The organism is Mesorhizobium sp. M0954, assembly GCF_040319155.1.
Classification (GTDB): Bacteria; Pseudomonadota; Alphaproteobacteria; order Rhizobiales; family Rhizobiaceae; genus Mesorhizobium.
Window position 1 is genome coordinate 57166 of sequence record NZ_JAMYNR010000005.1, and the last position, 56176, is coordinate 113341.

The following is a 56176-nucleotide window of genomic DNA, read 5'->3' on the forward strand; positions in this document are numbered from 1 at the left end:
TCGGCAATGCTGGATGACGAGGTGATCGGGCGGCTCGACGGCGAAAAGCTCAACGAGATCGTTGCCGAGGTGCGCTCATGATCCCGCGTATCTATATTCCCGGCGATTCCGGCGCGCTGGCGCTCGGTGCGGAAAAGGTTGCCAAGGCGGTTCGTGCGGAATTGGCCGAGCGCGGCATCGAGGCCAAGATCGTGCGCAACGGCTCGCGCGGCGCCTATTTCCTCGAGCCTATGGTCGAGGTTGCGACAGCCACTGGCCGCGTCGCCTACGGGCCGGTGAAGCCATCCGACGTCAAAAGCCTGTTCGACTGCGGCTTCCTCACCGGGGGCCACCACAAGCGCTGGCTGGGCGCACCGGACAAGATCCCGTTCCTGGCAAGGCAGACACGGCTGACCTTTGCGCGCTGCGGCGTCACCGATCCGCTGTCGCTCGACCACTACAAGGCGCATGGCGGGCTGAAGGGCCTGCAGAATGCAGTGGCGATGACGCCGGCCGAGGTCGTCAAGCAGGTGACCGAGTCCGGGCTGCGCGGTCGCGGCGGCGCCGGCTTCCCGACCGGCATCAAATGGAAAACTGTGCTCGATACGTCGGCCGACCGCAAATACATCGTCTGCAACGCCGATGAAGGCGATTCCGGCACGTTCGCCGACCGCATGATCATGGAAGGCGACCCCTTCGTGCTGATCGAAGGCATGGCGATCGCCGGCATCGCCACCGGCGCGACCAAGGGCTTCATCTATATCCGCTCGGAATATCCGCATGCGGTGGCGGTGATGCAGAAGGCCGTCGAGATCGCCCGCAAGGCCGGCGTGCTCGGCGTCAATGTGCTCGGCTCGGCCAATTCATTCGACATGGAAGTGCGGGTCGGCGCCGGCGCCTATGTCTGCGGCGAGGAGACCGCGCTGCTCGACAGCCTCGAAGGCAAGCGCGGGCAGGTGCGGGCCAAGCCGCCGCTGCCGGCGCACAAGGGCCTGTTCGGCAAGCCGACAGTGATCAACAACGTCATCTCGCTGGCCTCGGTGCCGGTGATCATGGACAAGGGCGCTGCCTTCTACAAGGATTTCGGCATGGGCCGTTCACGCGGCACCATCCCGATCCAGATTGCCGGCAACGTCAAGTATCCCGGTCTCTACGAGGCGGCGTTCGGCATGACGCTGGGCGAGATCGTCGACGATATCGGCGGCGGCACGGCGACGGGACGCCCGGTCAAAGCGGTGCAGGTGGGTGGCCCGCTCGGCGCCTATTTCCCGCGCGCGCTGTTCGACACGCCGTTCGACTACGAAGCGTTTGCCGCCAAGGACGGGCTGATCGGCCATGCCGGCATCGTCGTTTTCGACGACAGCGCCGACATGCTGAAACAGGCACGCTTTGCCATGGAATTCTGCGCCATCGAGAGCTGCGGCAAGTGCACGCCGTGCCGCATCGGCTCGACGCGCGGTGTCGAGGTGCTGGACAGGCTCGCCCAGAACGTCGAACCGGAAAAGCAGATCGCGCTGGTCACCGACCTTTGCAACACAATGAAGTTCGGCTCGCTTTGCGCTCTCGGCGGCTTCACCCCATATCCAGTGATGAGTGCACTCAACCATTTCCCGGACGACTTTCGGCCGACGCCGGTCGCCGAAGCAGCGGAATAGGAGCGGACAGCCATGAACGCGGCATTCGACATCAAATCGCTGGTCCAGGAAATCGACTACGGCACACCTGCCTCTGAAGCCGAGCAGCAAGTGACGCTGACGGTCGACGGCAAGTCGATAACGGTACCGGCGGGGACCTCGATCATGCGCGCTTCGATGGAAGCGGGCGTCGAAATCCCGAAACTGTGCGCCACCGACATGCTGGACTCGTTCGGCTCCTGCCGGGTCTGCCTCGTCGAGATCGACGGGCGCGGCGGCACGCCGGCTTCATGCACGACGCCGGTTGGCGAAGGCATGGTCGTGCATACGCAGACCGATCGGCTGAACGCGATTCGCCGCGGCGTGATGGAACTCTACGTCTCCGACCATCCTGCGGCGTGGGGCGAGAAGGCCGGCACTGGCGCCAGCGAGTTCGACAAGGTCGTCACGACGGTCGGCCTGACCGAGAACCGCTATGGCGTGGACGGCCGCAACCACGTGAAGCAGGAAAACGGCGTGGCGCCCGGCCATGGCTCGCTGACCATCGATTACATCGCCCGCGATGAATCGAACCCGTATTTCACCTACGATCCGACGCAGTGCATCGTCTGCTCGCGCTGCGTGCGCGCTTGTGAGGAGGTGCAGGGCACGTTCGCGCTGACCATCGAGGGCCGCGGCTTCGAATCCAGGGTCTCGGCCGGCATGCACGAGGCGTTCGTCGATTCCGAGTGCGTCTCTTGCGGGGCCTGCGTGCAGGCCTGCCCGACCGATGCGCTGAGGGAGAAGACCGTGCTGGCGAAAGGCCTGCCCGAGCGCTCGACCGTCACCACCTGCGCCTATTGCGGCGTCGGCTGCTCGTTCAAGGCCGAGGTCAAGGGCGACGAGGTCATTCGTATGATGCCCTACAAGGCAGGCAAGGCCAACCACGGCCACTCCTGCGTCAAGGGCCGCTTCGCCTATGGCTATGCGACGCACGAGGACCGGATCCTGAAACCGATGATCCGCGAAAAGGTCAGCGATCCGTGGCGCGAAGTGTCGTGGGAAGAGGCGCTCACCCATACGGCGAATGAGTTCCGCCGCATCCAGTACCAGTACGGCCGCACCTCGATCGGCGGCATCACCTCGTCGCGCTGCACCAACGAGGAGACCTACCTCGTCCAGAAGCTGGTCCGGCAGGGCTTCCGCAACAACAATGTCGATACCTGCGCCCGTGTCTGCCATTCGCCGACCGGCTATGGTCTCGGCCAGACCTTCGGCACCTCCGCCGGTACGCAGGATTTCGATTCGATCGAGCAGACGGACGTGATCCTGCTGATCGGCGCCAATCCGACCGACGCGCATCCGGTGTTCGCCTCGCGCATGAAGAAGCGCATGCGCGAGGGCGCCAAGCTGATCGTGCTCGATCCGCGCCGCACCGACATCGTGCGCTCGGCCCACGTCGAGGCGCAGTTCCATCTGCCGCTGAAGCCGGGCACCAACGTCGCCATGCTGACCGCACTTGCCCATGTCATCGTCACCGAGGGCCTGTTCGACGAGGCCTTCATCCGCGAGCGCTGCGACTGGGACGAGTTCCAGGACTGGGCATCGTTCGTGGCGCTGCCGGAAAATAGCCCGGAAGTGGTCGGCCAGCTTGCAAATGTCGATCCCGACGACATACGCGGCGCGGCGCGGCTCTATGCTCGCGGCGGCAACGGCGCGATCTATTACGGCCTCGGCGTGACCGAGCACAGCCAGGGCTCGACCACCGTCATCGCCATTGCCAACCTCGCCATGGCGACCGGCAATATCGGCCGGCCGGGCGTCGGCGTGAACCCGCTGCGCGGCCAGAACAATGTGCAGGGCTCCTGCGACATGGGCTCGTTCCCGCACGAGCTTCCCGGCTATCGCCACATTTCAGGCGACGCGGTGCGCGCCATCTATGAGAGCCTGTGGGGCGTCAAGCTCGACGACGAGCCCGGCCTGCGCATCCCCAATATGCTGGATGCGGCCGTCGACGGCTCGTTCAAGGGACTGTATGTGCAGGGCGAGGACATCCTGCAGTCGGACCCCGACACCAAGCATGTCGCCGCCGGTCTCGCCGCGATGGAATGCGTCGTCGTGCACGACCTCTTCCTCAACGAGACGGCCAACTACGCGCATGTGTTCCTGCCCGGCTCGACGTTCCTCGAGAAGGACGGCACCTTCACCAATGCCGAGCGCCGCATCAACATGGTGCGCAAGGTAATGGAGCCGAAATGCGGCTATGCCGACTGGGAAGCGACGCAGGAGCTCGCCAAGGCGCTCGGCCTCGGCTGGAACTACACGCATCCGTCCCAGATCATGGACGAGATCGCCAAGACAACACCAAGTTTCGCCGGCGTTTCCTTCGACCTTCTCGACCGGGTGGGCTCGGTGCAGTGGCCCTGCAACGAGAAGTCGCCGGAAGGCACGCCGATCATGCACATTGGCGGCTTCGTGCGCGGCAAGGGCAAGTTCATCCGCACCGAATATGTCGCGACCGACGAAAGGACCGGACCGCGCTTCCCGCTGCTGCTGACCACCGGCCGCATCCTGTCGCAATACAATGTCGGCGCGCAGACCCGGCGCACCGACAACGTGGTCTGGCATAGCGAGGACCGGCTGGAGATCCATCCGCACGATGCCGAAAATCGCGGCCTGCGCGATGGCGACTGGGTGCGGCTGACCAGCCGCTCGGGCGAGACGACGCTGCGCGCGCTGATCACCGAGCGGGTGTCGCCGGGCGTCGTCTATACGACCTTCCACCATCCCGACACCCAGGCTAACGTCATCACCACCGACTTCTCCGACTGGGCGACCAACTGCCCGGAATACAAGGTGACCGCGGTGCAGGTGGGTGCATCCAACGGCCCGTCGGAATGGCAGCGCGACTATGACGAGCAGGCAAAGCAAAGCCGCCGCATCGCGAAGTTGGAAGCGGCGGAGTAGTCCTTGACCGCGCGCCGCAAAGCCATTGCGCAGATCTCGCGTCTCGCGCGCCGCGCCGGCGGCACTGCGGCCGCCAACCGCATGGTGCCGGAAGAGACGCCGGTGGCGTTCTCCTTTGCCGGCACCACGCATGCGGTGATGATGGCAAGCCCGGCTGATTTCGAGGATTTCGCGCTCGGCTTCTCGCTGACCGAAGGCATCATTGCCTCGCCGGACGAAATCGAAGCGATCGAAGTCGAGGATCACGGCGCCGGCATCGATATCCAGATCCGGCTGAAGGACCAGGCCAACACCCGCTTCGAAGCGCGTCGCAGACGCCTGGCCGGCCCGGTCGGCTGCGGGTTGTGCGGCATCGAATCGATCGAGGAGGCGATGCGCTCGGTAAACCCGGTCGGTGCGTCGCAACTTACACTTCAGGCCAATGACATCGTCCGCTCGGTCAAGCTTTTGTCGAAGCTGCAGCCGCTGCACGCCGAGACCGGTGCCGTCCACGCCGCCGGTTTTTACCTTCCCGGCAAGGGCATCGTCATGGCGCGCGAGGATGTCGGCCGCCATAACGCACTGGACAAGCTGGCTGGCGCGCTGGCCAAAGCCGGTATCGACGGCAGGTCGGGGGCCGTCGTCGTCACGTCGCGCGTTTCGGTCGAGATGGTGCAGAAGACCGCGGCGATCGGCTCGGCCGTCATCATTGCCGTCTCGGCGCCGACGGCACTTGCCATCCGCACCGCGAACGATTCCGGCATGACGCTGGTGGCGCTGGTGCGCGGCGACGATTTCGATATTTTCACCCATCCTGACCGCGTGGTTTCCGGAGTTGCCAAGCATGTCGCATGACGAGGGCCACCTCATGAGCACCAGCGAAAAGCTGGTTCGCATGGCCAACCAGATTGCCGCCTTTTTCCACTCAAAGCCGCGCGAGCAAGGCATTGCCGGCGTCGCCGAGCACATCAACAAATTCTGGGAGCCGAGGATGCGCCGGCAATTGTTCGAGATGCTGGACAGCGGTGGCGAGGGGTTCAACGAGCTTGTCGTCGCGGCCGCGCCACACATCAAGCGGCCGGGCGCGCCGGAGGGCGCAGGTTTTAGCGTCGGCGGAGCGAACACCGAGACTGCCGCCGCGTCACAGAAGTAGGCGCCGCTGGCCCACATTCACACTCTCTGAAGTTTCATCTGCCGCAGGCCGCGCGCCTCTGCTATGATCCGGCGATAAGAAATCGTCGGGTCGGGCGGACAACTCGTGAGGCCGATCGAAACTCGATACGCGCTCAGTGGCGACGTGCGGATCGCCTATCAGGTGGTCGGCCAGGGATCGCTCGATCTCGTCTTCGTGCCGGGTTTCATTTCCAATCTCGACCTGCACTGGGAAGACGAGGGCTACACCCGGCTGTTGAAGCGGCTTTCCGCGTTCTCACGGCTGATCCTGTTCGACAAGCGCGGCACCGGTCTGTCCGACCGCGTCGATGTCCACCACCTGCCCAGCCTCGAAACCCGCATGGACGATGTACGCGCGGTGATGGATGCGACCGGCAGCGGCCGCGCCGCCTTGGTCGGCGCTTCGGAAGGCGCGCCGATGGCAATGCTGTTCGCCGCCACCTACCCGGAGCGGACGCGGGCGCTGGCGCTTTATGGCGGCTATGCGCATTTCCACAAATGGGTGATGCCGCCGGAACGCCTTGAGGCGTTCATCGCGACGGCGGAGACCGCATGGGGCACCGGCGCCACCCTGCCTCATTTCGCGCCCGGCCGCGTCGACGATCCGCGTTTCGCCACATGGTGGGCGCGCTTCGAGCGGCTGTCGGCGAGCCCGACCGCGGCAATCGCCCTGGCCCGCATGAATGCGGCTATCGACGTGCGCGGCGTGCTGGCGGCGATCAGCGCACCGACGCTGCTCATCCATCGCCGCAACGATGCGCGCGTCGACCCGGAGGCCAGCCGCTTCCTGGCAAGGAAGATCCCGAATGCGCGGCTGGTCGAGGTGGCCGGGCGCGACCACCCGATCTGGACCGGCGATGTCGACCGGGTGGCCGATCTGATCGAGGAATTCCTGACCGGAGCGCGCGCCGTTGCCGAGGCCGAGCGCGTGCTGGCTGCACTGCTGGTCACCCGGATCTACGACACGGCGCGGCTTGGCGACCGTATGTGGAGCGAGCGCAGCCGACGTTTTCAGGAAACATGGCGCCTGCTGGTCGGGCGCCATGGCGGCCGCCCGGCCGGCACGCATGGCGAGCTGATGATGGCGCGCTTCGACGGCCCGGCGCGGGCCGTACGCTGCGCGGCGGGGCTGCGCGATGCGGCGCAGGAGATCGGCGTCGCCAGCGCGCAGGGCGTGCATGTCGGCGAGGTCGAGTTGCGTGGGCCGCCGACGGGGTTGACGGCGCGCGTGACGATGCAGCTTGCCGCGCATGCCGGGCGCGGCGACATCCTCGCTTCACGGCTGGTCGCCGATCTCGCCGCCGGTTCAGGGCTTCATTTCAATGACGCCGGGCGCATCGCGCTTGACGAGCTGGATGAGCCGCTGGCGCTGGTGCAGGCGACCTCGGAACAGCATCTGGAGCCGGCCTGCCGGCCGAAGGCCAAGGCTGCCGAGCCGGCCGCACTGACGGCGCGCGAAAGCGAGGTGGTGAACCTCATCGCCGATGGCAAGAGCAATGCCGCGATCGCCGCCGAACTCGGGCTGAGCGAACACACCGTCAAGCGCCACGTCGCCAATATTCTGCTCAAGCTGGACCTGCCGTCGCGGGCGGCGGCGGCGGCGTTCTCGGCCCGGCACGCTGGCCCGCACGGGCCATAGGAGCCATGGCGCTTTCGGGCGAAGCGGCCGGGCATGCGTAAGCGCTATCACTTCGTCCCATGCAGGCCAGGCGGATATCGCCGGGAAAGGCGCTGCGAAGGGAGGAATAAAATGCTGAAGTCGACACTCAAATCACTGGTGCTTGCGGCAGGCGTTGGCGCGCTGTTGGCGATCGTTCCTGCCAAGGCCGAAGACACCTCGGCGACGGCTGCCTACAAGGACATCCAGGCAACGCTCGGCTCGGTACCGGACATGTTCAAGACGCTGCCGGATGTCGCTGTTGCCGGCGCCTGGGCCGAGATCAAGGGCGTGCAGCTCAACCCGAACACCGCGCTCGACGGCAAGACCAAGGAATTGATAGGCCTCGCCGTCGCCTCGCAGATCCCCTGCCAGTACTGCATCTATTTCCACACGCAGGCGGCCAAGCTCAATGGCGCCAGCGACGAGGAGATCAAGGAGGCGGTGGCGATGGCGGCGATCGTGCGCCACTGGTCGACGATGCTCAACGGCAGCCAGGTCGATCTCGCCACTTTCAAGAAGCAGTCCGACGAGGTGTTCGCGGCCGTCAAGGCGAAGTCGCAGTGAGCCACCTGCCCGTCTGTGAGCGCAGGGCGGTTCTGATCAATTGAATGCCCGGTTAAGACGGGCCTATGGAGGAAAAAATGCTGACCAAGACACAGACGATAGACGGCGCTGCGATCAAGAAGGCGATTGAGGGCCGTGATGGAAAATTGCTGGCGAGCTTCTATGCCGACGACGCATTGGTGCGGGTGATCGACCGCAACAACCCGCCGAGCAAGCCGCGCGAAATCCGCGGGCGCGCTGCGATCACCACGTTCTGGGACGACATTTGCAGCCGGGCGATGACCCACAAGGTCGACACCACCATCGCCGACGGCAACAATCTCGCCTTCACCCAGGCGTGCGCCTATCCGGACGGGACCAAGGTGTTCTGCGCGGCGATGCTGGAGCTGAAGAACGGCCTGATCGTGCGCCAGACCGTCGTGCAGGCGTGGGACGAGTGAGGAGGCGGCGATGTTCAGTGCCAGATGGCAGATCGACGCCAAGTTCGGCCACAAGCAGACCGTGCTCGAACTCTTAAAGAATGAGAACGCGAGATCGGCTCGCAGGTCGGTCTCGACGACCTCAAGTTCCAGATCATGACTGGATCGAACGGCGCGCGGGAAGCGACGGTCGGGTCACGTCACCAGGTCGAAAGCCTCGCCAGTTGGAGGCGTTCTTCGCCAGGATCGACAAGATCGACGCGCACCGCCAAATGGGGCAAGGAGATGGAGCCTTACGTGGTGTCGGGCACCAGCCTGTGGAATATCTACCGCATCGTGGAATAGCGGTTCTCATCCTCGCTTCCGCAGGGCTATCGCATTTGGGAAGATGCCCCCTCACCCGCGCAGCGGCCGGACGAGGGGCAGCACGACGTCTGAAATCACGACGAGCGCACCCCCCTACTCGCTCTCGCCGTCCAGCGCCGGCACCGACACGCCGGCGAGCTCGGCCGCGAGCAGCCGCGACGCACCGGCGCGTGCGATCCGCAGCATCAGCGCCTTGCGCGTCGCCGCCGCCATGCGATGCTCGGGCGCATCGCGCAAGATCTCGGCGCCATAGCCGTCGGAGAGAATGAAGCCGCATTCCTGCGGAAAGATTTCGGAAGGCACGCCGGGATGGGTGGCGAAGAAGAAGCGGTCGGAATGCAGCCGGTAGTCCGGCCATTTGCGGTCGACCCTGAAATCCTCGATCGAGGATTTGATCTCGATGATCCAGATGTCGCCGTGGCGGGTCAGCGCGACGAGGTCGGCGCGGCGGCCAGTGGCCAGCGACAGTTCGGGCAAGACATGCGCGCCCATCTGCCTGAGCAGCCGCTGCACGCCGCGCCGGACCAGCATGGCGCGCTCCGACTGGCGGCCGTCGATGAGCGGGTTGAGAGGTAGAGGTGAAATGATCGGCATGGCGACCACCATGCCAGATTTTGTTCACGGTTTGAACCGGTTTTTGCGGGGCGATTCTATGGTTGACAAACCCAAATGGAACTGCGATAACGATTCCAAGGAGTTATCGCCATGTCCATCCTGTCCCGCCCCGAATTCCACGACGAAGCCAAGGCTTTCGAACACGTCGAGGCGATCTTGTGGCCGAATGGTCCGGTTTGCCCTAAGTGCGGTTCCGTGGACAAGCACTACAAATTGAAGGGCGTCCGCACCAAGCCTTCCAAGAAAAACCCGAACGGCGTTGAGCGGCATGGTCTCTATAAGTGCGGCGCTTGCCGTTCGCAGTTCACCGTCCGCATGGGTTCGATCTTCGAGGAAACCCATTTGCCGCTCACCAAGTGGCTTCAGGCCATCCACCTCATGTGCGCCTCTAAGAAGGGCGTCAGCGCTCACCAGATGCACCGCATACTCGAATGCACCTATGAGGCCGCTTGGTTCCTGTGCCATCGCATTCGCCTTGCAATGGCGTCTGGCGAACTCTCCCCGCTTGGTGGCAATGGCAAGACTGTCGAGGTTGACGAAACCTACATCGGTCGCCTCAAGGACACCCCGGTCAAGCGTGGCGCTGGTCACAAAAACACCGTTGTCAGCCTGGTTGAACGCGGCGGTCGCGCTCGTTCCTTCCACGTCGATACCGCCCGCATTGGCAATGTCATGCCAATCGTTCGCGCCAACATTGCCAAGGAAAGCGCATTGATGACGGATGAGTCCGGTATCTATCGCCGCGCGGGCCAGGAATTTGCCTCGCATGATTTCGTCACGCATTCCAAGGACGAATACGTTCGCGGCACCATCCATACGAACACCGTCGAAGGTTACTATTCGATCTTCAAGCGCGGCATGAAGGGCGTCTATCAGCATTGCGCCGAACACCATCTGCACCGCTATTTGGCTGAATTCGACTTCCGCTATTCGAACCGGACTGCCATGGGCGTCGATGACGGCACGCGCGCTTTCATTGCCTTGAAGGGTGCCGCCGGTAAGCGCCTGACCTATCATAGACCTGCTTGACGAGAAGCGGACGCACTTCCGAAAGCCCGTTCAACTCGAATTGCCCTACTGGCGGTATGCAAAGCGCCGCCGGCCTTGACGCGAAATCCCAAATGATTCATGGTGTTTCGAGTAGGTGACGCCCGTCGCCTTCTTATCACCTTCTCAGGGTCGCCAAACCGTTAGCGAGAAGGAAAGGAACGGCAGTGTTCAGTGACGAACTCTACCCTTCCAAAGCGGACACGAACGTAAAAACGAACGTGAACGCCCTTAGGCAACTGACAATAAACCATCGTCTTTGACCTCTGGAGTTAGCTGGGAAAGAGCCCAGCGCTCCGGAGCGCTCTATGCGTTCCGCCCGTTTCAGAACGAACGAGCAGGGACGAAAGTGCGACGACGGGCGTCAACGTCGATATTGCAGATCACCAATCCGACGTCAAGCTTCAATCAACCGGATGGCTTTATCTGACCATTGGCATGTTCGTTTAATGTTCGCTTAACAATCAATCGGGCGGATTGCATCTTGGATTGATTTAGAGTAGATACGAATCATGAACACAAACCCGTCCCTTTCCGATGTCGCGGCGCGTCGTGAACAGCTTGAAGCAGAGATCGAAGAACGCAAGCTGGAGCTGTCCGAGCTAGCGGTTGCCGAGCGCGTTCTTAGGCGTCTAGGAGAGTACACGCCGTCTGTTCGTGCCTCCCAGACAGTTCCGGGCGTTACTCTGAACAGCCTTCCAAGGCACGTCCTGCCGCCGCCGCCTTTGTCGTCGAAGGTTGAAAACTACACTGTGGACCCCGCTAGGGAGTCTGTGGAAAGCCTGATTCTTATCGTTTTGGGTGCGAGCGACAAGGTGTGGTGGACGGCTAACCAGTTGCAGGTAGAGGTTTCTGCTTTGAAGGGGGTCGAAGTCCCAATGTCCACGATCAGCCCTACATTGAGCATGATGAAGGGGGCGGGAAAAATTGTTCGCGACGGTATGCGTGTAGCAGATCCAAAGCGAGGCGGGTTTGTAGATGATTTGATCAGCGCTGGCACAAAGGCGCAAAACGAGAATGGGGAGGCGAAAGCCTCCCCAGACACCGGAGAACCGCCAAGTTCTCCAAACTGAAATTCCGCTTCGTCCGGCGGCCAGACCCGGGACTGGTAGTTCCCGGGAGACTGGAGTTCCCATGCTCCACATACCGCGCGCGGCGGGCTATTCCCAACCGCGCCTCATAAGATAGAGTTTGGGCGGGGATCACTCCCCGCCCATTCGTTTAGCATACGCACGAATCGGAGTCTATATTCCTATGGCTAAATCAGCGGACAAGCCGCAGATCGATAAATTCCGCGAAGCGGCCCGCGAACTGAAAACCGATCAGTCCGACGCGGCATTCGAAGCCATTGTGCAGAAGATCGCCAAGGCCAAGAGGCTCACGCCCGAACAGATAAAAGAGTTTGTACGCCGGGAGCGCGAGGCGAAGGACTAGTCGTAGCGCGCGAGCAACTGAAGCGTGAAGGGCAGCCAGCGATCTCTGATTATCTCGTCAACGACCTCGGCTGAAAGCCAGTGCCGGCCATCATTATCCACTATAGGCTTGGGCAAGACGAAGATGTGACCGTCAGACGTGTACCAACCCTCGGAGGAGTCAGTCTCGTCGCCATCAAATTCGCAGCCGAAACCTGCCAATGCCACGTAGACATCAGTCGCTAGGTAGCGCAATCAGGCGTATCGCCGCTCGGCTTGCATTTCCTTGTGCGCATTGCGAGCAGCCTGCCGCTCTTTCATGCGTCCAATCATGTCAAGGGTAGCCTGAATCGAGTCGTATGCGGCCTGCTTATCCACGTTGGCGACGTGTAACTCAGGCACGGCAGGCGAAGTCAGCACGTACATACCGCCAACTTCCTTGCATAGGATTTGGATATCTTTAACCTGGATGCCCATTTCGGCCTCCCCGGCCTGCGTGGCTACTCATACAAACTAACGCTTCGCCAGTTAATGTGTTCCTAACTTGGCGAACACCCTCATGTATGATGGCATAACAGCAGGGAAAAGGGCCTGCGTCAACATTGGCACCCAAAGCGTGCACCTGGTAGGCGGCGCTCCGCTACCAACTGTAGCAAGCGATGGCCATTCCCCTACGGCTGGGTAGGCACAGCCGCGCCCCCAAGTTTAAAGACTTTCTCCTGAATGAAGAAACGGGTCATTCCGTTGGCGCGGCTGGCCGTCAATTTATGCCCGTTCGGCCCTGGGTTTGTCAACCATAGAATCGCCTTTTGCGGGCGATTACGCACTTTACAAACACGGCGATGTGCCTGATACCTTGAATCCACAGTAGGAATCCGGGTTATGGGTGTCCTTTTCGAGCCACACTTCCACAACGAAGAAGCTGCTTTCGAACGGCTGGAGACGGGCAAGAAGGCCCGTTAGGCAATGGCTAAGTCACAATGAGCGTCGTGAGCGGTGTGGTGCTTTATACGTCTTCTGCTGAAGATCGATCGAGCCCGAACGGCCTGCCCATTCTCTTCGAGAGCATACAGGAATGGCTGGCAGAGCGCGCCCCCTTCCAACAACTTAACAGCGTCGAGGATAGCTTTGGCGGCAGCAAGCACCCGCAAATGTTTGTAGCCGGTGGTGGCAATGCAATTCCTACGGGTGAGGGGAGCTATGTTTTCGCGAGGCGTCGCCGTTGATCTAATATTCACCGCTGCAGGCCCGATAGTGGTCGCAGCGTAATAAAAAAAGGTGGCGAAGCATGGTTACTGAGAATGCAAGTTTGACGGTCGAGCAGACTAGGCTCAATAGGATGCTCACGCGGGGCGTCGTATTTTCCGTCATTTGGCTCGCCGGTTTCGGGTCTTCTTATGCACTCTACCAGGGGCTTCTGGCGCGACGGATGATAAAAATGAATCCCGTGCTTCGGGGAAATGGCCGCGCCTGGTGGTGCATCATTGTGGGAGGGCTTGGGGCCGCAGCCTTATGTGCGATAGTTGGCGCCGGCATTTTCAACGCCATGACACAACCCTAGGTCACGCTGTAACACCGCCTGCCGATCTGGTGTTGGGTCATATTGATTTGTAGGTCCCGTTCAATGAGTGTTTCCGGCGTCATCCTCCCATCATTGGCCGTTTCCCGCCCGCAAGTTTAAAGCTTGCTGATTCATATCAGAATGCTCCTGTCCCGTCGCCGGGCCGCACCTGATATGGCAACTCAGACTTGCCATTGTCATCGACCCGACCTTCAGCTAACCGGCATCATGCCCTCCAGAGCAATAATTCTCGTCTTTGCGCAGCGTTCGCGGATGGCCTTGAGGCGGCCGTATTCCGGAGAGTCGTACCATGCCAGGAGGGACGCCATGTCCGGGAATTCGACAATGACGAGGCGATGAGGTTCCCAATCGCCTTCCAGAACTTTGGTGGCTCCGCCGCGAGCGATGTACCTTCCCCCGTAGCGGGCTTCGGTTGCCGGCACGTCCCGGCGGTATTCCTCGAAAACGGCGGCGTCGGTTACGTCTACATCAGCAATGAGATATGCGGCCATTGACCTTACTCCCCTTGGGAAAAGGCAATTGAAACAGGTCTATTAGCGGCCCCGCAACTAAGCCAGCGGTACTACGCCTCGGAAACGACTCGCGTTCTCCCGGATTGGGGCGCTTAACTGTCTTGGTGGGGGCAGCTCTGGGAGGAGACGAACCATGCCGATGTATCTCACGCGATTCAGCTACAGGCCCGAAACCTGGGCGCGCTTGATGGATAATCCCGAGGACAGACGCGAGGCTGCCCGTTCCTACATCGAGTCGGTCGGCGGAAAGCTGCACGGGTTCTGGTATGCCTTCGGGGAGTACGATGGCTGGAACCTATGGGAGGCGCCGGACAACGTGTCCATGGCCTCTGTCATGCTGGCCATCGGTGCGGGAGGCGCGCTCAGCTCGTACCAGACCACCGTCCTGTTAAGTGTCGAAGAGACGATGGACGCGCTTGGCAAAGCCAAGTCGATCCGGTACCGCCCACCGGGATCGTGACCGCCGCCCCTGCGGAGTGTCGAAGGCTGGGGAACGCTTGCTCTCGAACGGCGCACGTTGCAGCTTGCGTTTTCAATGTCTGCCACGGATTTTAGGAGGAGCATTAGATGACGGAAGATGACGACCGGAAATCGGCGACGCCGGAGGAAATCCGCTCGGCCATCAGAGGCTGGGCGGTGCTTGGGGCAATTATCGTTGCCGTGTTTGGTGCGGCCTACGTCATGATCGATAGTTGAATGGCCGACGATCCTGGTCGCCCCGATGGATTGCCTGAAAAGATCGGCACGGTCCTTGGTGCATTGGTGGTGATCGGCACGTTCGGGCTTCTGGCTTGGGCCGTGCTTCGCGGCGTCCTTTATTAAACCCGGGCCCGTCTGGACTTTCCCCTGCGGCGGCCGCGTCTCAGGCCGATCTCCTCGTAGCAACGGATGGTCTTGGCCGCAGGCCAGAGCGCCGGGCAGCGTCGCCGACTTCATGGGTGATTTCTTCGTCTCCTGGTCCTTGTTCCTGGCCCCATTGATTTTGCAACATAATCCTGCGGGGGCTGTTGCCGAAATGCCATAGTCGCGGGTTTACCAGCACGCAAGTCCAAGGATATAGGCATCGCCCGCTTGGCAAGCAAAGCAAATGCCAGCATGAATGAAGATGAAAAAAGCGGCCGACTCGAGCCGCTGTTGTTTGGGCAGGCATCGGACCTTTTCATGCGCATGAAGTCACTTGCAATCGTCGCGGCCCTGGCGCTGTCGACGGCTGTCGCCGGTTGCAGCACCATCGGCTCGCAGATCTTCACCAACAACTACGGCGCGGTGACCGACGCCGGCTATCACCTGCCGCGCGTTCCGATCGAAAAGGTGCCGTTCAAATACCGCCGGCAGATCGTCGACTACGACACCAGGGAAAAGCCGGGCACCATTATCGTCGATACGCAGAACAAGTTCCTCTATTTCGTCATGGGCGACGGCGAAGCGATGCGCTACGGCATCGGCGTCGGCCGTGAGGGTTTCGAATGGCACGGCACCGCCCATATCGCGCTGAAGCGCGAATGGCCGACCTGGACACCGCCTTCGCAGATGATCAAGCGCCAGCCGGAGTTGGCCAAGTTTGCCGGTGGCATGGAGCCGGGGTTGAAGAACCCGCTCGGCGCGCGCGCCATGTACCTGTTCAACAAGGGCGGCGACATGGGTTATCGCCTGCATGGCAGCCCGGAATGGAATTCGATCGGCAAGGCGATGTCGTCGGGCTGCATCCGGCTGATGAACCAGGACATTATCGACCTCTACGACCGCACCTCGGTCGGCGCCAAGGTCATTGTGATATAAAACCCTTATACGCGGACCGTCTAGGCAACAACACAGACGTCGCAAACAGAAAACCGGGCACTTTGGCCCGGTTTTTTGTTGTCTATCGACGTTGACGATGGAACGGTGCGTCAGGAGACCTGTTCGACGTGCTGCACTTCCGGCACAAAGTGCCGGAGCAGGTTCTGGATGCCGTGCTTCAGCGTCGCCGTCGACGACGGGCAGCCGGCGCAGGCGCCCTTCATGTGCAGGAACACGGTGCCGTTCTCGAAGCCGCGGAAGGTGATGTCGCCGCCGTCCTGGGCCACCGCCGGGCGCACCCGCGTGTCGAGCAGCTCCTTGATGGTGACGACCAGCTCCTCGTCGGCCTTGTCGTAGAATTCGCCGGTCTGGCTGGTCTCGGCGGCGGGGCCGGCCTTGGCCATCACCGGGGCGCCGGACATGAAATGCTCCATGATGGCGCCGAGGATAGCCGGCTTCAGATGCTGCCAGTCGGGGCCGTCCTTGGTCACGGTGATGAAGTCATAGCCGAAGAAGACGCCGGTGACGCCGGGGATTTCGAACAGCCGGCCGGCGAGCGGCGAAGCCGTCGCGGCGCTATCGGCATCGCGGAAATCGGCGGTGCCTTCTTGCAGCACTTCCTTGCCGGGCAGGAATTTCAGCGTCGCCGGGTTTGGCGTCGACTCGGTCTGGATGAACATGGCCGTCTCCGTGCCCGTTGGGGCAGCTAGTTTGGAATAATTCTAATTAGGCTTTATCCGCCCGACATTCAAGGGAAAGGCATCGGGGAGAACGGCTGGCTGGCGGAATGTTTTGCTAGTTCGCTGAAACGATTGGAGATGTGTTGAGATTCAGGTCAGGCCGAGCCGAAAATGGTGGTTTCCGAGAACCGGAGCGGAGCGTACTTTGGTACGTGAGCACCGGAAGCGCAGGAAGCCGCCATTTGCAGGCCGGCCTCACCTGAATATCAGCACATCTCAGGCGAGGCTGTCGATCTCCTCGTCCGACAGGTTCTGCGGCACCACCGTGACGGGAATCGGAAAGGCGGCGCCCTTGCCGGCGACCGCGCCGACCAGCGGCCCTGGGCCTTCCTTGCCGGCGCCTGCCGCCAGCACCAGGATGGCGATGTCCTGGTCTTCCTCGATCAGCTTGTGGATCTCTTCGGTCGGCTTACCTTCGCGCACCACCAGTTCCGGCTCGATGCCGAGCTTCTGGCGCACCTTGTTGGCGTAGCTGTCCAGTGCGGCACGCGCCGTGGCGGTCGCCTCCTCGCGCATGATCTTCTCGACGCCCAGCCAGTGCTGGAAATCATCCGGCTCGATGACATAGAGCAGCACCAGCACGCCGCCCGTGCTTTGCGCCCGCTTCGAGGCGTAGGCGACGGCGCGCTCGCATTCGGGCGTGTCGTCGATGATCGCCAGGAACTTGCGGCGATGACCGACTTCGCGGCTGAGGCGTTTGGAGACCATATTCACCCTGTTCGATGGTTTCGGCCGCAATCTGCCACCGCCACAGCCCGCCCGCAAGCGACCGGCGGCTGTGGCAATGCTGGTGCAGCTTAAAGCGCGTCGCGTTCGACCAGCGACGCGCTTCAGGTTCTTGTTTTATGCATGTCGTTATCGCAAAACCGCTGCACACTTTTGCGCGACACGCATTAGCCTTGCAGCAGGCCGATAATCTCGCGCACGGTCTTCATGGTCGCTTCGGCCAATGTGCCGGCACGCTCGCCGCCATCGCGCAGCACCGCGTCGACATAGGCGCGGTCGCTGGAGATGCGGCGCATCTCGCCGGCGATCGGCGCCAGTTTTTCCACCGCAAGGTCGGCCAGCGCCGGCTTGAACACCGAAAACTGCTGGCCGCCATATTCCTTCAGCACCGCCTCTTTCGAGATTTCGGCGAGGCCGGCATAGATACCGACGAGGTTTTCTGCTTCCGGCCGGCCGGCAAGCCCGTCCAGTTCGCCGGGCAAAGCCTCCGGGTCGGTCTTGGCCTTGCGGATCTTCTTCGAGATGGCGTCGGCATCGTCGGTCAGGTTGATGCGCGACAAGTCCGACGGGTCGGACTTCGACATCTTCTTCGAACCGTCGCGCAGCGACATGATGCGCGCCGCCGGGCCGCCGATGACCGGCTCGGTCAGCGGGAAATAGCCGTTCACCGTCTCTTCGCCCACCTGCATCTCGACGCCGACGCCAAGCGCTGCGATGCGGTCCGAAAAGTCGTTGTTGAATTTCTGCGCGATGTCGCGGGTCAGCTCCAGATGCTGCTTCTGGTCGTCGCCGACCGGCACATGGGTGGCGCGGTAGACGAGGATGTCGGCGGCCATCAGGGAGGGATAGGCGAGCAGGCCGAGCGAGGCGTTCTCGCGGTCCTTGCCCGCCTTGTCCTTGAATTGCGTCATGCGGTTCATCCAACCGATGCGCGCCACGCAGTTGAAGATCCAGGCAAGCTCGGCGTGCTGCATCACCCGCGACTGGTTGAAGACGATGTGCTTGGTCGGGTCGATGCCGGAGGCGAGAAACGCCGCGGTGATCGACCGCGTCTGGTCCTGCAGATCCTCATGGACGAGCTGTGCGGTCAGCGAATGCAGATCGACGACGCAATAGATACAGTCGGAGGTGTCCTGCAGGGCGACGAATTTCTTGATGGCGCCGAGATAATTGCCGAGATGCAGATTGCCGGTTGGCTGGACGCCGGAAAAAACGAGCGGTTTGAAGGGGGGCTGATCGGTCATGGTGTTTCCCTGGCTTGTGGAGGGCCGTTTCGCGCGCGGCGAAAGTCTTGCGACGGCGCGCTTATGGACGAGAGCGAGGAGACGATCAAGAGGGGCGTTGGCCAGGGCGCGCAGGCTTTGACGTCGGCCGAACAGAAGGCTGTTTGAGGGATGGCGCCGACCAGAAACAAAAACCCGCCTCGGTGGGCGGGTCGTTGGAGCCAATTAGCACCATACCGAAATTAATAGCATAGCTGCCGGCACAAAGCAAGAACAAAATTGGCGCTGATGAATTTTCCCCCTCACGGATCCGGAGATTGCTCCTTGACCGGCTGGGAGCCCTTGCGCCCGATATTGCGGCGGATCATGCCGAAATCGGCACCGCCGGTGGCGAAGGCGGTGACGAAGTAAAGCAGCGCCCCGCCGGCGACGAGCGCAAGCAGGGTTGCCGCCTTGATCACCAGCGGCGAGCCGGAGCCGAGCCTTGCGGCGAACCAGTGTTCGGCAAAATAGAGCGCCGCCGCCATCACCGCCGCCGACAGCACCAGCCGCGGGATGCGTTTCATGAGCGGCACGTCGCGGCCCCAATGGCCGCGCCGGATCAGCACGGCGAGCAGCATCGCCGCATTGACCCAGCCGGCGACAGCGGAGGCAACGGCAATGCCGGGCGCGCCCATCGTCGGAAACAGCGTCAGCGCCGTCGTAATGTTAACCGCCACCGAGATGGCGGCGAAAATCATCGGCGTGCGCGTGTCCTCGCGAGCGAAATAGCCTGGGGTGAACGCCTTGATCAGCACGAAGGCCGGCAGGCCGAGGCCGAAGATCGCCAGGATTGCCGCGACCGTCGGCGTCGAATTGTTGGCGGCAAAGGCGCCGCGCTCATAGACCAGCCGCACGATCGGCTCGGACATGACCAGCAGCGCGGCCGCCGCCGGCAAGGTCATGAAAAGGGTAAACTCGACCGAGCGGTTCTGCAGATTGGCGGCCTCGACCAGATTGCCTGATTTCAGCGCCCGCGACAGTTCCGGCAAAAGCACGATGGCGACGGCGACGCCGACGACGCCCAGCGGCAGCTGGTAAACGCGGTCGGCATAGGCCAGCGACGACACCGCGCTGTCCTGCGCCGACGCGATCGCCGTGCCGATCAGCTGGTTGATCTGGGTGATGCCCCCGGTGATCGCCGCCGGCAGCGCCAGGATCAGCAGCCGCTTGACGTTCGGCGTCATCTTCGGCCGCCGGAAGCCGATCGAAATGCCGGCATGGCGCACCGCAGCCCAGACGATCGCCAGCTGCACCAGGCCGGCCGCCAGCACGCCCCAAGCCAGGCCGAAACCAACGGTGCGGGCGTCCGAACCCTTGTACCAGGCATAGGCAAGCACGGCGATAAGGATGACGTTGAGGAACACCGGCGCCACCGCAGCGGCGAAATAGCGGCGCAGCGAATTCAGCATGCCGGCCATCATGGCGCCGAGCGACATGCAGATCAGGTAGGGGAACATGACGGTCGCCAGCGCCACCGTCGTCTCGAATTTTCCCGGCGTGTCGGCAAAGCCCGGCGCCACCAGATAGCGCACGATCAGCGGCATCGCCAGTTCCATGGCGATGGTCAGCGCCAGAAGCGCCGTGAACAAGACGCCGAACACCTCTTCGGAAAAGCGCTTGGCGCCGTCGGTGCCGTGTGTCTCGATCTCCTTGGCGAATAGCGGTACGAAGGCGGCATTGAAGGCGCCTTCGGCGAACAGCCGGCGAAAGGTGTTGGGAAACTGGAAGGCGGCGTTGAAGGCGTCGGCGATCGGCCCGGTGCCGAGTGCGGCAGCCATCAGCATCTCGCGGCCGAAACCGAGTGCGCGGCTCATCAGCGTGCCGGAAGCGACCGTGGCGAATTTCTTGACAAGGCTCATGCGCTTGAAGACTGCCTGTGCGATTGGGGCAAATGGAAGGTAACCGTCACTCGGCGGCCGTTTTGGTCTTGCCGCGCTCGGACGCCGTGCCCTCGAGCACCGCGATCAGCCTGTTGCGGATGGTCGCGGTGCGCGACGGGCTGTCGATCTTCTGGCCGGTGAGATCGGTGACGTAGAACGTGTCGATGACTTTTTCGCCGAAGGTGGTGATGTGGGCCGAGGCGATGTCGAGCGACAGGTCCGACAACATGCCGGTGATCTCCGACAGAAGGCCCGGCCTGTCCAGCCCCTCGACCTCGATCACCGAGAAACGGTTCGACAGCGTGTTGCGGATCTCGGCGCGTGGCGGAATACGGAAAACCTTGGCGCCGCGCCGCGGCTTGGTGCGCTTCTCGATCATTTCGGGCAGCCAGCTCTTGCCCGACAGCACGTCCTCGATCAGCCGGCCGACGCGCTCGGCACGGCGGCGCTCGTCCTCGTCGCGGTCGAACTCCCTCGAGATCAGGATGGTGTCGAGCGCGCGGCCGTCCGAGGTGGTGAAGATCTGCGCGTCGACGATGTTGCCGCCGGCCGCGGCACAGGCGCCGGCAATCACCGAAAGCAGGCGCGGATGGTCCTGCGCCAGCACGGTGATCTCGGTCACCGCCTCGAACTGGTGGGTTTTGACCATGGTGGCGAGCTTCTTGCCGGCGTGATCGGCCTCGCGGATGAATTCGGCATGGCGGAGCTGGTCGGGAAGATCGACCGCCAGCAGATAGTTCTCGTAGTGCTGGCCGACATAACGCTTGCGGGCCTTTTCCGGCCAGTCGGCAAGCGCCTCGGCCAGTTGTTCGCGCGCCGCCGCCGTCCGTTTGGCGCGCGACACCTCCGAAAACCCGCCGGTCAACAAAAGCTCGGTCTCGTAGTAGAGCGTACGCAGCAACTGGCCCTTCCAGCCGTTCCAGACCCCAGGCCCGACGCCGCGGATATCGCAGACGGTAAGCACAAGCAGCATCTTCAGCCGTTCGACCGACTGCACGATGGCGGCAAAATCCTCGATCGTCTTGCGGTCGTTGAGATCGCGGGTCTGCGCCGTCATCGACATGACGAGGTGGTTCTCGACCAGCCAGGCAACCGTTTCGGTGTCGGCCGGCGACAGCCCCATATGCGGGCAGATGCGCCGGGCGATCCTGGCGCCGGCTTGCGAATGGTCCTCCGGCCTGCCCTTGGCGATGTCGTGCAGCAGCACGGCGACATAGAGCGCCTCGCGGCTCTTCTTCAGCCCCGGCATCAGCGAGTGGGCGAGTGGATGGACCTTTTCGCCGTCGCCGCGCTCGATCTCGGCCAGCACGCCGATGCAGCGGATGAGGTGCTCGTCCACCGTGTAGTGGTGGTACATCGAGAACTGCATCATGGCGACGATCTTGCCGAAATCCGGGATCAGCTTTGCCAGCAGTCCGGCCTCGTTCATGCGCCGCAGATTGAGCTCGGCGTTGCGGTCCGAGGTCAACACATCGAGGAACAGCCGATTGGCCTCCTCGTCGCGCCTGAGCGCCTTGCCGACGAGGCCGAGAGAGCGGGTCAAAAGCTTCAGCGCATCGGGGTGGAATTCCAGGCCATGCTTGTCGGCAAACCAGAACAGCCTGAGCAGGTTAACCGGATCGCGCTCGAACACCTCGTCGTCGGCAATGTTGATGCGGTGGTTGTCGACGATGAAATCGGCCGTGCCGGCGAGCTTGCGCTTGCGCCGCGAAAAGGTGAGGAAGATGCGGTTGAAGCCCGGCACATGCTTGGCCTGCTCTTCTTCCAGCGCGGCGCAGAAAATGCGGGTCAGGTCGCCGACATCCTTGGCGACGAGGAAGTAGTGCTTCATGAATCGCTCGACCGCCGACAGGCCGGGATGGGTGGTGTAGCCCAGCCGCTCGGCAATATCGCGCTGGATATCGAAATGCAGCCGCTCCTCGGCCTTGCCGGTGAGGAAATGCATGTGGCAGCGCACCGCCCATAGAAAATCCTCGGCCTTCTGGAATTCCCTGTATTCGGCGTCGGTGAAGACACCCTTGTCGACCAGTTCCTCGCCGGTACGCACGCGGTAGAAATATTTGGCGATCCAGAACAGCGTCTGCAGGTCGCGCAGGCCGCCCTTGCCGTCCTTGACGTTAGGTTCGACCAGGTAACGGCTCTCGCCGGCCTTGGCGTGGCGCTCGTCGCGTTCGGCGAGCTTGGCCTGGACATATTCGGGGCCGGTGGTGCGCACCACCTCGTGGTCGAAGCGCTGCAAAAGCTCGTCATAGAGCTTTTGCTCGCCCCACAGGAAGCGCGCCTCCAGGATCGAGGTGCGGATGGTGATGTCGGTGCGCGACAGCCTAAGGCACTCGTCGATGTTGCGGGTGGCGTGGCCGACCTTCAGCCCGAGGTCCCACAGCATGTAAAGCATGTATTCGACGATCTGCTCGCCCCATGGCGTCTGCTTGTAGGGCAGCAGGAACAGCAGGTCGATGTCGGACCCGGGCGCCAGCGTGCCACGGCCATAGCCGCCGACGGCGACGACCGCCATGCGCTCGGCCGATGACGGGTTTTTGACGCGATAGACATGGGTGGCGGCGAAGTCGTAGAGCGCGCGGATGATCTCATCCATCAGATGCGACAGCCGGGCGGCGCAGGCGGTACCGCTGCCATCGTCCATCAGCATGCGTTCGGCGACCGTGCGGCCGTCGGCGAGTCGGCTTTTGAGAAGTTTGAGAACGCCGCTGCGCGCGGCCTTGCCGGAGCCGTCGCCTGCCGTGGCCGCGGTCAGTTCGGTCATCTCGCGGCGCAAGGCTTCGCCGTCGATCAGTTCCTCGAGCTTCAGGGATATTCTTGCCATAAATGCCGTCGGCCTCGCCGTTTCGGCGGCGTCTATAGCGCGTTTTCGCGGCGCTGGGTATGGGGCGGACGGACGCGTTCTCCGCAGCCGTGGAACGGGACGATCGTCTCATGCCCGCGGCCGGTGCAGTTTGGGTCTGGCCACGAAAAATCGAAATCAGCCCTTGACCTTCCAGTTACTGGAAGCACTACCTCCGCCGCAACATCGAAATACAGGGGCTTTCGGCATGACGCATTCGGATCACCATCATCACGCCCATGGCAGCTGCTGCTCGGCAAAAGGCGCCTCCTCTGCTGCGGACGCCGTCGTCCGCGATCCGGTCTGCGGCATGACCGTCGATCCGGCTGCCGGCAAGCCGACGGCCGAGCATGACGGCCATCGCTATCATTTCTGCAGCGAGAGCTGCCGCGCGAAATTCGTCGCCGAGCCGGAAAAATACCTGACCGCAACCGATCCCGTCTGCGGCATGAGCGTCGATCGCGCCACGGCCAAGCACTTTTTGCGGCACGAGGGCCGGGGCTTCTATTTCTGCTCGGCCGCTTGCCAGGCGACGTTCGAAGCCGAGCCGGCAAAATATCTCGGCGACAGGCCGGCGCCGCAGCCGATGCCCAAGGGCACGCAATACACCTGCCCGATGCATCCCGAAATCATCCGCGACAAGCCCGGCTCCTGCCCGATCTGCGGCATGGCGCTGGAGCCGATGGGCGTGCCGACCGGCGACGAGGGGCCTAACCCGGAACTGGTCGACTTCACCAGGCGCTTTTGGGTGAGCGCGGTGCTGTCCGTGCCGTTGCTGGTCATCGCCATGGCGCCGATGCTCGGCCTGACGTTCCAGGCCTTCATCGACGACCGCGCGAAGGTCTGGCTGGAGCTGGCGCTGGCCAGCCCGGTGGTGCTGTGGGCGGCATTCCCGTTCTTCCATCGCGGCTGGAACTCGGTCCTCAACCGCAGCCCCAATATGTGGACGCTGATTTCGCTCGGCGTCGGTGCCGCCTATCTCTACAGCGTCGTCGCCACGCTGTTTCCAGGCCTCTTTCCGCACCAGTTCCGCGGCCATGACGGCACCGTGCCGGTCTATTTCGAGGCGGCGGCGGTGATCGTCGCGCTGGTGTTCCTTGGCCAGGTGCTGGAATTGCGCGCCCGCGAGAAAACCGGCTCGGCGATCCGCGCGCTGCTCGACCTGGCGCCGAAGACGGCGCGGCTGATCGGCGCGGACGGTTCCGAAAACGACGTGCCGCTCGATACGGTCAAGGCCGGCGACCGCTTGCGCATCCGCCCAGGCGACGCCGTGCCGGTCGACGGCATTGTGCTCGAAGGACGCTCTTCCATCGATGAATCGATGATCACAGGCGAGCCGCTGCCGGTCGAGAAGACCGAAGGCGACAACCTCACCGGCGGCACGCTCAACAAGAACGGTTCGCTGATCATGCGCGCCGAAAAGATCGGCGCCGAGACGACGCTGGCGCGCATCGTCGAGCTGGTCGCCAAGGCGCAGCGTTCACGCGCGCCGATTCAGGGGTTGGCCGACCGCGTCTCGTTCTACTTCGTCCCGGCCGTCGTGCTGGTCGCCATCATAGCGTTTGTCGCCTGGGCGATCGTCGGACCGGAACCCAGCCTGGTGTTTGCCATCATCTCGGCGGTCTCGGTGCTGATCATCGCCTGCCCCTGTGCGCTCGGCCTTGCCACGCCAATGTCGATCATGACCGCCACCGGGCGCGGCGCGCATGCCGGCGTGCTGATCAAGGAAGCGGCGGCGCTCGAGCGCTTTGCCTCGGTCGACACGTTGATCGTCGACAAGACGGGAACGCTGACCGAAGGCCGGCCGCGGCTGACCGACGTCGTCGCTTTCGAAGGGATGGCGCAAGACGATCTGCTGGCGCTCGCCGCCGGGCTGGAAAAAGGCTCGGAGCATCCGCTGGCCGAGGCGATCGTCGACGGCGCCCGCGAACGCGGGGTGAATATCCCGGATGCCGGCGGTTTCGAGGCCGTCACCGGCAAGGGTGTTTCCGGCACGGTTTCGGGACAGAAGGTGGCGCTCGGAAATGCTGCGATGATGGCCGATCTCGGCATCGACAGCACATCGGTCCAGGCCAGCGCCGAGGCGCTGCAGGCCGACGGCAAGACCGCGATGTTCGTTGCTGTCGGCAACCGGCTCGCCGGCCTCGTCGCCGTCGCCGACCCGATCAAGGCGACCACCGCCGAGGCGATCAAGGCACTGCATGACAGCGGGCTGAAGATCGTCATGGCGACCGGCGACAACGAGCGTACTGCCAACGCCATCGCAGCCAAGCTCGGCATCGACGCGGTGCGTGCCGGACTTTTGCCCGAAGAGAAGAACGCGCTGGTCGAGGAATTGCGTGCAAACGGCGCCGGCGTCGCCATGGCCGGCGACGGGGTCAACGATGCGCCAGCACTGGCCGCCGCCGATGTCGGCATCGCCATGGGCACAGGCGCCGATGTTGCGGTCGAGAGTGCAGGGATCACGCTGGTCAAGGGCGATCTCAACGGCATCGTCCGAGCCCGCACGCTTGCCCAGGGCACGATCCGCAACATCCGCCAGAACCTGTTTTTCGCTTTCCTCTACAACGTGCTTGGCGTGCCGGTCGCCGCCGGCGTGCTCTATCCGCTCACCGGCACGCTGTTGTCGCCGATGATTGCGGCGGCGGCGATGAGCCTGTCTTCGGTTTCGGTGATCTCCAACGCGTTGCGGCTCAGGACGTTGAAACTTTGAGTCGACTGCCCAGATAGACCCTGTTCAAAAAAGGAGACGATGAATGACCTTGGCCAAGAAGATCGTGCTGCTGATGATGGCGGCGGGAATGCTGCTTGCCGTTTTCCTCGAAAGCGTTCCGGCGCAAGCCGAGGAGATGAAACACGACATGGGCGCAATGGGCGCGCAGGGCCCTTCGACCGACGGCTACAAGGCGGCGATGGACAAGATGCACGCCGACATGATGGCGATCGAATATTCCGGCAATGCCGACGTCGATTTCGCCCGCGGCATGATCCCGCATCACCAGGCGGCGATCGACATGGCCAAGGTCGAGCTCGCCAACGGCAAGGATCCGGAAATCCGCAAGCTGGCGGAAGCAGTGATCGCCGCGCAGCAAGCCGAGATCAAGCAGATGCAGGACTGGCTCGCTGCCCATCCGGTGAAGTAGGCGTCACGCTGTCGGGGAATCCGGGCGAGAGGCTTCACCTGGATTTCTGCTTCACCTGGATTTGCCTTGGCGGCTATGGTGCTATCCGGGCCTCGGACTGGAGCATGCCATGCCGTCGACGATAAGAACGACCACCCTGCCCTGCGGCGAAGCCGTGCCGGTGCTCGGCCAGGGCACCTGGAATATGGGCGAAGACGGCCGCCGCCGTGGCGACGAGGCCAATGCCCTGAAGCTCGGGCTGGATCTCGGCATGACGCTGATCGACACCGCCGAAATGTATGCCAGCGGCGGTGCCGAGGAGGTGGTGGCGGAGGCCCTCGCCGGTCGCCGCGACGAGGTTTTCCTGGTCTCCAAAGTGCTGCCGTCCAATGCCTCGCGCGCCGGCGTGAAACGGGCATGCGAGAACAGCCTGAGGCATCTCGCCACCGACCGCATCGATCTTTATCTGCTGCATTGGCCGGGCAGTGTGCCTTTGATGGAAACGGTAGAGGCGTTCGAAGCGTTGAAGGCGGCCGGCAAGATCCGCCATTGGGGCGTCAGCAATTTCGATACCGATGAGATGGAAGAGCTGGTTCGGTTGCCGGCCGGCGGCAACGTCCAGACCAACCAGGTGCTCTACAATCTGTCGCAGCGCGGCGTCGAGTTCGACCTCGCCCCGTGGAGCCGGCAACGCGGCATGCCGCTGATGGCCTATTCGCCGGTCGATCAGGGGGTATTGGCGCGCAATGCCAGGTTAGATGCCATCGCCGCCCGCCACAGTGCGACGCCGGCGCAGATCGCTCTTGCCTGGGTGATGGCGCAGGACGGGGTGATTGCCATTCCGAAGGCCAGTCGCCCGGAGCATATCCGGCAGAATGTCGCGGCGTTGGACATCGAGCTCACGAGCGAAGATTTCGCCGAAATTGACCACGCCTTCCCACCGCCGAGGCGGAAGTCCGGCTTGGCGATGATTTGAGGGGTGGGGCGGAAGGCAAGCCAAAGCAGCGTTCCGTCACACCCCCCTCTGTCCTGCCGGACAGTCCGGCAGGACAGAGGGGGGGTGCCGTAGAGCGCTATCGGACGAGCACTACTTCTCAGCCATCCCCTTCAGCCGGTACAGCGCCTCCAGCGCTTCCCTTGGCGTCATCTCGTCGGGATTGATCTCCGCTAGCGCCAAACCCAGCCCATCACTCTTCGCCGGCTTCGACGCTTCCCGCTTCGCCGCCACGGAAAACAGCGGCAGGTCGTCGACCAGACGGTTGGCCTTGCCCGAGACCTCGCCGGCTTCGAGCTGGTGCAGCACTTCCTTGGCCCGGCCGACGACGGCCTCTGGCAGGCCGGCCAGCCGCGCTACCTGGACGCCGTAGGAACGGTCGGCCGCACCCTTGCCGACCTCGTGCAGGAAGACCACGTCGCCCTCCCATTCCTTGACCCGCATGGTGACGTTTGAGAGCCGCGGCAGTTTTCCGGCCAGCGCCGTCATTTCGTGGAAATGCGTGGCGAAGATCGCCCGGCAGCGGTTTTTCTCGTGCAAATATTCGACCGCCGCCCAGGCGATCGACAGGCCGTCGAAAGTGGCGGTGCCGCGGCCGATCTCGTCGAGGATGACCAGTGCGCGTTCGCCTGCCTGGTTGAGGATCGCCGCCGTCTCGACCATCTCGACCATGAAGGTGGAGCGGCCGCGCGCCAGATCGTCGGAGGCGCCGACCCGCGAAAACAGCCGGTCGACGACGCCGATATGGGCTGATGCCGCCGGCACGAAGGAGCCGGTCTGGGCGAGGATGGCGATCAGCGCGTTTTGCCTGAGGAAGGTCGATTTGCCGCCCATATTGGGGCCGGTCAGCAGCCAGATCGCGCCGGCCTTGGCATCGCCTTGCGGCGACAGATCGCAATCATTGGCGACGAACGGGCCTTCGCCGGAACGCCGCAGCGCCTGTTCGACCACCGGATGACGTCCACCCGAAATCTCGAAGGCAAGGCTCGCATCGACCAGCGGCCGGCACCAGGCCTCGCTCTCGGAAAGCAAGGCAAGTGCGGCCGAAACGTCGAGCACGGCGAGCGCTTCGGCGCCAGCGCGGATCGTGTCGGCCTGGCCGACGACTTCCGCCGTCAGCGCCTCGAAAGTGGCAAGCTCGATCGCCAGCGCCCGGTCGGCGGCATTGGCGATCTTCGATTCCAGCTCGGCGAGCTCCGTGGTGGTGAAGCGCATGGCGTTGGCCATGGTCTGGCGATGGATGAAGCGCGCCCTGGCGCCGTCGCTGCCGGTCATCAGCGCATGATGATTGGCGGTGACCTCGATATAGTAGCCGAGCACATTGTTGTGCCTGATCTTCAGCGAGCGGATGCCGGTCTCGTCGATCAGCGAACGCTCCAACCCGGCGATCACCTTTCGCGACTCGTCGCGCAGTGCCCGCATCTCGTCGAGTTCGGCGTGGTAGCCGCCGCGGACAAAGCCGCCGTCGCGCCTGAGCAACGGCAGCTCGTCGCTGAGCGCCTGTGCCAGATGCGTCGCCAGTTCACTGGGCAGTGCCTTGATAGCTCCCAACGCCGCGGTCAGTTCGGCCGGCAAGGCGGTTTGGCCGAACAGTTCGGCGATGGCGCCGGCCGCTTCGAAACCGGCGCGCAGCGCGCCGAGGTCGCGCGGACCGCCGCGGTTGAGCGCCAGCCTGGACAGCGCGCGCGGCATGTCGGCGACGCTCTTCAGGCTTGCCCGCACCGCCTGGCAAAGGCGCGTCTCGGAGCGGAAGAACGACACCGAGTCCAGCCTTGCAGCGATTGCCGCCGGATCGGTCAGCGGCGCCATCAGCCGGTCGGCGAGCAGCCTTGCACCGCTGCCGGTCACCGTGCGGTCGATCGCCTTGAACAGCGACCCGTCGCGGCTGCCGGACAGCGTGCGCAGCAGCTCCAGATTGGCGCGCGTCGCCGGGTCGATGAACAGCGTCGAACCCTGCTCCTCGCGCTCCGGCCGCGACAGCGGCGGCCGTTCGGCCTTCTGCGTCTTCTCGACATAGGCGATGACGCCTGAGATCGCCGACAGCTCGGCGCGCGAAAATGTGCCGAAACTATCCGGCGTCGCCACCTCGAAGAAGCGGGCGATGCGGCCGGCGGCCGAAGCCGAATCGAACAGCGACGGCGGCTGCGGGCTGGCGACGCGTCCAAGCACGTCGAACACCGGCTTCAGCTCCGGGTCGTAAAACACCGGTTCGGCGACGATCAGCTCACGCGGATCGACGCGGACGACATCGGCGAGCAGCCGGTCGGCGGTTGTCTCGGCGACGCGGAAGACACCGGTCGAGATCTCGATCCAGGCCAGGGCGAAACTTCCTTGGTTCCCTGTCGCGCTGCCGCGCTCCCCGCCTCTTGTATCGCTGCTGCCGCCCTTGACCCGTCCCAGCGCCATCAGAAAACTCGATTCCGACGGCGCCAGCAACTTGTCCTCGGTGATGGTGCCTGGGGTGACCAGCCGCACCACGTCGCGGCGCACCACCGATTTGCCGCCGCGCTTCTTCGCCTCGGCCGGATCCTCGATCTGCTCGCAGACGGCGACGCGGAACCCCTGGCCGATCAGCTTCTGCAGATAATCGTCGGCGGCATGCACCGGCACGCCGCACATCGGGATGTCGAGCCCCTGATGCTTGCCGCGCTTGGTCAGCACGATGCCGAGCGCCCGGCTTGCCTTCTCGGCGTCGTCGAAGAACAGCTCGTAGAAATCGCCCATGCGGTAGAACAGCAGCGAATCCGGGTTCGCCGCCTTGATCTCGATATACTGCTCCATCATCGGCGTCGCCGGCGCGAAGGCCGGCGTGGCGTTGTCGCTTCGAATGGGCGTCTCGTCGTTCAAGAAGCTGCTTCCAAAATTTTGCAAGCCATGCTTGGCGGTTTACAGCGGCGAAGTGTAGCCTTAATCCCGAACCTTCCACAAAAGAAAGCATGCGCACCCATCTCAAGCGGTGCCGTACGGGCGAGGAAACCGAAAGTACCATGGCCAAGAAAACCGAAAGCAACGGGCCCTCCGTCAGCGCCCAGGAGGCATTGGAATTCCATGCTATGGGCCGCCCCGGCAAGCTGGAGATCGTAGCCACAAAACCAATGGCGACGCAGCGCGATCTCAGCCTTGCCTATTCGCCGGGCGTCGCTGTGCCGGTTCTCGCCATCGCCGAGGACCCGAGCCGCGCCTTCGACTACACGGTTCGCGGCAACATGGTCGCCGTCATCTCCAACGGCACCGCCATCCTCGGCCTCGGCAATCTCGGCGCGCTGGCCTCGAAGCCGGTAATGGAAGGCAAGGCGGTGCTGTTCAAGCGCTTCGCCGATGTCGATTCCATCGACCTCGAGGTCGATACCGAGGATGCCGACGAATTCATCAACTGCGTGCGCTTTCTCGGCCCCTCCTTCGGCGGCATCAACCTCGAGGACATCAAGGCGCCGGAGTGCTTCATCATCGAGCAGCGGCTGCGCGAGCTGATGGACATCCCGGTCTTCCATGACGACCAGCACGGCACCGCCATCATCTCGGCCGCCGGCCTGATCAACGCGCTGGAAATCACCGGCCGCGACATGAAGACCACGAAAATGGTCTGCAACGGCGCCGGTGCTGCCGGCATCGCCTGCATCGAATTGATGAAGGCGATGGGCTTTGCGCCTGAGAATATCATCCTTTGCGACACCAAGGGCGTCGTCTTCCAGGGCCGCACCGAAGGCATGAACCAGTGGAAATCGGCGCACGCCGTGAAAACCGGCGCGCGCTCGCTGGCCGAGGCGCTGGACGGCGCCGACGTGTTCCTCGGCCTCTCGGCCAAAGGCACGCTGACCACCAAAATGGTGCAGTCGATGGCCAAGAACCCGATCATCTTCGCTATGGCCAATCCCGACCCCGAGATCACGCCGGAGGAAGTCGCCGAGATCCGCACCGACGCCATCATGGCGACGGGACGGTCCGACTATCCCAACCAGGTCAACAATGTGCTTGGCTTCCCCTACATCTTCCGCGGCGCGCTGGATGTGCGGGCGACCACCATCAACGACGACATGAAGATCGCCGCGGCCAAAGCGCTCGCCGAACTGGCGCGCCAGGACGTGCCCGACGACGTCGCCGCCGCCTATCAGGGCATGCGGCCGAAATTCGGCCCCAACTACATCATCCCGGTGCCGTTCGACCCGCGCCTGATCTCGGCCATTCCGATTGCGGTGGCCAAAGCGGCGATGGACTCCGGCGTCGCGCGCAAGCCGATCCTCGATCTCGACCGCTACGCGCAGGAGCTTTCCGCCCGCCGCGACCCGATCGCATCGACGCTGCAGCGCATCTACGACCGGGTGCGCCGCCAGCCCAAGCGCATCGTCTTTGCCGAGGGCGAGGAGGAGCAGGTGATGCGCGCCGCCGTCTCCTATGTGAACCAGCGACTCGGCACCGCCATCCTGCTCGGCCGCGACGACATCATCAAGGAAAACGCCAGGAACGCCGGCATCGACCTCGGCAAGCAAGGCATCGAGATCATCAATGCGCGGCTGTCGCGGCGCAACTCCGTCTACACCGACTATCTCTACGAGCGCATGCAGCGCAAAGGCTTCCTGTTCCGCGACTGCCAGCGGCTGATCAACAACGACCGCAACCATTTCGCCGCCTGCATGGTGGCGCTGGGCGATGCCGACGGCATCGTCACCGGCGTTACCCGTAACTATTCGACGGCGCTCGACGACATCCGCCGCGTCATCGACGCAAGGCCCGGCCATTGCGTCATCGGCGTGTCGATCGTGCTCGCGCGGGGTCGCACCGTCCTCGTTGCCGACACCGCGGTGCACGACATGCCGGATGCCGTCGAGATCGCCGACATCGCCGAGGAGGCCGCCGGTTTCGCCCGCCGCATGGGCTACGAGCCGAGGCTCGCCATGCTCGCCTATTCAACCTTCGGCCATCCGCAGGGCGAGCGCTCCGAGCGCGTCCAGGAAGCGGTGCGCATCCTCGACAAGCGCCGCGTCGATTTCGAGTATGACGGCGAGATGGCCGCTGACGTGGCGCTCAACGCCCGCGCCATGGCGCAGTACCCGTTCATCAGGCTGACCGGCCCGGCCAACGTGCTGGTCATGCCGGCCTTCCACTCGGCCTCGATCTCGACCAAGATGCTGCAGGAGCTCGGCGGCTCGACCGTCATCGGCCCGCTGCTGGTCGGCCTGAACAAGCCGGTCCAGATCGTCTCGCTCAATGCCAAGGATTCGGACATCGTCAACATGGCAGCGATTGCGGCGTATAGCGCAGGAGCTTGACGAGCGGGGGCAGCAGCAGCGCCTCTCCCTTCTCCCCCTGTGGGAGAAGGTGGCCGAGCGAAGCTCGGTCGGATGAGCGGTGTTCCAGCTTGGCACCGGCAGCACTCCGTCCAGCACCCCTCAACCGTCTCGGCGCTGCGCGCCGATCCACCTTCTCCCACAGGGGGAGAAGGAAGAGATGCCGCTACAGCAGCCCCGCCTGCTCGGCCTCTCTGCGCAAATTCTGGCGTGGCCTTGGGCCGATCTGCTGGATGACCAGCCCGGCCGCTAGCGAGCCGAGATCGCCGCAATCCTTGAGGCTGCGGCCTTGCGTGTAGCCGTAGAGGAAGCCGGCGGCATAGAGGTCGCCGGCGCCTGTCGTGTCGACCAGCTCGCGGATCCTGGTCGCATTGATGGTCACGGTCTCGTCGCCGCGCACGATCACCGAGCCCTTTTCCGAGCGGGTGACGGCGGCGATCTTGCAGTCCCTGCGGATCCGCGCCAGCGCCTCGTCGAATGAAGCGGTCTGGTAGAGCGACTTGATCTCGTGGCTGTTGGCAAAGACGATATCGACGGTGCCGGAGCGCATCAGATCGAGGAATTCGTCGCGGTAGCGATCGACGCAGAACGAGTCCGACAATGTCATCGACACTTCGCGCCCGGCGGCGTGGGCGAGCTTAGCCGTCTGCCTGATCGCCTCCTTGGCGCGCGGCGGGTCCCACAGATAGCCCTCGAAATAGGTGACGGCCGCGCCCGACGCCTTGTCGGCCTCGACGTCCTCCGGGCCGAGCTCGACGCAGGCGCCGAGATAGGTGTTCATCGAGCGCTCGCCGTCCGGCGTGACGAAGATCATCGAGCGCGCTGTCGGCGGTTCGCCGTTAAGCGGCCTGGTGTCGAAGGCGACACCCTGGGCATGGATGTCATGCGCGTAGATTTCGCCGAGCGCGTCGTTGGAGACCTTGCCGAAGAAAGCGGCGCGACCGCCGAAGGAGGCGACGCCCGCCGCCGTGTTGCCGGCGCTGCCGCCCGAGGCTTCAATGGCCGGGCCCATGCGGCTGTAGAGCAGTTCGGCGCGCCTCGTGTCGATCAAATTCATCGCGCCCTTGATGATGCCGTTGGTCTCCAGGAACGCCTCGTCGCACTGGGCGATGATGTCGACGATGGCATTCCCGATACAAAGCACGTCATAGTCCGGCATCAATTCATGTCTCCGCCAAAAAACCCACCGGCTTTCTGCCACGCCGGGCGCGGGCGGGTCTAGCGGTTTGATGCGGCTTTGCCTAGGCCGCGAGTTATAAATCCGGGCAGAGCGCATGCTTCGTATCGCGCGGTTTGCGCTTGTCTCGCGACCTGTCTCCGCCTATCCCGAAATATCGCCCATGGCCTCGTTTGACATGGAATTGGAAACGCCGTGATCCTCGACGCCGCCCGTGCCGCCTTGAGCCGGCTGTTCTCGCCCGAATTCCGTTCCGTGTTCCTGAAGACGCTGGGGCTGACCTTGCTGGCGCTGGCGGCGCTTTGGTTCGGGATCAAGAGCCTGTTCGAATTGCTGGCCTGGCCGTGGATCGATGCATGGCTGCCCGCCCCACCCTCCTGGGCCGGGTGGCTGGGCGCCGTCGTCGCCGGCGTCGGCCTTGCGCTGGGCTTGGCGCTGCTCATCGCGCCGGTGACGGCGATCATCGCCGGCCTGTTCCTCGACGACGTCGCCGAAGTGGTCGAGCGCACCGATTATCCAAACGACCCGCCCGGCCGCGCCGTGCCGGCGTTGCGCTCGCTGGTGCTGGCGATCCGGTTTTTCGGCGTCGTCATCCTCGGCAACATCGTCGCCCTGCTGCTTCTGCTGGTGCCGGGCATCAACATCGCCGCCTTTTTCGTCGTCAACGGCTATCTGCTCGGGCGCGAGTTCTTCGAGTTCGCCGCCATGCGCTTTCGCCCGGAGGCCGAGGCACGGGCGTTGCGCAGAAAGCACTCGATCACCGTGTTCCTGGCCGGGCTGGTGGTCGCCGCTTTCCTCGCCGTGCCGCTGCTCAACCTTCTGACGCCACTGTTCGCCGCCGCCATGATGGTGCATCTGCACAAGGCGATCTCGGCACGGGAAGGGAGCTAGCGCAGCAGAAAGCCGCGCCCCAGTTCATCATCGTCCTCGACTATGAATTCGGCTCGGCCTGAGTAATAGGCGCGGCCGCCGACGCGGGCGATGATGGCGTCATGCGGCCCGGCTGTGGCCGTGCGTACGACCGCGCCGGAAAAGCGCGAGCCGGCAATGCTCTCGAACAGCCGCGTCCGGCCAATTTCGATCTGCCCCTTGGCGTGCATGGCCGCCAGCCGCGCGGTGACGCCGGAGCCGGTCGGCGAACGGTCGACCTCGGCCTCGGCGAAAACGCAGATGTTTTTGGTCGGCGTATCGGAGAACGCATCCTGTCCGTCGGTCAGGATTGTGCCGTAGAGAAAGGCGAGATCGGCATGGTCGGGATGCGACAGCGGCAATTCGGCCTTGAGCTTATTGGTCAGCGCGGTCGCCGCATCGACGAAATCGCGCACGCGGTTCCTGCCAAATTCCAGCCCGAACTGGCGGCAGTCGGCCACTGCATAGAAGGCGCCGCCATAGGCGATGTCGAAGCCGACCGGACCATAGCCCGGCAGCTCGATCCGCTGGTCGCCGACGAACAGAAACGCCGGCACGCTTTCGAAGGACACCGCGCCGGCCTTGCCATCCCTTACCTCGACTGCAGTCGAAATCAGCCCGCATGGCGCCTCGATATTGACGGTCGTCAGCGGCTCGCGTGGCGCCACCAGCCGCTCGTCGACGGCGTAGCGGCCGAGCGCGACGATGGCGTGGCCGCACATCGTCGAATAGCCGTCATTGTGCATGAACAGCACCGCGAGGTCGGCGCCTGGCAGGTCGGGCTCCACCAGCAGCGCGCCATACATGTTGTAATGGCCGCGCGGCTCGAACATCAGGATCTTTCTGAGATGATCGAGATGGTCGCGCACATAGGCACGCTTTTCGAGGATCGTGCCCTTGGGAATATCGGGGTAGCCGCCGGTGACGATCCGCAGCGGCTCGCCGCCGGTGTGCATGTCCACGACCGTGAGGGTCATTTGCCGGGCCCGACCTAGGCGGAAGGTTTGGCAAACAGCGCCTGCAGCTTGCCGAACGGCATGGCGGCGCGGGTGAAGCCGAAGGTGCCATCCTGCTGGATCTCGCGCGCCGCGGTCTCCAGCATGCCGAAGGCGAAATTGGTCAGCCACGGACCGAGCGAGACGCGCTTTACCCCCGCCATGGCCAGGTCGGCGATGGTGAAGCCGGGCCTGGCCATGACGTTGACCGGCTTGGTCAGCGCCGAGCAGACGGTTCGCACCATCTCGATGTCGTCCAGCCCCGGTGCATAGAGCACGTCGGCGCCGGCCTTCTCGAAGGCCTGCAGCCGCTTGATCGTATCGTCGAGGTCGGGCTTGCCCCACAGGAAATTCTCGGCTCGCGCGGTGAAAACGAAATCGCGTTTCAGTGCCCGTGCCGCTTCCGCCGCCGCCGCGACGCGATCGACGGCATGCGAAAAATCATAGATCGGCTTGGCGGGCTCGCCGGTATGGTCCTCGATCGAGCAGCCGGCGAGGCCAGCCGCCTCGGCGGCGAAGATGGTCTCGCCGGCACTTGTCGCGCTGTCGCCCTTGCCCTTTTCGAGGTCGGCCGAAACCGGCAGCCCGGTCGCCGCTGACACTTCACGGCAATGATGGATCATCGCCTCGAACGTCACCGCGCCGTCGGGCAGGCCGCGCGAAAAGGCAAAGCCGGCGCTGGTCGTGGCCAGCGCCTTGAAGCCGAATGAGGCCAAGAGCTTGGTCGTGCCAACGTCCCAGGAATTGGCCATGACGAAGATCGAGGCATGCAGGTCGCGAAAAATCTTGCCCTTGTCCATGGATGCTCCCCTCCAGTGCAGAATGTGAGGCAAATTCTAGCCCGGCGGAAGGCGCCGGGCAAACAAATGCGGTTGGCTCAGAAGCGTTTGGCGTTGTCATCTGCCAATCGATCCAGCGCGTCGGAATCCTTGACGTAGCGCGAAGCATTTTTGTCCCAATGATAGGTGACGGAAATGTCGCGCGAAGACGCCTCTGGCGGCGGCTGGCCGTCGCAGCTTTCATCGCCCGGCACTGTCGCGTCGGTCACCGTGACCTTGATGGCTGCATAGAGCTGGCTGTCGGCAATCGCCTGGAAGGCCACATTCTGCGTCCTTCGGTTGGTGCAGAGGTTTTCGTCGAACGTATAGATCATGTCGATCAGCTCGAACCTGTCGTTGCGGACCATGACCAGCGGTGCGATCACATAGCCCTGGCTCGAATTGAAATGCGTGCTCGTGGTGATGATGACGTCATCGCCGGGCCCGATCGACAGCTTGCCCGGATCGCGAAAGTAGGTGCTGCGGTCGACGGCAACATTGACCGCGTCGAGCAAGGCCGGCTTGCCGGTGATGTCGTAGAGTGCCAGCACGGCATAACCCTCGGCGCTGTCAGGCGAGTCGCCGAGGTCGAGCAGCATCGCCAGCCGGTCCTTGCCGCCGGCCTTGATGTTGAGCACGTCGCCGCTGGAAAGACCCGACGTCGCCGGCGGCGAGCCGTCGTAGTCCGGTCCAGCGATGTGGCGCATCTCGATCGGAATCGAACCCCGGAAAAAGCCGTCCTTGTCCGCGGCCAGATCGGGAATGACCATCCTGGCGAGATCGAGATAGGTGACATCGCCGTGGCCGGGGACGGCGCTGCCGAGCTCCGGGAAGCTGACGGCCTCCGCGCTGGCCGTCGTCCAAAGACAGGGCAGCAGCAGGCAGGCAAAGATGAAACGAAGCAGGAAGAAGGTCATGCGCGCGCTCGTTATGTCGGGCGCGCGCAAGCTAAAGCATTTTGCGGCCAAGAGGAAACACCTGGCGTTGCCTCACTATGTTGGCTTGGCTTGGCTCGCCAGGGTCTGCTGGAAAACCGGCACCAGCTGATCCATGGCGACTGCGAGCCACGCGCCGAGTTCGTCGGGCAGAGTGTCGTGGATCCAGACCAGGCGGCTCCGGCCCTCGCCCTCGGCAAAGACCTGCATGAAGGTATTATCGTGGGTGACCTCATCGCCGAGCCATCCCCACACGATCCGCCGGCTCTGCTCGTCGCGGGCGATGAGCCGCTCTCGCACGATCTTGCCGTCGGCGAAGTAAGGGCCCGCACGTCGCCCTCATCCACCCGGCAGTCGACGAAAACGCCTGGGGCTATCCGTTGGGCGCCGCCGGCGAAGTCGCCCACCGTCGCCCATACGCTTTCCGGTGAAGCATCTACGATGATTTCCCTGACTATCGAAGCCATGTTCGCTGGTCCCTCTGTTAATAGGTAGACCTGTCTGTCTACATGTGGATGTATACAGACCTGTCTGCTATGCGGTCAAGGCATGTCCGCAGCCCGAATCAACGATCGTCCAGAAAGTCTTGCGCGCCGCCGCATCCTCGATACGGCGACCGCGCTGTTTTCTCTGGAGGGGATCCGTGCCGTCGGCATCGACCGCATCATCGCCGAGGCCGGCGTTGCGAAGGCGACGTTCTATCATCACTTCGCGGCCAAGGACGATCTCGTCCGCGCCTACATCGAGGAGCTCAGCAAGGGAGGACGGGCGGCAATCGCGAGCCTTGGCCGGCGGCCACCTCGCCAGATGATCCTTGCCATATTCGATCTTATTGCCGACGCGGCGGATCAGCCGGGCTACCGCGGCTGCCCGTTCCAGAATGCCGCGGCCGAATACCCCGACCCGAGGAGCCCGGTTCGCCAGGCAATCGATAAGCATCGTCACTGGAAGTGGGGCATCCTAAGGGATCTGCTGATCGCTGACGCAAATCGCGATCCGGACCGCACCGCGGACGCGCTAACGGTGGCGGCCGACGGCCTGCTTGTCGTCAGTCATCTCGACAGGCCGGCCAATCTGCGCAGTCTCATATGCGACACGGTCGACCGAGTACTTGGAGCGCCGCGCCCGGTCTGAGATCGGGCGCGCATGCAGCCTGCGCAAAGGCGATCAGTGGATCGGCACCAGCCCGGCCAGTTTACGCATGTCGTCGAACAGGATGCCGCCGGCTTCGATCAGCCCGTCGCGGTCGGAAAGCGGGTCGCCGTGGTAGGAATAGACGCGCATGCCGGCGGCGATGCCGGCTGCCGTGCCGGCGACGCTGTCCTCGATGACGATGCAGTCGGCGGGCGCGAAGCCCATCGTCGCTGCCGCATGCAGGAAGAGGTCGGGGAACGGCTTGCCACGCGAGACCATGGTCGAGCTGAACAGCGCATGCTCGAATAGCGGCAGCAGCCCGGTCTGGCCGAGCGTGATGTGCATTTTGGACACCCGTGCCGACGACGCGACACAGGTGGCGATGCCGGCGGCGTGCACGGTTTCGATGAACTCGCGAACGTAGGGGATGGCCTCGACGCCATGCGCGAACAGGTCCGGCAGGCCGGCGTTCCAGCGCTCGACGAAATCGGCGCCGAGGCTGACGCCGGTCGCCTCGACTTCCTTCTGCACCGAGACCATGCTGCGGCCGGAGAAATTCTTGCGGCAATATTCGAAGCTGGCCGGAAAGCCGGCCGCGGTCAGCCATTCGGCGAGGCGCCGATTGGCCAGGTTCTCGGTGTCGACCAGAACCCCGTCGCAATCGAAGATGACGAGCTTGGGTATTTTCATCAGGCCGTGCCGGTCGATCCGAAGCCGCCCGAGCCGCGCGCCGTACCGCCAGCCAATGTGCGCTCCTCGACGGTCGCCTGCGTCACCGGGGCGAAGACGATCTGGGCGATCCGCATGCCGCGCGTCACCGCGAAATCCTCGTCGCCGAGATTGATCAGCAGCACCTTGACCTCGCCGCGATAGTCGCTGTCGATGGTGCCCGGCGTGTTGAGGCAGGTGAGCCCGTGCTTGAAGGCGAGGCCGGAACGCGGCCGGACCTGGCCTTCGACGCCCTCCGGAATTTCCAGGACCAGCCCGGTCGGCACCAGCGCGCGCTTTCCCGGCAGGATCAAAAGCGGCCTGTCGTCCGGGACGGCGGCGCGCAGGTCCATGCCGGCGGCGCCCGAGCTCTCATAGGCAGGAAGCGGCAATCCCTCGCCATGCGGCAGCCTGACGAAGCCGACAGCCGGACCGATGACGGAGGTGGGATAAAGTGCTGCGCGCATGAGGCTGATCCTATCGTCGCGAACGCCGGTTCAGTCAACTCGGCGGCAATGCTATCAACGGCTTTCTTTCAGCACAGTTCCGCTTCAGCGCAGTTCCATCGGAACGACCGTGGTCTCCTTGATCTCCTCCATGACGAAGGAGGCCGAAACGTCCGACAGTGCCACCTTGGCGATCAGCCGTTGATAGAGCCGGTCATAGGCCTTCACATCGGCGACGCGGGCGCGCAGGACATAGTCGAGATCGCCGGACATGCGGTAAGCGCCGGTGATCTCGGCAAAGCCAGTCACCGCCGCTCGGAATCTTTGCAGCCAGTCCGGATCGTGGTTGGAGGTGCGGATCAGGATGAACACCGAAAGGCCGAGCCCAAGCTTGTCGGCGTCGACCAGCGCCACCCGGCCGGTGATGACGCCGTCTTCCTCCAGCCGCTTGACCCGGCGCCAGCAGGCATTGCGCGACAGCGATATTCTTGCCGAGAGCTGGTCGACGGACAGCGTGCCGTCGCGTTGCAGCTCGGCCAGCAATCTCCGGTCTATTTCGTCGATTTCCTGCGCCATGTGGGATGTTTGTCCCAAAATTCAGCCTTTCACAAGGACAATTTGAGACCGATGAACCGAACACCAGTGCCAGTATACTCATAGCCGGCTCTTCATGCCGGCAGGAGGGATTGACATGACCGCACGGCTCGCAAGACTTTTCACCTCTCACCCGGCCGCGGTCGGCGAGAGCTATTTCGGCCATATGGCTTTCGCCGCATGGTTCTCGTCGCGATTGTTCATGGCGGCCTTTGCCGCGCTCATTCATGCTTTCTTGCCGTTTCTGTTCGAGACCACGGCAAGCGGCATCATCCGTGAGCTCTATGAGCGGACGCATAACAGAGGACGGTAAGCCGTAGAGGTACCGAGCGCAGCGAGGCCGCTGGACAGGGCCGCCCCCCAACGGGCCCCGCAGCGCAATCCCGATCAAGCGCCGCCATCGTCGAATGCCGAGCCAGGCTTGCATCCACGCGCCAATCCGCCATTTTGAGGATCGCGGCGCGATAGCCCGGAGCATCCACGATGGATATTGTCTTTTCCCGGACGACAGAATTGGCTGCCGCCATTCGCGACCGCAAGATTTCCGCTGTGGAAGCGCTGGATGCGCATCTGGCGCAGATCGACAGGCACAATGAGGCGGTCAACGCAGTCGTAACCCTCGATCGGGAAGGTGCGCGGCAACGCGCCGGCAAGGCCGACGAAGCCCAGGCGCGCGGCGAGGCCCTTGGGCCGCTACACGGCGTGCCGTTCACACTGAAGGACACGCACGAAACAGCGGGCATGAGAACCACTGTCGGCTTCCCGGCTTTCGCCGACTATGCCCCGAGGGCAGACAGTCCGGTCGTTGCCCGGCTGAAGGCGGCAGGCGGCATACTGGTGGGCAAGACGAACGTGGCGACAATGCTCGGTGACTGGCAGTCTGACAATCCGCTGTTCGGCCGCACCGGCAACCCCTGGAACCTCCAGCGCACCGCCGGCGGCTCCAGCGGCGGTGCGGCGGCGGCACTCAGCACCGGTATGACGCCGTTCGAGGTCGGCACCGACATGCAGGATTCGATCCGGCTGCCCGCTGCCTTTTGCGGCGTCTACGGCCTCAAGCCGACCGAGCACCGCGTCTCGCTCGCCGGCGCCTTCCCCGATCCAGGCGGGGCGCCGCGCAGCGTGAGGCTGATCTCCTGCCTCGGACCGATGGCGCGCAGCGTCGAGGACCTGGCACTGATCTACGGCCTCATTGCCGGGCCGGATGGAAGCGATACCGACCTTGCGCCGGTACCGGTCGAAACCATGCCGGAGCTGGATCTCAGAAATTTGCGGATTGCCGTCGCGCCGTCCTTTCCGGGCTTTCCGGTGGCCGGCGAAATCAGCGCGGCGGTCGAAAGCCTGGCAAAGGAGCTTCAGTCGGCAGGCGCGATCGTCGAGGAGGCCAAATTGCCGAAGCTCGACCTGCACGACGATCTGGAGCAAGGCGGCGCGCTGATCGGCATGATGCTGGAGTCGGCGCAGCCAGAACCGCGGGAGAAGCCGACACCGGTCTCGCGCTGGTTCGAGGCGCTCGCCCGCCGCGACCGCCCCATCCTGGCGTGGGAACGGTTCTTCGACGGCTGCGACGCCTTGCTGTGCCCGGTCGCCATGGCCACCGCCTTCCCGCATTGCGAGCCAGGAACGCCGATCGGGGTCGACGGTAGCGAGCAAAGCTACTGGATGCTGCCGGCCTATGGCGCGGTGTTCAACTACAGCGGCCATCCGGCACTGTCGCTGCCCTGCGGACAAGATCGCGACGGCCTGCCCATCGGACTACAGATTGTTGGCAAACGCTGGTCGGAGCGGCGCCTGCTCGGGATCGCCAGGGCAATCGAGCCGCTAGCCGGCGGCTTTCGCCGCCCGTCCGGTTATTGAGTAAACCGCGCCAGCCCGTAGGGATCAAGCAGAGGATCGCGCTCGCCGTCGAGGATTTCGCGGGCGGCGAACAGGCCGACGGCCGGTGCCAGCGTGATGCCGGAATGCATGACCGCGACGTAGACGCCGCTCGTGCCTTCGGCGCGGCCAATGATCGGAAAGCCATCGACCGGCGTGGGCCGATAGCCGACGGTGTGGAAATCGAGTTCCAGCCCGTCCGCGCCGCGCAGCATGGCCTTCATCGCCGCAAACAGGTTGCGGGCGGTGGCTGCGGCATCCATGCCCGGATCGGCGCCGCCGAAATCCGAGCCGGCGATGATGCGTCCCTCCGCCGTCTGGCGCATGTGCAGGCGGTCGCCGATCACCAGGCCGTTGAGCAGCTTTTGGTACGGCCGCGAATGCACGATCAGGCCGGGTGGTGTCTCGATCGGCAGTTCTATCCCGGCTGTTGCAGCTAGTGCCGGAGAGCCGACTCCGGCCGCGATCACCACCTCGTCGGCAGCAATCCGCCCGCCGGATGTATCGACGCCGGCAATCCTGCCGTTGGCTTGCACCAGAGCGGTGACGGTCGTCCCGGCTACAATTCGCGCGCCGCGCCGTTCGGCATCGGCCAGCAGTGCTTGCGTGGCGGCGACCGGCTCGGCAAAGCCTTCCTCGGCGACATAAAGGGCGAAATCGGGAAGCTCGGCCAGATTGGGCTCGATGCGCGCCGCTCCGGCACGGTCGACACGCTCGATGCCGTAGCCCCATGCGGAGTGCTCGGCCGCATAGGCCTCAAGTTCGGGACGTGGCAGGTCCCAGCATAGGCCACCGCGCCATTGCAACGGGATGCCGGGCACCTCGTTCGCCAATCGCGTCCATTCGGCCATCGACCGAATGCGCAAGCGGAAATAGACCTCCGGATTGCCCCAGCTGGCATTGATCCAGGCAAAGGAATTCGGTGTCGCGACGCCGCCGGCGCCGCTGCCGGCAACGACCGTCACCTTTGCTCCGGCCCTGGTCAGGTGCCAGGCGATGGAGGCGCCGATGATACCGGCGCCGATGACGATGACTTGTTTCGCCGCTGTCATGCTTCACTCCTCGTTCCAACGCCACCACTGCGATGCCATCGCCCGTGGGTTCTGCCAAGAGCGCGCGGTACCAAATATGCCTCTTGATTTTAAATACGTACGTACGTATTATACCGCGATGGCTAGACATTCACTTCGCGAAAAACTTCTCGACGCCGGTTTCAAAACCATCTGGAGTTCCGGCTATTCGGCCGCCGGCGTACGCGACATCGTCGCCGCGGCCGATGCCCGTCCGGGGTCCTTCACCAATCATTTTGCATCCAAGGAGGCGTTCACCGGCGAGGTGCTGGACCGCTATTTCGCCTATGTTAGCGGTTTGGCGGAGCAGGCCCTTGCTCGGGACGGCACGCCCCCGGTCGGGCGCTTGCGCCGCTATCTCGAAATCATCACGTCGAAGCTGGAGGCGCATGATTGGGCACGGGGCTGCATGATCGGCAATCTCAGCCTCGAGACGGCGGCTCACAGTGAGGCGCTGAGGCTGCAACTCGTCGCCATTTTCGAACGCTGGCGTAAGCCCTTTGCCGAATGCATCGCCGAGGCCCAGGCGGCTGGCGACATCACCGACGCGTTCGATGCCGAGGACCTCGCCGATTTCCTGTTGAGTTCCTGGCAAGGCGCGATGCTGCGCATGAAGGTGGAGCGCAGTCCCGAACCGCTCGAGCGTTTCAAGAATATCGTCCTCAAAACAGTCTTCGCAAAAAGGAGCTGATCCGATGAACCCGAAACTCGAAAAGCAGCAATCCCGCACAACGGTGCCGCGCTCGGAAGTCGCGGTACTCGATTCCACCATCTCCTATGTCGAGGCAGGTACGGCCGGCCCGACGGTGCTCTTCCTGCACGGCAACCCGACGTCGTCCTACATCTGGCGCGACATCATCCCGCATGTGGCGCCGTTCGGCCGCTGCATAGCGCCCGACCTGATCGGCTATGGCCAATCCGGCAAGCCGGACATCGACTATCGCTTCTTCGACCACGTCCGCTATCTCGACGCCTTCATCGAGACGCTTGGCATCACCGACATGGTGGTCGTCGCGCAGGACTGGGGCACAGCGCTCGCCTTCCATCTCGCGGCCCGGCGGCCGCAGCGGATCCTCGGCCTCGCTTTCATGGAATTCATCCGCCCCTTCGAGAGTTGGGACGATTTTCACCAGCGTCCGCAGGCGCGCGAATTGTTCAAGGCAATGCGCACGCCGGGCGTCGGTGAGAAGCTTGTCCTGGAAGACAACGTCTTCGTCGAAAAGGTACTGCCGGCTGCGGTGCTGCGCACGATGAGCGATGAGGAAATGGCCTCCTACGGGGCACCGTTCCCGACGCCGCAATCGCGCAAGCCGATCCTGCGGCTGCCGCGCGACCTGCCGATTGAAGGCCAGCCCGCCGATGTCGCTGCCATCAGCGAGCACGACCATCGGGCGCTCCGGCTCTCGTCCTACCCGAAGCTGCTTTTCTCAGGCGATCCGGGGGCCCTCGTCTCGCCGCATGCGGCACGGGAATTCGCGGCCGGCCTGAAGAACTGCCGGTTGATCGATCTCGGACCCGGCGCGCATTATCTGCAGGAGGACCATGCCGACAGGATCGGCATCGCAATTGCCGAGTGGATTCCGGAGGTAGCCTTCGAGAGCCGAGCGACCGAATCAGCCTGACGTCGGGACGTGAACCGGCGGCAGCCGGAGAGGTCGACAGCTTAGCTCTGCTGGTGCCAAGCGATGGAGGCGCCAATGATGCCGGATCCAATGACGATGATGTTCTTGCTCACGGCCGTGTACCTTCAAACGCCCAGGACTTCTTGCCCTCATTGCCACCATGCTACAGACTTACCAAGGGCGTTGCCGGGACCGCTCTCGAAGCGGGTCGATGACGATCGCCTCACTGGAAACGTTCAGCTCAATCACATGAGGGTCATTTGCGCCGCTGGATAAAAGGGTTGGTTTTTGCTGCAGCCGGAGCCGCCATTGTCTATGCCGTCTTCTTTGGCCCGCTGCCGTTCGTTCGATCTTGGTGGCAGGACGACAACTGGCTGGATCCTTTGCATAAACGCCATCGCATCGCTGACGGTTTGGCGCTGACCGGGGCGTTGGTTGGGAAATCGCGGGCAGAAGTTGTTGCCATGCTCGGCGAGCCGCCGAAGACGGACTATTTCGAGGACTGGAGTCTGGTTTATATTCTTGGTTCGGAAAGAGGATTTTTTTCGATCGACTCTGAATGGCTGGTTATGCGCCTGGATGACGTTGGCTGGGTCACGCAGGCGGCTATCGTCAGAGACTGAACCTGCTGCCGGGGTATCAGCGGTGTTTCCGTTCGACAGGCTGGAAAAGCGCTGCTAGAAGCCCGCGCCACAGACAGGATTCCATGAAATTGGCTGAAGACATCGAACAAGCGGTATCGCGCCGCCGCACTTTCGCGATCATTGCCCACCCCGACGCCGGCAAGACGACGCTCACCGAAAAACTGCTTTTGTTCGGCGGCGCCATCCAGCTTGCCGGCGAGGTCAAGGCCAAGAAGGACCGCATCCAGACCCGCTCAGACTGGATGAAGATCGAACGCGAGCGCGGCATTTCGGTGGTCACCTCGGTGATGACCTTCGAATACGAGGACACCGTCTTCAACCTGCTCGACACGCCCGGCCACGAGGATTTCGCCGACGACACCTATCGCACGCTGTCGGCGGTCGACAGCGCGGTCATGGTCATCGACGCCGCCAAGGGCATCGAGCCGCGCACGCTGAAACTGTTCGAGGTCTGCCGGCTGCGCGACATCCCGATCATCACCTTCGTCAACAAAATGGACCGCGAAAGCCGAGACCCATTCGACATCCTCGACGAGATCGAGCAGAAGCTGGCACTGGATACAGCGCCGATCACCTGGCCGATCGGCCGCGGCAAGACCTTTTCCGGGACCTACCATCTGGCGCTGAACGCGGTGCGCAAGGGCGACGCCGAAAAGGAGCGCACGCCGGTCAATGGACCCGATTCCAACCGCGTCGCCGGCCTGTTGCCGGAGAACGAGCGCGAGGCCTTCATCGAGGAGCTGGAGCTGGCGCGCGAGGCGTGTCGCCCGCTCGACCTCGAAGCCTTTCGCGAGGGCCATCTGACCCCGGTCTATTTCGGTTCGGCGCTGCGCAATTACGGCGTGCGCGACCTGATCGAGGCGCTCGGCGCCTACGGGCCGCCGCCGCGCGCGCAGGAGGCCGACAGCCGCAAGGTCGAGGCGACCGAGGACAAGATGACCTCCTTCGTCTTCAAGATCCAGGCCAATATGGACCCCAACCATCGCGACCGCATCGCTTTCGTCCGCGTCTGCTCCGGCAAGCTCGAGCGCGGCATGAAGGCCAAGCTGGTGCGCACGGGAAAACCGATGAGCCTGTCGGCACCGCAATTCTTCTTCGCCCGCACCCGCGTCACGGCCGACGAGGCGTTCGCCGGCGATGTCGTCGGCATCCCCAACCACGGCACGCTGCGCATCGGCGACACGCTGACCGAAGGCGAGGAGATCCTGTTTCGCGGTGTGCCGAATTTCGCGCCTGAAATCCTGCGCCGCGTTCGCCTCGGCGATGCCATGAAAGCCAAGAAGCTCAAGGAAGCACTGCACCAGATGGCCGAGGAAGGCGTCGTGCAATTGTTCTCGCCGGAGGACGGCTCGCCAGCCATCGTCGGCGTCGTCGGCGCCCTGCAGCTCGACGTCTTGAAGGAGCGGCTGAACTTCGAATACACACTGCCGGTCGATTTCGAGATGTCGCGCTTTTCCGTCTGCCGCTGGATATCGGCCGACGATAAGGCCGAACTCCAGCGCTTCATCGAGGCGCATCGCGGCGACATCGCGCGCGATCTCGACAACGATCCGGTGTTCCTCGCCCAGCACGCCTTCTCGCTCAACTACGAGGCCGAGCGCTGGAAGGCGATCCGCTTCACCGCGGTCAAGGATTATCAGGTCCGCGACAGGGCGGCTTGAGCTGTTGGTTTTCCCTTCTCCCCTTGTGGGAGAAGGTGTCGCCGAAGGCGACGGATGAGGGGTGTTCCAGAAAACACCAACGTCTCATTCCGTCCCACACCCCTCAACCGTCTCGGCGCTGCGCGCCGATCACCTTCTCCCACAGGGGGAGAAGGCAAGATCGCGTTCCATTCACCCCTTGGCCGCCTCTTCGATCTTGGCGATGTCGATCTTGCTCATCTGCATCATCGCCTGCATCACGCGGCCGGCCTTTTCCCTGTCGGCGTCCAGCAGCAGCCTGGGCAGCTGCTCGGGAACGACCTGCCAGGAGAGGCCGAATTTGTCCTTCAGCCAGCTGCACTGGCTGGGCTGGCCACCGCCCGCGATGAGCCTGTCCCAGAAATAGTCGACCTCTTCCTGCGTCTTGCAGTCGATGGAGAGCGAGACCGCCTCGGTGAACTTGAATTGCGGCCCGCCGTTCAGCGCCTGGAACTGAACGCCGTCGAGCTCGAATGAGACCATCAGCACCTTGCCCTCATTATCGCCGCTGCCCTTGGGCCAGCGCATCACGCTCAGCACCTTCGAATTCTTGAAGATGGAGACATAATGGTTCATGGCCTCCTCGGCCTGATCGTTGAACCACAGGCAGGGGGTGATCTTTTGCATTCTCTTGCTCCTCGGGCTGGTTTTGGCTTTGTTTTCACTCGCAAAACGGCTGGCTGGCAATTGATGCCCGGTTCCGCCGTCTGCCCAAGGACGCTCGAACGAGACCCGATCCGACAGCACCTCTGACTTTTTTACTGGGCCGGCTGCGTCTTTGGCTGGCCGCTCGTTCCGCACCCTGGCGCAGCGCAAAATTGTGGCCAGACCAGAGTGTGCCGTCTATAAGGCCTGCGGCTTAATTCCGGTTTTCCGCGCCTTTGGGCGCGACGCAGACAGCAAGGACAGTTCAATGCCCGCCTACCGTTCCCGCACCACCACCCATGGCCGCAACATGGCCGGCGCCCGCGGCCTGTGGCGCGCCACCGGGATGAAGGACTCGGATTTCGGCAAGCCGATCATTGCCGTGGTCAATTCCTTCACCCAATTCGTTCCGGGCCATGTCCATTTGAAGGATCTCGGCCAGCTGGTTGCCCGCGAGATCGAAAAAGCCGGCGGCGTTGCCAAGGAGTTCAACACCATTGCCGTCGATGACGGCATCGCCATGGGCCATGACGGCATGCTCTATTCGCTGCCGTCACGCGAATTGATCGCCGACTCGGTCGAATACATGGTCAACGCGCACTGCGCCGACGCGATGGTCTGCATCTCAAATTGCGACAAGATCACGCCCGGCATGCTGATGGCGTCGCTGCGCCTCAACATCCCGACCGTCTTCGTCTCCGGCGGGCCGATGGAGGCCGGCAAGGTGGTGCTCGCCGGCAAGAGCCAGGCGCTTGATCTGGTCGACGCCATGGTCGCGGCCGCCGACGACAAGGTGTCCGACGAAGACGTCAGGATCATCGAGCGCTCGGCCTGTCCGACCTGTGGCTCCTGCTCCGGCATGTTCACCGCCAATTCGATGAACTGCCTGACCGAGGCGCTCGGCCTCTCGCTGCCCGGCAACGGCTCGACGTTGGCCACGCATGCCGACCGCAAGCGGCTGTTTGTCGAGGCCGGTCATCTGATCGTCGATCTCGCCCAGCGCTATTACGAGCAGGACGATGACACCGCGCTGCCGCGCAGCATCGCCTCGAAGGGCGCCTTCGAGAACGCCATGACGCTCGACATCGCCATGGGCGGCTCGACTAACACGGTCCTGCACATCCTCGCCGCAGCACATGAGGGCGAGGTCGACTTCACCATGGAGGACATCGACCGGCTGTCGCGGCGGGTGCCGGTGCTGTGCAAGGTGGCTCCGGCCAAGGCTGACGTCCACATGGAGGATGTCCATCGCGCCGGCGGCATCATGGCCATCCTCGGCCAGTTGGATAGCGCCGGGCTGATCAACCGCGACCTGCCGACGGTGCACGCCGCAAGCCTCGGCGAAGCGCTCGATCATTGGGATATTTCGCGCACCACCAGCCAGAATGTCCGCGATTTCTTCCTGGCGGCACCCGGCGGCGTGCCGACGCAAGTCGCGTTCAGCCAGGACCGCCGCTGGGACGATCTCGATCTCGACCGCGAGAAGGGCGTCATCCGCTCGGCCAAACATCCTTTCTCCAGGGATGGCGGCCTTGCCGTGCTGAAAGGCAATCTGGCACTCGATGGCTGCATCGTGAAGACGGCGGGCGTCGATGAATCGATCCTGAAATTCACCGGTCCGGCAAGAGTGTTCGAAAGCCAGGACGCCAGCGTCAAGGCGATCCTGTCGAACGAGATCAAGGCCGGCGATGTCGTCGTCATCCGCTATGAAGGTCCACGCGGCGGACCCGGCATGCAGGAAATGCTCTACCCGACCAGCTATTTGAAGTCGAAAGGTCTCGGCAAAGCCTGCGCACTGATCACCGACGGTCGTTTTTCCGGCGGCACCTCCGGCCTGTCGATCGGCCATGTCTCGCCGGAAGCCGCGGAAGGCGGTCTGATCGGGCTGGTCAGGGAAGGCGACACGATCGAGATCGATATCCCCAACCGCACCATCAGGCTTGCTGTCGACGACGCCGAACTCATCGCCCGTCGCGCCGCGATGGAGGCCAGGGGAACGGCTGCCTGGAAGCCCGAAGAAAAGCGCAAGCGCAAGGTGACGACGGCCTTGCGCGCCTATGCGGCGATGGCGACAAGTGCCGCCAAGGGGGCGGTGCGGTACGTGCCGGAATAGAGGCTTTTCCTTCTCCCTTTGTGGGAGAAGGTGGATTGGCGCGCAGCGCCAAGACGGTTGAGGGGTGCTGGACGGAGTGCCGCCGGCGCCAAGCTGGAACACCCCTCATCTGGCCGCTTCGCGGCCACCTTCTTCCACAAGGGAAGAAGGGAAGGGCCGCGCCTGAAGGTTCCGCCTTGCGGCAGCACGCTGCATGGAAAGAAACGGCTTTTTTGAACGAGGTGGCGCTAGATGGATTTTGACCTTGTGGTGCGCGGCGGGATGCTGCCCGACGGCAGGATCGCGGATATCGGCATCGTCGGCGAAACGATCGCAGCGATAGAGCCCGAGCTGAACGTCAGCGCCGGCACGGCGATCGATGCCCATGGCAATCTGGTCTCGCCGCCCTTCGTCGATCCGCATTTCCATATGGACGCCACGCTTTCGCTCGGCATTCCGCGCATCAATGTCTCGGGCACGCTGCTCGAAGGCATCTCGCTTTGGGGCGAGTTGAAGCCGCTTTTGACCTGCGAAGCGGTGCGCGACCGTGCGCTCGCCTATTGCGACTGGGCGGTGTCGATGGGCCTGCTCGCCATCCGCACCCATGTCGATGTTTGCGACGACCGCCTGCTGGCGGTCGAGGCGCTGCTCGACGTGAAGAAGACGGTTGGCCCCTATATCGACCTGCAGCTGGTCGCCTTCCCGCAGGACGGGTTTTACCGCTCGCCGACGGCGCGCGACAACACCATCCGGGCGCTCGACATAGGCGTCGATGTCGTCGGCGGCATTCCGCATTTCGAGCGCACAATGGCCGACGGCACGCGCTCCGTCACCGAGCTCTGCGAAATCGCGGCGAAGCGCGGCCTGATGGTCGACTTGCATTGCGACGAGACCGACGATCCGCTGTCGCGCCACATCGAGCAGCTTGCCTATGAGACGCAGCGGCTCGGGTTGCAGGGCAGAGTGGCCGGCTCGCACCTGACATCGATGCATTCGATGGATAATTACTACGTTTCGAAGCTATTGCCGCTGATTGCCGAGGCCGGCGTTTCGGCGATCCCCAATCCGCTGATCAACATCATGCTGCAGGGCCGCCACGACACCTTTCCCAAGCGCCGCGGACTGACGCGGGTCAAGGAGATGCTGGCGCAAGGCATCCGCGTCGGCTGGGGCCAGGATTGCGTGCTCGACCCCTGGTATTCGCTGGGCACCGCAGACATGCTCGACGTCGCCTTCATGGGCCTGCATGTCGCGCAGATGTCGAGCCCGGCCGAGATGGCGCGCTGCTTCGATATGGTCACCAACGTCAATGCCGCCATCATGGGCCTCGACCACCTTGGCCTGGCGGTCGGCAAGCGCGCCAGCCTGGTCGTTCTCGATGCCGGCAACCCAGTCGAGGCCCTGCGGCTGCGCCCAGAGCGCCTCTGCGTCATCGCCAGGGGCAAGGTGGTGGCCGAGCGCAGCCGGCAGGACACGCGGCTTTCGATCGCCGGAAGGCCGGGCACGGTGAACCGGCGCCACGCTTAAAGCGCGTCGCGTTTGAACGGACCCACGCGACGCGCTTTAAGGTCTTGTTTTTAAGCGTGTCGTTATCGCAAAACCGCTGCACACTTTTGCGCGACATGCATTAGTCCAGCCGATTTCCGGCGCTGGTCTTACCGAATTCTCGATTTTCGCCTCGTCATGGCCGCAGCTTGCGACTACGACGCGGGTCACCGTACCCCACGGCGAGGAACCGGTAACGGAATGGCGCGGCCCGCAGCCCAGTGCTCAACGATCATGAACGTGCTGCTGGCCGGCATCCTGCTGATGCTCGCCGGCGACTTCCTGTTTGCGCTGAACGACGCGATGGGCAAGTGGCTGGTCGCCAGTTTTTCTGTCGGCCAGGTCGTGCTGATCCGCTCGATCGGCGCGTTTTTCATACTCGGGCCGATGATTGCACATCAGGGTGCGGCCAAGCTGTTTCGCATGGAGCGGCCGGAGCTGCAGCTGCTTCGCGTGGTGATGACGACGCTCGACACGGCGCTGTTCTACGCGGCGGTCGTCTATCTGCCGCTCGCCGATGTGATGAGTTTTTACATGGCCGGGCCGATCTATGTCGCGGCGCTGTCGCACTTCCTGCTCGGCGAAAGGGTCGGCTGGCGCCGCTGGGCGGCTATCCTGGTCGGTTTCTGCGGCGTGCTGATCATGCTGAAGCCGTCCTCGGCCGCGTTCTCGCTGTCGTCGATGTTCGCGCTCGCCGGCAGCATTTCCTTTGCCTTCGCCATCATCCTCAATCGGCGGCTGCGCGGCACCAGCGACACCTCGCTGGTCACCTGGCAAACCATCGGCACGCTGCTGGTCGGCGCTGCGTTGACCCTCGGCAGCTGGAAGACGCCGTCCTCGCTCGATTTCGGCGCCATGCTGCTTCTCGGCATCGTCTCCTGCGGCGCGCATCTGATGATCACCAGGGCGTTGAAGCTGGCGCCGGCCTCGACCTTGGCGCCGCTGCATTACAGCCTGCTGTTGTGGGCAGTGGTCTTCGGCCTCGCCTTCTTCGGCGATGTGCCTGGGCCGCGCATCCTGATCGGCTCGGCCATCGTCGTGCTGGCCGGCCTGTTCATCTTCCACCGCCAGAAGGTGGTCGATTCCGTGCCGCCGGAAAACGTGCCGAAGGGTGTGAATTAACCCCGGCGCACCGCTGCGAGATGCCGCGAAAATTCCGGCATCTCCATCAGTGCTTTGCAGCGCGCAAACCGGCCGTCGGCATAGGCGCGAAAGTCGTCGGCCGGATTTTTGTTGGCAAGCTGGATCAAGCCCCAGAGCGTCCACAACAGGTCGCACATCGCCTTGTAGATGACGATGCGGGCGCGCTCCGCCGGTCTCGGCTCGCCGCCGAAATAGGCCAGCATCATCTCTTCGTCCTGCGCGGCGTCGAATTGCCCTTCGACGCTGAGGTCGCCGAGATCCCAGAGCGGATCGTTCATCCCGGAATATTCCCAATCGACGATCCACATCCTGTCGCCCGTATCGAGAAAGTTTTCGCAGAGCGGGTCGCAGTGGCAGGCGACGATCGTCAGAGGTTGAGCCGCAAGTGCTGAGCGCACTTCCTCCGCCTCGCGGACCACATCGTGGTAGCCGGCAGGCAGGGCGACGTCCTTGGTTGACAGCACTTTCAGATAATCGTCGATCATCGCAAACAGCTCGAAGCGGAAGGGGAACACCGCGCCGGATGTGTGCAGTTTGCGAAAGGCCTTGCCGGCGCGTGCCGGGCTGCCCGGCCGAGTCTTGAACTTTTCCGGTGACATCGTCTCGGCACCGGCGATGAAGCGGGTCACCAACACGCCGGTCTCGGCATCGACATGCAGCACATCGGGACTGACGCCGGCCTTCGCCGCTTCCCGCGCCGCCACTGCCTCGTTGGCGCGGTTGATGTATTCCTCGGTACCCTTGCCGGGGATACGCAGGCAGAAATCCTTACCCCTGAAGACGAGGTTGGTGAGACCGCCGAGCCGTTCCAGAGGGCCGTCATAGCCGGCCAGCATCGGAATGGCCGCAAGTGCGGCGCGCGCCCGGTCGTCCGCCATGGATTTCGCTCCTTTCCCCGTATTATTGGGACGACGACGGTTCCACAGTTTTCGCCGTTTGGCTATGATCGCGTTGCGGATCGATACCAGGCGACGGACAGCAATGACAAACAGCAAACATCAGAGCGCGCTCGCCGCAGCCTATGCGGCGAAGCGGCCGGAAGACATCGCGGCTCTTTACGACAGGTGGGCCGGCACCTATGACGCCGACATGTCGGCGGCTGGCTATCGCCATCCCACCATCTGCCTTGCCTTGCTGGCCCGCCATCTGGCGCGCGGCGCCGCTCCTCTGCTCGATGCCGGCGCCGGCACCGGGCTCATCGGCGAATGGCTTGCCATTACCGGTTATCCGCAGGTCGAGGCGCTCGACATCTCGGAAGGCATGCTGGCGCAAGCCGCGCGCAAGGGCGTCTATTCAGCGCTGCACTGCCTGGCGCTTGGCGGACTGCTGCCCTTCGTGGACGACGCCTATGCCGGGATCATCTCAGCCGGCGTCTTCACGTCCGGCCATGTCGGGGCCGAGGGTCTGGACGAGCTGATCCGCATCTGCCGGCCGGGCGGAGTGATCGTGCTGACAGTGAAGAACACGCTGTGGGATGCCGGGTTTGCCGCGCGGATCGCCGAGCTCGAGGCGCAAGGCACCGTCACGCGCGCCGAAGAGACGCCGCCCTATGTTTCGATGCCAGGCGAGGCCGATACCGTGCCGAGCCGGGGGCTGGTGCTCATCGTGAACTGAGGCTGAAACCGGAAGGCTCTATGCCTTCACCTTTGCTCCTGCCGGATCGTAAAGCGGCTCGAGGTGTATCTTAGCCGGCGTCCGTTCCATTGCCACCACCAGCTCGTAGTTGCCGGAGGTAAGGAAATCATCGTTGACGCCATCGGCATTGCGCACATAGCCGTAGCCGATGTTCTTGCCGATGGTGTAGCCATAGCCGCCGCTGGTGAGATAACCGACCGCCTCGCCGTTGCGCAGGATGGTCTCGCGCCCGAGCAGCACGACGTCCGGATCATCGACAGTGAAGCCGGCAAAGCGTTTGCTGAGCGTCGAGCCATCGAGCTTTTCAAGCGCCCGCCGGCCGAGGAAATCGGTATTCTTCCTGAGCTTCACCGCCCAGCCGAGGCCGGCCTCCTGCGGCGTGTCGTTGGGTGTAATGTCGGCGCCCCAGGCGCGGTAGCCCTTTTCCAGCCGCAGCGATTCCAGCGCCCGATAGCCGACCGGGCGAATGTCGTGGACAGCGCCCGCCGTCATCAGCGCGTCGAAAACCTCGCCGGTCGCCGCGATCGGCGCATGCAGTTCCCAGCCGAGTTCGCCGACATAGGTGACGCGCAGTGCCCGGACGGCGTGACCGGCAATGGCGATCTCGCGAACATGGCCGAATGGAAAGGCGGCATTCGAGACGTCGGCATCGGTCACCGCTGACAGCACGTCACGGGCGCGCGGCCCCATCAGCGACAATGTGCCGAAATCCTCCGTGACGTCGGTCAGCGTCACGTCGAACTCCCTGCCGGTATGATCGGCAATCCAGGAGAAATCATGCGTGCGGAAACCGGTGCCGGTGACGATGTAGAATTTTTCCTCACCGAGCCTCGCCACGGTCAAATCGGCCTCGATGCCGCCGCGCGTGTTGAGAAGCTGCGTGTAGGTCAGCCGGCCGACCGGCTTGGCGACGTCGTTGGCGCAGATCCAGTCCAGCGCCTTCAGCGCGTCGGCTCCGGTCATTTCGTATTTGGCGAAAGACGACTGGTCGAAAATACCGATCTTTTCGCGCACGTGGCGGTGCTCGTCGCCAACCGCCGGGAACCAGTTCTGCCGGCCCATCGAATAGACGTCCTTCGGCTCGATGCCTTCCGGCGCGAACCAGTTCGGCCGCTCCCAGCCAAGTTTCGAGCCGAACACGGCGCGATGTTTTTGCAGCCGCTCGTACAAAGGCGAGACGATGCGCGGCCGGCCGCTGACATATTCCTCATACGGGAAGCCGATCGTGTAGTGCTTGCCATAGGCTTCCAGCGTGCGGTCGCGGACCCATTGCCGGTCGCGGTGGAGATCGGAGAAGCGGCGGATGTCGACCACCCACAGATCGAGCGGCGCCTCGCCGTCGACGACCCATTGCGCCAGCACCCAGCCGGCGCCGCCGCCGGACGCGATGCCAAAGGCATTGAAGCCGGCGCCGACGAACATATTGGCGCATTCCGGCGCCACACCGAGGATGAAATTGCCATCCGGCGTAAAGCTCTCCGGCCCGTTGATCATCTGCCTGACGCCGGCATTGGCGAGCGCCGGGACACGCTCGATCGCCTGGCTCATATGCTGCTCGAAATGATCGTAATCATCGTCGAACAGCCGGAACTCCCAATAGTCCGGCACATCGCCGCCCGGCAGACCGGTCGTCCACGCCTGCGGGTTCGGCTCGTAGCCGCCCATCACCAACCCGCCGACCTCCTCCTTGAAATAGGTGCGGCGATCGGGGTCGCGAATTGTCGGCGCGTCGGTCGGCAGGCCATCGATCTTTTCGGTGATGATGTACTGGTGCTTCACCGGCTGCAGCGGCACGTTTATGCCGGCGAGCGCACCCACCTGCCGCGCCCATTGCCCGGCGCAGTTCACCACCTTGTCGCAGGCGATATCGCCCTTGCTGGTCTTTACCGCGGTGATGCGGCCGTCTCTCATTTCGAAGCCGGTGACTCGCACCTCCTCGAACAATTTTGCGCCATGCATGCGCGCACCCTTGGCCAGCGACTGGGTGAT

General features: G+C 63.6%; 54 protein-coding genes (2 of these 54 running past the window's edge). 33 read left to right on the forward strand and 21 right to left on the reverse strand.

Annotated features, from left to right (window positions below; all coding sequences use genetic code 11):
- The 9 genes from NKH93_RS08715 to NKH93_RS08755 form a co-directional block, all read left to right on the forward strand.
- A protein-coding gene (locus tag NKH93_RS08715) for a formate dehydrogenase subunit gamma (RefSeq protein WP_352540455.1) crosses the window boundary here: on the forward strand, positions 1-81 show its 3' end. 399 nt of this gene lie to the left of the window's left edge; the window shows 81 of its 480 coding nt (coding positions 400-480); its start codon lies off the left edge, out of view; the stop codon is at positions 79-81.
- Positions 78-1634, forward strand: coding sequence for a formate dehydrogenase beta subunit (locus tag NKH93_RS08720; RefSeq protein WP_352613835.1), 1557 nt, complete (start codon positions 78-80; stop codon positions 1632-1634). Before NKH93_RS08715 ends, NKH93_RS08720 begins: the two co-directional genes overlap by 4 nt.
- A 12-nt stretch (positions 1635-1646) precedes the next feature.
- Positions 1647-4559 carry a formate dehydrogenase subunit alpha gene (gene fdhF, locus NKH93_RS08725; protein ID WP_352767170.1) on the forward strand — a complete coding sequence of 971 codons (2913 nt, stop codon included), beginning with the start codon at positions 1647-1649 and terminating at the stop codon, positions 4557-4559.
- 3 nt (positions 4560-4562) lie between these two features.
- The gene (gene fdhD, locus NKH93_RS08730; protein ID WP_352702418.1) at positions 4563-5393 is read left to right on the forward strand and encodes a formate dehydrogenase accessory sulfurtransferase FdhD; all 831 of its coding nucleotides are present in this window, start codon (positions 4563-4565) and stop codon (positions 5391-5393) included.
- Positions 5383-5691, forward strand: a complete 309-nt coding sequence (locus NKH93_RS08735; protein ID WP_352469984.1) for a formate dehydrogenase subunit delta — start codon at positions 5383-5385, stop codon at positions 5689-5691. Before fdhD ends, NKH93_RS08735 begins: the two co-directional genes overlap by 11 nt.
- A 105-nt stretch (positions 5692-5796) precedes the next feature.
- Positions 5797-7350 (forward strand): alpha/beta fold hydrolase, encoded by a 1554-nt coding sequence (locus NKH93_RS08740; protein WP_352969883.1) that lies wholly within the window; start codon positions 5797-5799, stop codon positions 7348-7350.
- Between the two features lie 111 nt (positions 7351-7461).
- Entirely contained in the window at positions 7462-7935 is a 474-nt protein-coding gene (locus NKH93_RS08745) for a carboxymuconolactone decarboxylase family protein (RefSeq protein WP_352969885.1), read from the forward strand.
- A 77-nt stretch (positions 7936-8012) separates the two neighbouring features.
- Complete coding sequence (locus NKH93_RS08750) at positions 8013-8375, forward strand: nuclear transport factor 2 family protein (protein WP_352969887.1); 363 nt, start codon at positions 8013-8015, stop codon at positions 8373-8375.
- Between the two features lie 135 nt (positions 8376-8510).
- Positions 8511-8699 carry a hypothetical protein gene (locus NKH93_RS08755; protein ID WP_352969889.1) on the forward strand — a complete coding sequence of 63 codons (189 nt, stop codon included), beginning with the start codon at positions 8511-8513 and terminating at the stop codon, positions 8697-8699.
- Positions 8700-8813: 114 nt separating this feature from the next.
- On the opposite strand, the gene NKH93_RS08760 is transcribed toward NKH93_RS08755, so the two are convergent.
- On the reverse strand, positions 8814-9314 hold the full coding sequence (locus tag NKH93_RS08760; RefSeq protein ID WP_352818486.1) for an MmcB family DNA repair protein: 501 nt from the start codon (positions 9312-9314) through the stop codon (positions 8814-8816).
- 111 nt (positions 9315-9425) lie between these two features.
- On the opposite strand from NKH93_RS08760, the gene NKH93_RS08765 reads away from it, so the two are divergent.
- The 3 genes from NKH93_RS08765 to NKH93_RS08775 all read left to right on the forward strand — a co-directional run bounded on the left by NKH93_RS08765 (position 9426) and on the right by NKH93_RS08775 (position 11816).
- Positions 9426-10364: an IS1595 family transposase gene (locus NKH93_RS08765; protein WP_352969891.1), complete on the forward strand. Its 939-nt coding sequence runs from the start codon at positions 9426-9428 to the stop codon at positions 10362-10364.
- Positions 10365-10894: 530 nt separating this feature from the next.
- Positions 10895-11455 (forward strand): hypothetical protein, encoded by a 561-nt coding sequence (locus NKH93_RS08770; protein ID WP_352969893.1) that lies wholly within the window; start codon positions 10895-10897, stop codon positions 11453-11455.
- A gap of 181 nt (positions 11456-11636) precedes the next feature.
- A complete protein-coding gene (locus NKH93_RS08775) occupies positions 11637-11816 on the forward strand; it encodes a hypothetical protein (RefSeq protein ID WP_352969895.1) in 180 nt (59 codons plus the stop codon).
- 233 nt (positions 11817-12049) lie between these two features.
- Here NKH93_RS08775 and NKH93_RS08780 read toward each other — a convergent pair whose 3' ends face one another.
- Positions 12050-12271, reverse strand: coding sequence for a hypothetical protein (locus tag NKH93_RS08780; RefSeq protein WP_352969897.1), 222 nt, complete (start codon positions 12269-12271; stop codon positions 12050-12052).
- 503 nt (positions 12272-12774) lie between these two features.
- Here NKH93_RS08780 and NKH93_RS08785 point away from each other — a divergent pair.
- A complete protein-coding gene (locus NKH93_RS08785; RefSeq protein WP_352969899.1) occupies positions 12775-13020 on the forward strand; it encodes a hypothetical protein in 246 nt (81 codons plus the stop codon).
- Between the two features lie 547 nt (positions 13021-13567).
- Here the strand turns inward: NKH93_RS08785 and NKH93_RS08790 are convergent.
- Entirely contained in the window at positions 13568-13867 is a 300-nt protein-coding gene (locus NKH93_RS08790) for a DUF1330 domain-containing protein (protein ID WP_352613829.1), read from the reverse strand.
- 154 nt (positions 13868-14021) lie between these two features.
- On the opposite strand from NKH93_RS08790, the gene NKH93_RS08795 reads away from it, so the two are divergent.
- The 4 genes from NKH93_RS08795 (at position 14022) to NKH93_RS08810 (ending at position 15667) form a co-directional block, all read left to right on the forward strand.
- A complete protein-coding gene (locus tag NKH93_RS08795) occupies positions 14022-14348 on the forward strand; it encodes a GYD domain-containing protein (protein WP_023676390.1) in 327 nt (108 codons plus the stop codon).
- A 107-nt stretch (positions 14349-14455) separates the two neighbouring features.
- Positions 14456-14584, forward strand: coding sequence for a hypothetical protein (locus NKH93_RS08800; protein WP_302893588.1), 129 nt, complete (start codon positions 14456-14458; stop codon positions 14582-14584).
- A complete protein-coding gene (locus tag NKH93_RS08805) occupies positions 14585-14710 on the forward strand; it encodes a hypothetical protein (RefSeq protein WP_352540448.1) in 126 nt (41 codons plus the stop codon).
- 339 nt (positions 14711-15049) lie between these two features.
- Entirely contained in the window at positions 15050-15667 is a 618-nt protein-coding gene (locus NKH93_RS08810) for a L,D-transpeptidase (RefSeq protein WP_352448678.1), read from the forward strand.
- Between the two features lie 110 nt (positions 15668-15777).
- Here the strand turns inward: NKH93_RS08810 and NKH93_RS08815 are convergent, their stop codons facing one another.
- The 5 genes from NKH93_RS08815 to NKH93_RS08835 form a co-directional block, all read right to left on the reverse strand.
- On the reverse strand, positions 15778-16347 hold the full coding sequence (locus tag NKH93_RS08815) for a NifU family protein (protein WP_023676386.1): 570 nt from the start codon (positions 16345-16347) through the stop codon (positions 15778-15780).
- Between the two features lie 276 nt (positions 16348-16623).
- The gene (locus NKH93_RS08820; protein ID WP_023676385.1) at positions 16624-17115 is read right to left on the reverse strand and encodes a universal stress protein; all 492 of its coding nucleotides are present in this window, start codon (positions 17113-17115) and stop codon (positions 16624-16626) included.
- A gap of 185 nt (positions 17116-17300) precedes the next feature.
- Entirely contained in the window at positions 17301-18377 is a 1077-nt protein-coding gene (gene trpS / locus NKH93_RS08825) for a tryptophan--tRNA ligase (protein ID WP_352969902.1), read from the reverse strand.
- 281 nt (positions 18378-18658) lie between these two features.
- Complete coding sequence (gene murJ, locus NKH93_RS08830) at positions 18659-20257, reverse strand: murein biosynthesis integral membrane protein MurJ (RefSeq protein WP_352469975.1); 1599 nt, start codon at positions 20255-20257, stop codon at positions 18659-18661.
- A gap of 46 nt (positions 20258-20303) precedes the next feature.
- On the reverse strand, positions 20304-23102 hold the full coding sequence (locus tag NKH93_RS08835; protein ID WP_352613825.1) for a [protein-PII] uridylyltransferase: 2799 nt from the start codon (positions 23100-23102) through the stop codon (positions 20304-20306).
- Positions 23103-23328: 226 nt separating this feature from the next.
- Between NKH93_RS08835 and NKH93_RS08840 the strand changes: the two genes are divergently transcribed.
- The 3 genes from NKH93_RS08840 (at position 23329) to NKH93_RS08850 (ending at position 27218) form a co-directional block, all read left to right on the forward strand.
- Positions 23329-25833, forward strand: a complete 2505-nt coding sequence (locus NKH93_RS08840; RefSeq protein WP_352969906.1) for a heavy metal translocating P-type ATPase — start codon at positions 23329-23331, stop codon at positions 25831-25833.
- 43 nt (positions 25834-25876) lie between these two features.
- A complete protein-coding gene (gene copM / locus NKH93_RS08845) occupies positions 25877-26263 on the forward strand; it encodes a CopM family metallochaperone (RefSeq protein WP_352818506.1) in 387 nt (128 codons plus the stop codon).
- Between the two features lie 109 nt (positions 26264-26372).
- Positions 26373-27218 carry an aldo/keto reductase gene (locus NKH93_RS08850; protein ID WP_352969908.1) on the forward strand — a complete coding sequence of 282 codons (846 nt, stop codon included), beginning with the start codon at positions 26373-26375 and terminating at the stop codon, positions 27216-27218.
- Positions 27219-27329: 111 nt separating this feature from the next.
- Here the strand turns inward: NKH93_RS08850 and mutS are convergent, their stop codons facing one another.
- Complete coding sequence (gene mutS, locus NKH93_RS08855; RefSeq protein ID WP_352970030.1) at positions 27330-30020, reverse strand: DNA mismatch repair protein MutS; 2691 nt, start codon at positions 30018-30020, stop codon at positions 27330-27332.
- A gap of 203 nt (positions 30021-30223) precedes the next feature.
- On the opposite strand from mutS, the gene NKH93_RS08860 reads away from it, so the two are divergent.
- On the forward strand, positions 30224-32503 hold the full coding sequence (locus NKH93_RS08860; protein WP_023676376.1) for an NADP-dependent malic enzyme: 2280 nt from the start codon (positions 30224-30226) through the stop codon (positions 32501-32503).
- Between the two features lie 184 nt (positions 32504-32687).
- Here NKH93_RS08860 and NKH93_RS08865 read toward each other — a convergent pair whose 3' ends face one another.
- Positions 32688-33680, reverse strand: coding sequence for an adenosine kinase (locus NKH93_RS08865; protein ID WP_352469968.1), 993 nt, complete (start codon positions 33678-33680; stop codon positions 32688-32690).
- 213 nt (positions 33681-33893) lie between these two features.
- Here NKH93_RS08865 and NKH93_RS08870 point away from each other — a divergent pair, with 213 nt between their 5' ends.
- Entirely contained in the window at positions 33894-34589 is a 696-nt protein-coding gene (locus tag NKH93_RS08870; RefSeq protein WP_352818514.1) for a sulfate transporter family protein, read from the forward strand.
- Here the strand turns inward: NKH93_RS08870 and NKH93_RS08875 are convergent.
- The 4 genes from NKH93_RS08875 to NKH93_RS08890 all read right to left on the reverse strand — a co-directional run bounded on the left by NKH93_RS08875 (position 34586) and on the right by NKH93_RS08890 (position 37655).
- Entirely contained in the window at positions 34586-35584 is a 999-nt protein-coding gene (locus tag NKH93_RS08875) for a proline racemase family protein (RefSeq protein ID WP_352818517.1), read from the reverse strand. The two genes, NKH93_RS08870 and NKH93_RS08875, sit on opposite strands and share 4 nt — an antisense overlap.
- Positions 35585-35598: 14 nt before the next feature.
- Positions 35599-36402 (reverse strand): isocitrate lyase/PEP mutase family protein, encoded by an 804-nt coding sequence (locus NKH93_RS08880; protein WP_352969910.1) that lies wholly within the window; start codon positions 36400-36402, stop codon positions 35599-35601.
- Between the two features lie 77 nt (positions 36403-36479).
- The gene (locus NKH93_RS08885; protein WP_352969912.1) at positions 36480-37337 is read right to left on the reverse strand and encodes a hypothetical protein; all 858 of its coding nucleotides are present in this window, start codon (positions 37335-37337) and stop codon (positions 36480-36482) included.
- A gap of 75 nt (positions 37338-37412) precedes the next feature.
- On the reverse strand, positions 37413-37655 hold the full coding sequence (locus NKH93_RS08890; RefSeq protein ID WP_352969914.1) for an SRPBCC family protein: 243 nt from the start codon (positions 37653-37655) through the stop codon (positions 37413-37415).
- A gap of 249 nt (positions 37656-37904) precedes the next feature.
- Between NKH93_RS08890 and NKH93_RS08895 the strand changes: the two genes are divergently transcribed.
- Positions 37905-38489 (forward strand): TetR/AcrR family transcriptional regulator, encoded by a 585-nt coding sequence (locus tag NKH93_RS08895; protein WP_352969916.1) that lies wholly within the window; start codon positions 37905-37907, stop codon positions 38487-38489.
- A gap of 33 nt (positions 38490-38522) precedes the next feature.
- Here NKH93_RS08895 and NKH93_RS08900 read toward each other — a convergent pair whose 3' ends face one another.
- The 3 genes from NKH93_RS08900 to NKH93_RS08910 form a co-directional block, all read right to left on the reverse strand.
- Complete coding sequence (locus NKH93_RS08900; RefSeq protein ID WP_352743087.1) at positions 38523-39179, reverse strand: HAD family hydrolase; 657 nt, start codon at positions 39177-39179, stop codon at positions 38523-38525.
- The gene (gene dut / locus NKH93_RS08905) at positions 39179-39664 is read right to left on the reverse strand and encodes a dUTP diphosphatase (RefSeq protein ID WP_352448498.1); all 486 of its coding nucleotides are present in this window, start codon (positions 39662-39664) and stop codon (positions 39179-39181) included. The genes NKH93_RS08900 and dut overlap by 1 nt, the downstream gene beginning before the upstream one ends.
- Positions 39665-39748: 84 nt before the next feature.
- The gene (locus NKH93_RS08910) at positions 39749-40219 is read right to left on the reverse strand and encodes an Lrp/AsnC family transcriptional regulator (protein WP_352448497.1); all 471 of its coding nucleotides are present in this window, start codon (positions 40217-40219) and stop codon (positions 39749-39751) included.
- A gap of 115 nt (positions 40220-40334) precedes the next feature.
- On the opposite strand from NKH93_RS08910, the gene NKH93_RS08915 reads away from it, so the two are divergent.
- Both NKH93_RS08915 and NKH93_RS08920 read left to right on the forward strand, forming a co-directional pair.
- On the forward strand, positions 40335-40550 hold the full coding sequence (locus tag NKH93_RS08915; protein ID WP_023717932.1) for a DUF6356 family protein: 216 nt from the start codon (positions 40335-40337) through the stop codon (positions 40548-40550).
- Positions 40551-40720: 170 nt separating this feature from the next.
- Positions 40721-42094 carry an amidase gene (locus NKH93_RS08920; protein ID WP_352969918.1) on the forward strand — a complete coding sequence of 458 codons (1374 nt, stop codon included), beginning with the start codon at positions 40721-40723 and terminating at the stop codon, positions 42092-42094.
- Here NKH93_RS08920 and NKH93_RS08925 read toward each other — a convergent pair.
- A complete protein-coding gene (locus NKH93_RS08925; RefSeq protein WP_352969920.1) occupies positions 42088-43164 on the reverse strand; it encodes an NAD(P)/FAD-dependent oxidoreductase in 1077 nt (358 codons plus the stop codon). The genes NKH93_RS08920 and NKH93_RS08925 overlap by 7 nt on opposite strands.
- A 118-nt stretch (positions 43165-43282) precedes the next feature.
- Between NKH93_RS08925 and NKH93_RS08930 the strand changes: the two genes are divergently transcribed.
- The 4 genes from NKH93_RS08930 to NKH93_RS08945 all read left to right on the forward strand — a co-directional run bounded on the left by NKH93_RS08930 (position 43283) and on the right by NKH93_RS08945 (position 47109).
- Positions 43283-43873 (forward strand): TetR/AcrR family transcriptional regulator, encoded by a 591-nt coding sequence (locus NKH93_RS08930; RefSeq protein ID WP_352970033.1) that lies wholly within the window; start codon positions 43283-43285, stop codon positions 43871-43873.
- Positions 43874-43877: 4 nt separating this feature from the next.
- The gene (locus tag NKH93_RS08935; RefSeq protein ID WP_352969922.1) at positions 43878-44804 is read left to right on the forward strand and encodes a haloalkane dehalogenase; all 927 of its coding nucleotides are present in this window, start codon (positions 43878-43880) and stop codon (positions 44802-44804) included.
- A gap of 260 nt (positions 44805-45064) precedes the next feature.
- Positions 45065-45427 (forward strand): hypothetical protein, encoded by a 363-nt coding sequence (locus tag NKH93_RS08940; RefSeq protein WP_352969924.1) that lies wholly within the window; start codon positions 45065-45067, stop codon positions 45425-45427.
- An 83-nt stretch (positions 45428-45510) separates the two neighbouring features.
- Positions 45511-47109, forward strand: a complete 1599-nt coding sequence (locus NKH93_RS08945; protein WP_502896443.1) for a peptide chain release factor 3 — start codon at positions 45511-45513, stop codon at positions 47107-47109.
- 171 nt (positions 47110-47280) lie between these two features.
- Here NKH93_RS08945 and NKH93_RS08950 read toward each other — a convergent pair whose 3' ends face one another.
- The gene (locus NKH93_RS08950; protein WP_352540429.1) at positions 47281-47754 is read right to left on the reverse strand and encodes a VOC family protein; all 474 of its coding nucleotides are present in this window, start codon (positions 47752-47754) and stop codon (positions 47281-47283) included.
- 286 nt (positions 47755-48040) lie between these two features.
- On the opposite strand from NKH93_RS08950, the gene ilvD reads away from it, so the two are divergent.
- The 3 genes from ilvD (at position 48041) to NKH93_RS08965 (ending at position 52531) form a co-directional block, all read left to right on the forward strand.
- Positions 48041-49885 carry a dihydroxy-acid dehydratase gene (gene ilvD / locus NKH93_RS08955; RefSeq protein ID WP_352969926.1) on the forward strand — a complete coding sequence of 615 codons (1845 nt, stop codon included), beginning with the start codon at positions 48041-48043 and terminating at the stop codon, positions 49883-49885.
- 231 nt (positions 49886-50116) lie between these two features.
- Positions 50117-51391, forward strand: a complete 1275-nt coding sequence (locus tag NKH93_RS08960; RefSeq protein ID WP_352969929.1) for an amidohydrolase family protein — start codon at positions 50117-50119, stop codon at positions 51389-51391.
- A 219-nt stretch (positions 51392-51610) separates the two neighbouring features.
- Positions 51611-52531 carry a DMT family transporter gene (locus tag NKH93_RS08965; protein WP_352813803.1) on the forward strand — a complete coding sequence of 307 codons (921 nt, stop codon included), beginning with the start codon at positions 51611-51613 and terminating at the stop codon, positions 52529-52531.
- Here the strand turns inward: NKH93_RS08965 and NKH93_RS08970 are convergent.
- Positions 52528-53430, reverse strand: a complete 903-nt coding sequence (locus NKH93_RS08970) for a phosphotransferase (protein WP_352969932.1) — start codon at positions 53428-53430, stop codon at positions 52528-52530. The two genes, NKH93_RS08965 and NKH93_RS08970, sit on opposite strands and share 4 nt — an antisense overlap.
- Before the next feature lie 103 nt (positions 53431-53533).
- On the opposite strand from NKH93_RS08970, the gene NKH93_RS08975 reads away from it, so the two are divergent.
- On the forward strand, positions 53534-54166 hold the full coding sequence (locus NKH93_RS08975; protein WP_352969935.1) for a class I SAM-dependent DNA methyltransferase: 633 nt from the start codon (positions 53534-53536) through the stop codon (positions 54164-54166).
- A gap of 18 nt (positions 54167-54184) precedes the next feature.
- Here NKH93_RS08975 and NKH93_RS08980 read toward each other — a convergent pair whose 3' ends face one another.
- On the reverse strand, positions 54185-56176 hold the 3' portion of the coding sequence (locus NKH93_RS08980) for a GcvT family protein (protein WP_352969937.1). Its footprint extends 462 nt past the window's final position; 1992 of the gene's 2454 nt are visible here — the last part of the coding sequence; its start codon lies off the right edge, out of view; its stop codon occupies positions 54185-54187.

Bases quoted from the DNA above. Each gene is read 5' to 3' on its own strand.
- NKH93_RS08720 (WP_352613835.1), top strand. From the start codon at position 78: ATGATCCCGCGTATCTATATTCCCGGCGATTCCGGCGCGCTGGCGCTC.
- fdhF (WP_352767170.1), top strand. From the start codon at position 1,647: ATGAACGCGGCATTCGACATCAAATCGCTGGTCCAGGAAATCGACTAC.
- NKH93_RS08735 (WP_352469984.1), top strand. From the start codon at position 5,383: ATGTCGCATGACGAGGGCCACCTCATGAGCACCAGCGAAAAGCTGGTT.
- NKH93_RS08745 (WP_352969885.1), top strand. From the start codon at position 7,462: ATGCTGAAGTCGACACTCAAATCACTGGTGCTTGCGGCAGGCGTTGGC.
- NKH93_RS08750 (WP_352969887.1), top strand. From the start codon at position 8,013: ATGCTGACCAAGACACAGACGATAGACGGCGCTGCGATCAAGAAGGCG.
- NKH93_RS08755 (WP_352969889.1), top strand. From the start codon at position 8,511: ATGACTGGATCGAACGGCGCGCGGGAAGCGACGGTCGGGTCACGTCAC.
- NKH93_RS08760 (WP_352818486.1), bottom strand. From the start codon at position 9,314: ATGCCGATCATTTCACCTCTACCTCTCAACCCGCTCATCGACGGCCGC.
- NKH93_RS08765 (WP_352969891.1), top strand. From the start codon at position 9,426: ATGTCCATCCTGTCCCGCCCCGAATTCCACGACGAAGCCAAGGCTTTC.
- NKH93_RS08770 (WP_352969893.1), top strand. From the start codon at position 10,895: ATGAACACAAACCCGTCCCTTTCCGATGTCGCGGCGCGTCGTGAACAG.
- NKH93_RS08775 (WP_352969895.1), top strand. From the start codon at position 11,637: ATGGCTAAATCAGCGGACAAGCCGCAGATCGATAAATTCCGCGAAGCG.
- NKH93_RS08780 (WP_352969897.1), bottom strand. From the start codon at position 12,271: ATGGGCATCCAGGTTAAAGATATCCAAATCCTATGCAAGGAAGTTGGC.
- NKH93_RS08785 (WP_352969899.1), top strand. From the start codon at position 12,775: ATGAGCGTCGTGAGCGGTGTGGTGCTTTATACGTCTTCTGCTGAAGAT.
- NKH93_RS08790 (WP_352613829.1), bottom strand. From the start codon at position 13,867: ATGGCCGCATATCTCATTGCTGATGTAGACGTAACCGACGCCGCCGTT.
- NKH93_RS08795 (WP_023676390.1), top strand. From the start codon at position 14,022: ATGCCGATGTATCTCACGCGATTCAGCTACAGGCCCGAAACCTGGGCG.
- NKH93_RS08800 (WP_302893588.1), top strand. From the start codon at position 14,456: ATGACGGAAGATGACGACCGGAAATCGGCGACGCCGGAGGAAATCCGC.
- NKH93_RS08805 (WP_352540448.1), top strand. From the start codon at position 14,585: ATGGCCGACGATCCTGGTCGCCCCGATGGATTGCCTGAAAAGATCGGC.
- NKH93_RS08810 (WP_352448678.1), top strand. From the start codon at position 15,050: ATGCGCATGAAGTCACTTGCAATCGTCGCGGCCCTGGCGCTGTCGACG.
- NKH93_RS08815 (WP_023676386.1), bottom strand. From the start codon at position 16,347: ATGTTCATCCAGACCGAGTCGACGCCAAACCCGGCGACGCTGAAATTC.
- NKH93_RS08820 (WP_023676385.1), bottom strand. From the start codon at position 17,115: ATGGTCTCCAAACGCCTCAGCCGCGAAGTCGGTCATCGCCGCAAGTTC.
- trpS (WP_352969902.1), bottom strand. From the start codon at position 18,377: ATGACCGATCAGCCCCCCTTCAAACCGCTCGTTTTTTCCGGCGTCCAG.
- murJ (WP_352469975.1), bottom strand. From the start codon at position 20,257: ATGAGCCTTGTCAAGAAATTCGCCACGGTCGCTTCCGGCACGCTGATG.
- NKH93_RS08835 (WP_352613825.1), bottom strand. From the start codon at position 23,102: ATGGCAAGAATATCCCTGAAGCTCGAGGAACTGATCGACGGCGAAGCC.
- NKH93_RS08840 (WP_352969906.1), top strand. From the start codon at position 23,329: ATGACGCATTCGGATCACCATCATCACGCCCATGGCAGCTGCTGCTCG.
- copM (WP_352818506.1), top strand. From the start codon at position 25,877: ATGACCTTGGCCAAGAAGATCGTGCTGCTGATGATGGCGGCGGGAATG.
- NKH93_RS08850 (WP_352969908.1), top strand. From the start codon at position 26,373: ATGCCGTCGACGATAAGAACGACCACCCTGCCCTGCGGCGAAGCCGTG.
- mutS (WP_352970030.1), bottom strand. From the start codon at position 30,020: ATGATGGAGCAGTATATCGAGATCAAGGCGGCGAACCCGGATTCGCTG.
- NKH93_RS08860 (WP_023676376.1), top strand. From the start codon at position 30,224: ATGGCCAAGAAAACCGAAAGCAACGGGCCCTCCGTCAGCGCCCAGGAG.
- NKH93_RS08865 (WP_352469968.1), bottom strand. From the start codon at position 33,680: ATGCCGGACTATGACGTGCTTTGTATCGGGAATGCCATCGTCGACATC.
- NKH93_RS08875 (WP_352818517.1), bottom strand. From the start codon at position 35,584: ATGACCCTCACGGTCGTGGACATGCACACCGGCGGCGAGCCGCTGCGG.
- NKH93_RS08880 (WP_352969910.1), bottom strand. From the start codon at position 36,402: ATGGACAAGGGCAAGATTTTTCGCGACCTGCATGCCTCGATCTTCGTC.
- NKH93_RS08885 (WP_352969912.1), bottom strand. From the start codon at position 37,337: ATGACCTTCTTCCTGCTTCGTTTCATCTTTGCCTGCCTGCTGCTGCCC.
- NKH93_RS08895 (WP_352969916.1), top strand. From the start codon at position 37,905: ATGTCCGCAGCCCGAATCAACGATCGTCCAGAAAGTCTTGCGCGCCGC.
- NKH93_RS08900 (WP_352743087.1), bottom strand. From the start codon at position 39,179: ATGAAAATACCCAAGCTCGTCATCTTCGATTGCGACGGGGTTCTGGTC.
- dut (WP_352448498.1), bottom strand. From the start codon at position 39,664: ATGCGCGCAGCACTTTATCCCACCTCCGTCATCGGTCCGGCTGTCGGC.
- NKH93_RS08910 (WP_352448497.1), bottom strand. From the start codon at position 40,219: ATGGCGCAGGAAATCGACGAAATAGACCGGAGATTGCTGGCCGAGCTG.
- NKH93_RS08915 (WP_023717932.1), top strand. From the start codon at position 40,335: ATGACCGCACGGCTCGCAAGACTTTTCACCTCTCACCCGGCCGCGGTC.
- NKH93_RS08920 (WP_352969918.1), top strand. From the start codon at position 40,721: ATGGATATTGTCTTTTCCCGGACGACAGAATTGGCTGCCGCCATTCGC.
- NKH93_RS08925 (WP_352969920.1), bottom strand. From the start codon at position 43,164: ATGACAGCGGCGAAACAAGTCATCGTCATCGGCGCCGGTATCATCGGC.
- NKH93_RS08930 (WP_352970033.1), top strand. From the start codon at position 43,283: ATGGCTAGACATTCACTTCGCGAAAAACTTCTCGACGCCGGTTTCAAA.
- NKH93_RS08935 (WP_352969922.1), top strand. From the start codon at position 43,878: ATGAACCCGAAACTCGAAAAGCAGCAATCCCGCACAACGGTGCCGCGC.
- NKH93_RS08945 (WP_502896443.1), top strand. From the start codon at position 45,511: ATGAAATTGGCTGAAGACATCGAACAAGCGGTATCGCGCCGCCGCACT.
- NKH93_RS08950 (WP_352540429.1), bottom strand. From the start codon at position 47,754: ATGCAAAAGATCACCCCCTGCCTGTGGTTCAACGATCAGGCCGAGGAG.
- ilvD (WP_352969926.1), top strand. From the start codon at position 48,041: ATGCCCGCCTACCGTTCCCGCACCACCACCCATGGCCGCAACATGGCC.
- NKH93_RS08960 (WP_352969929.1), top strand. From the start codon at position 50,117: ATGGATTTTGACCTTGTGGTGCGCGGCGGGATGCTGCCCGACGGCAGG.
- NKH93_RS08965 (WP_352813803.1), top strand. From the start codon at position 51,611: ATGGCGCGGCCCGCAGCCCAGTGCTCAACGATCATGAACGTGCTGCTG.
- NKH93_RS08970 (WP_352969932.1), bottom strand. From the start codon at position 53,430: ATGGCGGACGACCGGGCGCGCGCCGCACTTGCGGCCATTCCGATGCTG.
- NKH93_RS08975 (WP_352969935.1), top strand. From the start codon at position 53,534: ATGACAAACAGCAAACATCAGAGCGCGCTCGCCGCAGCCTATGCGGCG.